We start from the raw sequence: 50,655 nt of genomic DNA, 5'->3' as shown, positions 1-50,655 counted from the left end.
TGGCCGCCGCGCGCGCGGCGATGCGCCGGGGCTCGACCAGAAGGATGCGGCCCTCGGGCAGGTCGTTCAGGAGATGCAGCGGCACCAGCGTCGTCTTGCCCGCGCCGGGCGGGGCGACGAGCACGGCCGAGCCATGGGCGGCGAGCGCGCGAGAGACATCGGGCAGGACGGCGGAAACGGGAAGCGTGGGCAGCGCGATCATGCCGGGCGTTTTGGCGGGCGGCGGCGCGCAAGTCCAGCGACGCGCGGGCCTTCGCGCCGTTTGTGCGACGAAAGCGTTCCGCCTGTCCGCGATCTTGCCAGACCCGTCGGAAATGGCCATGCGGGGCGCATGAGTGAGCACCCCGATCGCGCCGCCCCATCCCCGCGCCCCTATATCCGCCAAGACCGCGACGCCTGTCTCGCCCTGTTCGACGGCAACGTGCCGCGCTTCTTCGCCCTGTCCGAGCGCGCCGACTTCGCGCGCTTTCTGGATCGGCCGTCTTCCGATGGCACCTATCTCGTTCTGGAGCGCGAAGGCCGCGTCGTCGCCTGCGGCGGATTCGGCGTCTCGGCCGATGGCGCAACGGGCGAACTGTGTTGGGGCATGGTGGATCGCACCTACCACGGCCAAGGGCTCGGGCGCGCGCTGACCGAGGCGCGTCTGCGCGTGGCTGCGACGAAGCCCGGTCTTCGCCGCATCAGGCTCGACACGAGCCAGCACACGCAAGGCTTCTATGCCCGCTTCGGCTTCCGAACCCTGTCCGTGACCCCGGACGGCTACGGGCCGGGGCTGGATCGCTGGGACATGATCCTCGAGTTCTGATCAGATCACGCTCGCACCCACATTCACCGCCAGCGCCAGGATCGTCGTGTTGAACAGGAAGGCGAGGATCGTGTGGGCCAGCACGAGCTGGCGCATTCCGCGCGAGGTGACGGCGACGTCCGAGGTCTGGGCCGCTGCGCCCATGGTGAAGCTGAAATAGAGAAAATCGAGATAGTCCGGCATCGTGTCGCCACCCGGAAAGGCGAGGCCGCCCTCGGCCTTCGGGTCGCCGTAGAATTCCCCGGCATAGTGCAGCGCCATGACGACCTGCGTGATCACCCAGGACAGGAGCACGGTGACGCCCGCAAGCGCCAGGCGGCCGGGGCTATGGGTCGCGTTGTTGCCGAGGCCGTGCAGCTCGGCCGCAATGGCCCCGAAGCTTGCGAAGATGCAGAGGCTGGTGACGATCAGAACGGCGAGCCGCCCTTCGTCCTGCCGCCGGGCGCGGGCGCGCAGGAGGCCGAGATCGGCGCGCATCATCATGCGCCCGACCGAGAGGAGATAGGAGAGCACCCCAACATCCCAGGCGATCAAAGCGCGGGTCGAGCCGCGCATGGAATGGGGCAGGAGGGCGAAACTCGCGGCCATCAAAGCGATCGACACGAGAAGGCGCGGCCGGTTCTTCAGAACCAGCCCGAAGCGGCGCCAGTTGCGGGCGCGCCGGGTCGGCGAAAGCGGTGTCTGGCTCAAGGCTTCGACCTCCGCGCCCATTCCTCGGCCAATTTGTCCCCCCAGCCGGGATGCGGCTCGGCGATGGTGAAACCCAGCGCTCGCGCCGACGGGATGGCGGGGTCCCGCGCTTCCGCGCGCATCCGATCCGCCAGCGGGGCGGGGAGGGTCTTGGCGGCCAGCACGCTCGGGTCCGCCCAGCCGGCGAGATCGGCCTTGCGAAGCTGGGCCTCGGGCGACAGGAAGAAGTTGGCCGCGACCAGTGCCCCGGCGGGCTGGGCGGCGGCTTGCGGAATGGCGAGGAAATGCGTGCCGCCGATCATGCCGCCGTCGAACAGGAAGGGGCGGGCGGTGGTCGGCAGATGGCCCTGGCGGATCGCGCTGGCTGCGCCCATCGGGTTCAAGCCGGCCACGATGTCCACCTCGCCCTTGGCCAGAAGGTCGAGCGCTTCGCCGTCGCTCCAGGGAAAGGAGCGGCCCTCGTGCCAGCTGGCCGCGCGCAGCCGATCCAGAGCGCGCCAGAGCGGCGCGCTGACGCTCGAAAAGTCGCTCTCCTCCACCGGGCGCAGGAGAACGGAGGGCTCGTCCGCCAGATCGAACAGCATCTGTTCCAGAAAGCGCCGCTCCGTCAGGCTGCCGGGCGCGGGTAGGGCGACCCGGCCCTTGTGCGCTTCGGCATAGGCGACCAGCGCCTCGGCCGAGCGGGGCAAGCCCTCCACCGGGCCGGTGCGCGCGGTGTCGGTGAAGAAGGTCAGCTTTTGCAGGCCCCAAGGCGCGAGACGAAAATCGCTCGGCTCGCCCGCATCCGACAGGACGCTCGGTTGCTGTTCGAGATCGACGAAGCGCCAGTTGGGCAAACGGTCCGCAAAGGGAGCGGAGAGAAGGCCGGCCTTCATCATCGCGGGAAAGCCGTCGCCCTCGATCCAGACGAGATCGGGCACGGTTCCGCCCTTCGTCGAAGCGAGCGCCGACGCGGCACTCGCCTCGGCGGAAACCTCCAGCGTCACGCCGTAAAGATGGCTGAGTTCCCCCGACGCCCATTGGAGATAGGCGAGCGCGGCGGGTGGCGCATTGGGCACGGCGATCCGCACGCTGGTCCCCCGCGCCGCGCTCTCGACCCCGCTCCAGTTGGCAAGGTCGGGCAGCGGCGCGGCGCCGGCCGGCGCAGCCAAAAGGGCGAGCACGCTGACGAGAGCGACGCGGGCGGAGCGGCCCAGGCCCCAGCGCGATCCCCTCGAGCGGGCGGCGCGCCCGCTCGCTTCGACCCCACATTCCCCTTGCGCCTCGCGCTCCAAGCCTCGTGTCATGTGGCGGCGACCTTTCCTTGCAACGCGCACGCGGCCTCGTCCCGGTGCGGCGGGGCGGGAGGCCGGGGCGAGGCGGAAGGAAGTCTTTTCCCTTCCGCGCACCCTTGCGCTAAAGGAGGGGCAGGTCCGCGTGAAATCAACCGGCCGAACGCCCGCGCGAGGCGCGTGGGCGCTCTTCTTATCCATGAGGTTCCGCCGTGTCCGAAGCCCAGCCGCGCGATTCCCGCAAGACGATCGTCCTCACCGGCGCTTCGCGCGGCATCGGCCATGCCACGGTCAAGCGCTTCTCGCGCGAGGGCTGGCGCGTCATCACCTGCTCGCGGCAGGATTTCGCGGTGGATTGCCCCTGGCCGGCGGGCGCGGAGGACCACATCAAGGTCGATCTCGCCAACCCCGAGGATGTCGGCTTCGCAGTTTCGGAAATCCGCCAGCGGCTCCAGAAAAATGGCGGCCAGCTGAACGCGCTGGTCAACAATGCCGCGATTTCGCCCAAAGCCGAGAAGGGCGCGCGCATGGACTCGATCCGCACGCCGATGAATGTCTGGCGCGACGTGTTCCAGGTGAACTTCTTCGCGCCCATCATGCTGGCGCGTGGGCTCCACGCGGAACTCGCCGCCGCCAAGGGCTCGATCGTCAACGTAACCTCGATCGTCGGCAGCCGGGTGCATCCCTTCGCCGGCACGGCCTATGCCACGTCCAAGGCCGCGCTCGCCTCGCTGACACGCGAGATGGCCGCCGATTTCGGGCCGGACGGGGTGCGCGTCAACGCCATCGCGCCGGGCGAGATCGACACGGCGATCCTCTCGCCGGGCACCGAGAAGATCGTGGAGCAGATCCCGATGCGCCGGCTCGGCAAGACCGCCGAAGTCGCCGACATCATCTATTTCCTCTGCTCGGAACAGGCGTCCTATGTGAACGGTGCGGAAATCCACATCAATGGCGGTCAGCACGTCTGATCGACAGCAGCCGGGACGAGCGAGCGCCCCGGCTTGCGCGTCCGGTCAGCGCCGGCCCGAGCCGCCCTTCGGCCCGGTGCGCGCGTCGAGCGCGGCCAGAAGCAGGCTGATGCCGGAGATCAACAGCGAGATGCCGAGAAAGCTGCCGACGGCCCAGACCGCCGTGCCCGGCAGGCCGATCACGAGGAACAGCGCCAGCGCCACATTGACCAGCGCCGACACGACCAGAAGCACGAAGCGCCCGGTCGACTGGCGAAAGGCGAGGGCCAGCGGAAAGGTCGCGAGCCCGACCAGCAGGAAATAGACGGCAAGCGCCGTGGTCAGCGTCACCGCTCCGGCGAACGGGTCGAACAGGATGATCGCGCCGAGCAGCAGCGTCAGCAGCGTGAAGGCGAGATTGCTCCAGAACCCTTCCGCTCCGCGCATTCGGAAACAGGCGATCAGCCCGGCGAAGGCCAGGAGGATCAGGAGCCAGCCGAAGAAGAGCGTGGAGACGATGGTGGCGACGAAGGGCAGAAGCAGCGCCGCGATGCCGGCCAGCGCCATCAGCAACCCCTGAAGGCTGAAGGCGCGCCAATGGGCGTGGAGATAGCGCCGCATGTCCCGTCGTACCGTCGCTGGGTCCATGGGCGGATCGGGATCGAAACTCACATGCAACTCCTCTGGCCGATAGGCCATTTGGCCGGCAGGGCGCCTTCGCTGGGGAACATGCCCAAAGATCGCGGGAAAGCAAGTTCGGCCCATGCAGCCTGCGCGCTCATCGCGAGTTGGACGGCGCGCTCTGGCGGATCGCTCTGGATTCCCAATGGCCGCCGGGCGTCAATCGCGTTCCCTGGCAGGGGTTCGAAGGCCGGGAAAACCTCGAGGGGAGCCGGCGTAACGAAACGGGGCGGTTCAAACCAGCCGTCGTGTCGGCCTCCGGTCTATCCCGCAGGCTTTCAGGCTTGACGCCCCAGCGCGCCCACATGATCCAGCGCGCTGTCCAGAAAGTCGCCGAGCCGCTCGGCATCGCCGGGCCGCGTCAGCTGGCCGCTAGCGTCGATGGCCGTGCCCGCCTCGCCCAAGCGAAACTCGCGCGTCATCACCTCCGCGCCGAGATAGGCCAGAACGGTTCGCAATTGTCCAAGGGTTTCGCGGCCGCCCGTCGCGTCCGGTGCGGCGGCGGCCAGCGCCACCACCAGTCGGCGGAACGGATCGAGCGGGCGGTTTTCGCGCGCCGCCGCATGGGCGATCCAGTCGATCGCGTTCTTCAAAAGGGCCGGCATTCCGCCATGGTGCTCGCCGCTGACGATCAGGACCCCGTCCTGCAGGGCGATGCGCTGCGCCAGCAGCCAGGCATTCTGCGGCAAGGCCTCGTCCTTCCCGCCCTCGAAGAGCGGAAGCGGATAATCGGCGAGGCTCGCTGCCGTCAGCAGCGTGTTCGAAGCCGCCAGAAGCCGTGTCGCCTCGGCCGCGAGGCGCGATTCGGGCGCATCGGGCCGAGGCGAGCCGGAAAGAACGAGAAGGCGTGGGATCAATGCACCGCGCCCGCCGCCGCGAAGGGCGCGGCCTGCGAATAGATCCAGACGCGCGCCGGGGGGATGTTGTCCCACACGATCGGCGTCGAGGACACGTCGAAGACGCCGGCCACCGATTTGACCGGCGGCTTCCAGAGATAGGACAGTTGGGTCAGGTTGCCGCCCGGCATGAGACGGCGGAAATAGCGCGAGAACAGCGCCTGACGCTCCGCCTGCTCCATGTGGACGATCGGGATGGCGAAAAGGATGGCGGCGAACTTCGTCTCGCCATCGTCGCCGAGCGTGGCGTCGAGATCGAACCCGTCGCCGTGGATCACGTTCACGCGCGGAAAGCGCTCGCGCAGGGTCGAGGCGAATTCGCGGTCATATTCGATCGAGGTGATGCGCTCGGGCGCGACGCCGGCATTCAGAAGCGCGCGAGTGACGACGCCGAGACCCGGCCCGAGTTCGAGGATCGGCCCGTTCAGCTCCGTCGTCGCCGCGCCGACCATGGTCGCGCAATAGCGGGCGGATGAAGGAGCGACGGCGCCCATCTTGATCGGGTGGCGAATCCAGGTTCCGAAAAAGCGGGCGAGATCGGCGTTTCGCTCGTCCTTGTTCGTCGTCGCGGCGTCCGTGCGGCGTTCCATCGCCATTCCTCCCGGTTCGAGTCGCTTCTGCTAACCTCTCATACCGCCGGAATGAGACAAGCTTGATGACGCAAATGCGAAGGAAATGTTTTTTTAACCGATGGTGCCGGCGAGCTTGGGGCAGCCGCGCCGATAGACGAGAACGCGGGCAGGCGGAATGTTGAGCTTCACCCAGGGGCTGACCTCCACCTTCGCCTCGACGCGCTCGGGCCGAACCGGCAGCGCGGGCGAATAGGTGAACTGCACGAAAGGCGCGCCGACCGGCAAGAGATCGAGATAGGCATTGAGCGCGGCGCTGCGCTCGTCCTCCGGTCGCGCCATCAGGGGCAGGCTGGAGACGACGGCGGCCAGCGGGCGGCCGTTCAGCCAGGCATCGAGGTCCGCACCCGGTCGGTAGGCATCGCCCCGCAGGATATGCACGGCGGGGAACAGCGAGCGCAGAAGCGCGCAGAATTCCGGCGCGTATTCGAGACACAGAAGCCGGTCCGCTTCCACGCCTCGCTTCAACAGGGCGCGGGTCACGACGCCCGTTCCCGGCCCGAGTTCCAGGATCACGCCGTCTTCGCCGGGCAGGGGCACATAGGACGCCATGCGCTCGGCCAGCGCCTTGGACGAGGGCGACACGGCCCCGACCTTCAGCGGCTGGCGCAGCCATTCGCGCAGGAAACTGGCCTCGGCCAAAGGCGGCTTGCGGAGCGGGGTGGTCGACAGGCGCGGATCTCCCTCAAAGCGATCCGGCAGGACCCGTGTCGGGGCATGGCTCCCGGCGCGAGACACAGGCGCGGCCGGATCGACCCCACCTATGCCTGGATGATCCGCCCGAAGGGCGGGAAAGGGAGGGCAAGCCGACCCTTTCAGCGAAGGCTCAGTCGCTGAGGCCCTCGAAGAATTCCTTCATGCGCGAGAAAAAGCCGGTGGATTGCGGCGAATTCTCGGACGAGGAGATTTCTTCGAACTCCTGTAGCAGTTCACGCTGGCGACGCGAAAGGCTTTGCGGCGTCTCGATGGAAATCTGGATGAAGAGATCGCCCATCTGCGCCGAGCGCAGAACCGGCATGCCCTTGCCCTTGACGCGGAACTGCTTGCCGAACTGCGTGCCTTCCGGAACCTTGACCCGCGTCTTGGCCCCGTCGAGCGTCGTGACCTCGAAGGAGCCGCCGAGCGCGGCGGTGGTCATGGAAATCGGCACCTTGCAGAAGAGGTCCGCCCCGTCGCGCTGGAAGAATTCGTGCGGCTTCACCGACAAGAAGATGTAGAGATCGCCCGCCGGCCCGCCGCGCAGACCCGCTTCGCCTTCGCCAGCGAGGCGAATGCGGGTGCCGTCCTCGATGCCGGCCGGGATCGAGACCGAGAGATTCCGCTCTTCGGGCAGACGGCCTTCGCCGCCGCACTTGCCGCAGGGGTCCGCGATGATCTCGCCGCGCCCCTGGCAGGTCGGGCAGGTGCGCTCGATGGAGAAGAAGCCTTGCGCGGCGCGCACGCGGCCGATGCCGCCGCAGGTGGGGCAGGTGCGCGGCGCGGTTCCGGCCTTGGCGCCCGAACCGTTGCACACGTCGCACTGGATCGTGGTGGGCACGCTGATCTCGGCGGTCTTGCCGAGATAGGCCTCTTCCAGCGAAATTTCCATGTTGTAGCGCAGGTCCGAGCCGCGCTCGCGCCCGCCCGAATTGCCGCCCTGACGCCGGGTCTGGCCACGCCCGCCCATCATCTCGCCGAAGATGTCGTCGAAGATATCGGCCATGGAAGAGGAGAAGTCGCCGCGGAACCCACCGCCGCCGCCGCCGTTCTGGAAGGCGGCATGTCCGTAGCGATCATAGGCCGAGCGCTTCTGCGGGTCCTTCAGAACCTCGTAAGCCTCGCCGATCTCCTTGAACTTCGCCTCGGCGACGGCGTCGCCAGGGTTCTTGTCCGGATGATATTGCATGGCGAGCTTGCGGAACGCCGCCTTCAGAACCTTGTCGTCACAGGTTTTCGCGACGCCGAGCGTTTCGTAGTAATCGACCTTCACGGACACTGCTTCACCGTTCTCGCACCGAGTGGAATGCGGGATGGCCGCGCCCTGTCGCAAAGACGAGGCAAGCCGATCCCGGCGCGCGCCGCAAAGGCGCGTTCTGGCATGTAAGCGCTGTTCCGGCGCGTTACCATAGGCAAGGCTCGCGAGAAAGACGGCCGCGCGCGCCGCATGGCCGTATCGTAGCCACCTGTCATGTTTACGCCACGGCTCTCGGAATGGAAGCCGTGGCACGAAAAATCGAATAAACCCAGGCGCTGACCGCGATGTGTCAGGCGTTAGCGAGGCGCGCGGCAGGGGCGGTGCGGCGGTGCGTGCCCGCCAGAAGCGCGGCGATCCGGCCGTCCAGCGTATAGTGCCAAAGCAGCGCGACGAGGATCGAGGCCAGGATCGGCAGCACCAGATAGGCGTGGAAGCCGATCCAGCCCGTCGGCTCGATGACGCGCTTCCAAAGGATCGACAGGAACAGCGTCTCCATGACGGGATGCCAGAGATAGATGCCGAAGGAAACGCAGGTGAGCTTCATCGCTGGCGCCAGAGCGCGGGTGGAGTCGGGCCGCGCGCTTTCCGACAGGCCGATCAGGAGGATCGCGCCGAACAGAAAGAGAAGCGTGGCGTGGACGTCGATCTGCCACACCATGCAGGCGACGGCTAGTCCGAGGCTGACGAGGCCTGGCGCATGCGAGGTCACGTTCAGCGCGCGCCGGGTGACGAGAAGCGAGGCAAGGCCGCCGGCCATGAAATCGGCGAGCGCGCGGTAAGCGCCATAGGTGTCGGCTGTGGTCCAATGGCCGCTCGGGAAAAAGCCCGCGCGGCTGGCGATCTCCAGACCCACGACATAGGCCGCGAGCGTGAGCGTCAGGCCGAGCGCGCCGGCCCTGCGCACCACGAAGGGCACCAGCGGAAACAGGAGATAGCAGAAGATTTCCGCGCTGACCGACCAGGACGGGTAGTTGAAGGACAGCGCGTTCGTCGTGCCCCAGGCATGGATCGCCAGAAGATGCAGCGGCACCGCGTGGAGATCCCAACGCTCAGGCAGTTGAAGATGCACGAAGCCGGCGCGGCCGATCAGCGCCACGCCGACGAAGAAGGCGAGCGTCAGAAGATGCAAGGGGTAAAGCCGAGCGATGCGCCGACGCAGGAACGTCGCATAGGCCGGCAGCGTGTCGATGCGGTCGCCATAGCGGCTCATGATCACGAAGCCCGAGATCATGAAGAACATGTCGAGCAGCGGCAGGAGCCGGAACAGAAGATCGGTTTCCGTATAAGCGGCTTGGCCCGGCGCGAAGAACAGGAAGTGATAGGTCATCACGAGAAGCGCGGCGGCAAAACGCCAGCAATCGAAAATGCGGAAATGCATCGGCTTCGCCTCTCAGGGCCCAGTCCATCTCAGGTGCTGAAGGCCATTATAGACGGAAAGGGCTCACCCGGCAGTCAGAGTGGGAAGCTTACCTCGGGTTAACGTTAAGCCTTGCTTGGAGATATTGGTTTGACCTTCAGGTGGTGAAGGTCGGGCGGTGCCGCCTATGGGAGGCCGAGCATCCGCTCCAAACGAAAACAGCCCCGGCTCTTTCGAACCGGGGCTGCTGGTAGTGATAGAAGGAGATCAGGCCGACTTCTTGCGGCCGTCGTCCTGCACTTCCTCGAAGTCGGCATCGACCACGTCGTCATGCTCGGCCTTAGGCCCGCCCTGCGAAGCGGTCGCGTCCGCGCCGCCATCGCTCTGCGAGGCTTCGTACATGGCCTGACCGAGCTTCATCGAGACCTCGCCGAGCTTCTCGCTCTTGGCCTTGATGGCGTCGGCATCGGCGTCCGACTTGTCGAGCTCGGCGCGCAGGTCCGCAATCGCGTCCTCGATCGCCTGACGGTCGGCGGCCGAGACCTTGTCGCCATAGTCCTTGAGGGACTTCTCGGCCGAGTGGACGAGGCTTTCGCCGTGGTTCTTGGCTTCGACGGCGGTGCGGCGCTTCTTGTCGGCGTCGGCGTTGGCCTCGGCTTCCTTGACCATCTTCTCGATGTCGGCGTCGGAGAGACCGCCCGAAGCCTGGATCGTGATCCGCTGCTCCTTGTTGGTGCCCTTGTCCTTGGCCGACACGTTGACGATGCCGTTGGCGTCGATGTCGAAGGTCACTTCGATCTGCGGCACGCCGCGCGGTGCGGGCGGAATGCCCTCGAGGTTGAACCGGCCGAGCGACTTGTTGTCGGCCGCCATCTCGCGCTCGCCCTGGTAGACCTGAATGGTCACGGCGTTCTGGCCGTCCTCGGCGGTCGAGAAGACCTGGCTCTTCTTGGTCGGGATCGTCGTGTTACGGTCGATCAGGCGCGTGAACACGCCGCCCAGCGTCTCGATGCCGAGCGAAAGCGGGGTCACGTCGAGAAGGAGAACGTCCTTCACGTCGCCCTGCAGAACGCCGGCCTGGATCGCCGCGCCCATGGCGACGACTTCGTCCGGGTTGACGCCCTTGTGCGGCTCCTTGCCGAAGAAGCCCTTCACGACTTCCTGGACCTTGGGCATACGCGTCATGCCGCCGACGAGAACGACCTCGTCGATGTCATTCGGCGTCAGGCCCGCATCCTTGAGAGCGGCCTTCATCGGGCCGACCGTGCGCTGCACGAGATCGTCCACCAGCGCTTCGAACTTCGAGCGCGTCAGCTTCAGCGTCAGGTGCTTCGGGCCGGTCGCGTCCGCCGTGATGAAGGGCAGGTTGATCTCGGTCTGCGAAGCGGACGAGAGTTCGATCTTGGCCTTTTCGGCCGCTTCCTTCAGGCGCTGAAGAGCGAGCTTGTCGTTCTTCAGGTCGATGCCCTGATCCTTCTTGAACTCGCCGGCGAGGTAATCGACGAGGCGCATGTCGAAGTCTTCGCCGCCGAGGAACGTGTCGCCGTTGGTCGACTTCACCTCGAACACGCCATCACCGATTTCGAGCACGGACACGTCGAACGTGCCGCCGCCCAGATCGTAGACCGCGATGGTCTTGCCGTCGTTCTTCTCGAGACCGTAGGCGAGCGCGGCCGCCGTCGGCTCGTTGATGATGCGCAGGACGTCGAGGCCGGCGATGCGGCCGGCGTCCTTGGTCGCCTGACGCTGCGCGTCGTTGAAGTAGGCGGGAACCGTGATAACGGCCTTCTCGACCTTCTCGCCGAGATAGGCTTCCGCGGTTTCCTTCATCTTCTGAAGGATCATGGCCGAGACCTGGCTCGGCGAATATTTCTCGCCATGCGCTTCGACCCAGGCGTCGCCGTTGGAAGCGTTGACGATCTTGTAGGGCACGAGGCCCTTGTCCTTGGCAACGGTCGGGTCGTCGTAGCGACGGCCGATCAGGCGCTTGACCGCGAACAGCGTGTTCTCGGGGTTGGTCACCGCCTGGCGCTTGGCCGGCTGGCCGACCAGACGCTCGCCGTCGGTCGAGAAGGCGACGATGGAGGGTGTCGTACGCGCGCCTTCGGCGTTCTCGATCACCTTCGCCGTCTTGCCGTCCATGACGGAGACGCAGGAATTGGTCGTGCCAAGGTCGATACCGATCACCTTCGCCATATTCTTTTCTCCTTGTTGAGCGTGCAGCCCGGACCCCCGTTCGAGGCATTCCGAAAGGCGGCACCTAGCGGATTCGTCGTGTCGCCGAGGGGCGGGGATGATCCCTCCCGGCGAGGCTGGAGGCTATATATGAATGGGGCTTGAGGGGCGCAAGACACCGTTTCGATCGGCGCGCCACAGCTTGCGATTTTCCCGCTCCATACCCGCCTAACCATGGACGCCCAAAGGAAAACCCCCTTTTGCGCGAGCCTTGCGCAGGAACTTCGCCCCGAATTGTTCGCTTGGCTTGCGAACGGTCTTCGCCGCATCCGACGACGCGGAGGAGACGCCCACACAACAAGAAGGCGGAGCCATGCACAGTATCATCTATCTGATCGGCCTCATCGTGGTCGTTCTGGCGATCCTGTCGTTTCTCGGGCTGCGCTGAGGAGGTCCGGGATGTCATCCACGCACAATCCAACCGGCGCTGAGCGCTGGAGCGACGATCGCCAGACCCTGTCGCAGGCCGCCGAACGCGAAGGGCAGTCGGCCCGCAACGAGGCCTCGCAGGCCTCGGCCAGTCTGCGCGACGAGGCATCGAGCCTCATGTCCGAAGCGCGGTCCAAAGCCTATGGAACGGCCGAAAGCGGGAAAGCTGCCGCCGCCAGCAGTCTGGAGGATTTCTCCGCCGCCATTCGCAAGGCGTCCGACGAACTCGGAGAGCGCGACCAGTCCATGGCAGCCAACCTCGTGCGGCAAGTCGCGGGCGGGCTGGAGCAGGCCTCCGGCGCGCTCAAGGGGCGTGATCTCCAGGACGTGACGCGCTCGGTCGCGGATTTCGCCCGTCGCCAGCCCGCCGCCTTTCTGATCGGCGCGACGCTGGCCGGCGTGGCGCTGGGCCGCTTCGCCCGCGCCTCGGGCGATCATGCCGACGCGGACAGGGTGAGGAGCGCTCTTCCCACAGCTGAGAGCGAGCATTCCCATACGGGCTCCGGCGAAAGCGCCGCGCGCTACGCCTCGCACGGCGCGTCGAGCGGTCATGACACGACCGCCACCAGGACCAGCGGCAGCGCCGGCCATGTTCCCGGTGCCAGCGCCGTCACGCGGCCGCCCGCTGGTGCGATGGGCGCTTCGACGCCGGGGAGCCTTGCGTCCGGCATGCCCACCAGCGAAGCCATCGCATCGTCCGGCTCGTCCACGCTCGCCGCCGATCCGCTCGGCCCCGGCGCGCCGGATGCCGATCTTCTGTCGGGCGGCGCGAAATCCGGCTCGTCCGGCCGCACCGAGTCCCGCGCCGATCTCGGCGCGCCCGGCACATCGGGCTCCACCAACACGCAGAGCCTGACGGGCTCCTCCTCCAGCCTTCAGGGAGACAAGCGATGAGCGTCGAGCCGCGTGAAACCCGCAGCGTTCCCGATCTTCTGGCCGATGTCCTGCGCGAGGCGACGGAGCTATTTCGCACCGAGGGCCGCCTGATCCGGGCGGAACTCTCCGACAAGCTGAGCCAGATGCAACTGGCCGGCGGCTCGCTGGTGGCGGGCGCGATCTGCCTTCTCGTGTCGCTGATCATCCTCGCCGGCGCGCTGGTCACGGCGATGGCGAAATACATGGACCCCGCCTGGGCCGCGCTTCTGGTCGGCGTAATCCTCGCCGTCATCGGAGTCGTGCTTCTGGCCGCCGGCAAGAAAAGCCTCGAAGCCGTCAATCTCGCGCCCGAGCGTACGCTCGGCCAGCTTCAGAAGGACGGCCAACTCGCCAAGGAGCAGACCCGATGAGCCTCGAGACAGACCGCCTGGCCCGCGAGGCCGAAGATCGCCGCTCCAGCCTGGACGCCACGCTCGACAGCCTCAAGGGCAAGCTGTCTCCCGGCCAGATGGTGGACGAGTTCATGACCTATGCCCGCGAGGGGCAGGGCGCGGAGATGCTGCACAATCTGAACCGGCAAGTTCGCGACAATCCGCTGGCCCTCGGCCTGATCGGGGCCGGCGCGGCGTGGCTGCTTCTGGGTCAAGGCGCACGGTCGAGCCGCCACGGCCATGACACCGGCCGGTCGCCGGATCGCTATCCGTCTTCGCTCGGCGAGGGCACCGGCACGAACGGCGTCGTCACTCGAACCGGATCGCAGTCGGACGCTTCGCCGGGGGTGGCCGACCGGGCACGCTCGGCGGGCGGCGCGGTGGCGGACAGCACGCGCTCGGCCGCCTCGGGGCTGGCCGATCGCGTGTCCGGCGCGGCGGGTGCCGTGTCGAGCGGCGCATCGGCCGCCTCCGACAGCGCGACGCGGCTCACCCACGATGCGCGCGACGCCCTCGCCCATGCGGGTTCCTCGACCTATCGCAGCGCCTCGCATCTGGGCGATCAGGCCTCGTCCTACGGCCGCTACGCCCAGCGCTCGCTGCTCGACACCTTGCAGAAGGAACCGCTGATCCTTGGCGCGGTGGCGCTGGCGGTGGGGGCGGCCATCGGCGCGGCTCTGCCTTCCACCCGTGTCGAGGACGAGTTGATGGGCGAGGCACGCGATCGCCTGCGCGACGATGCGCTGGAGCGTGGGCGTGACATGGCCGGAGCGGTCGAGACCGCCGCCACCAAAGCCTACGAGGCGGGCAGCGCCGAGGCCGAGAACAAGGGGCTGAAGCCCTCCGACGGGTCGGGCGAGACGATCGCCGAAAAGGTCTCCTCCGTCGCCAAGGCTGCGGCCGGTGCGGCCAAGGAGGAGTTGCGCTCCGACGATACCTCCTCCTCGAAGGAGCGGCCGGCGATCTGACGCGCGGCAGGCTCCAGAAATGCAGAAAAGGCCGTGGGACTGCCCCACGGCCTTTTTCGTTGTGTCGCCTTCGCCCGGTTCGCGATCAGTTGTTGAAGAAGTCTCGGAACAGGGAACGGTCGCTTGCCCGACCGCCGGGCGCGGGGCCTTCCAGCACCGCGTCGGGCGGCAGATCTTCCGGGCGCACCACGCGGGCCGGCCCTTCGAGAACCGCATCCGGCGGCAGGTCGCCGCGCCGCACCGAGCGCGCCGGCGCGATGGGGGCGGGCGGACGCATACGTGCGGGCTCTCCATATTCGGGCGGCGGGCCGCCATACTGATCGTCGCCATAGGGATCGGCATACGGGTCGCCATAGGGATCGCGGCCAGCGGGCCGAGCGCCGTAGGCGTCGCGGGTCGGCAGATCCTGTTCCGGCCGGCTGGCATAGCCCCGGTCCTCGCCGCCGAGACCCTGGCCCTGATCGTGGCGCGGCTGCTGGCGGGGCGTTTCGCGATAGTTGGGCGTTTCACGGTAGTTCGGGGTTTCGCGGTAGCGCGGCATGTCGCGCACGGCCGGCGTCGGCTCGCGCGCCGCCACGGGCGCGTCCTGGTAGGTGCCCTCGGGGGAGGGCGCCTGCGCCGGGTCCTCGGCGGGCGGTGCGATGGCGGTGGGCTCGCCCGGCACGGTCTGGCCGTAAGGGTCGGTGCCGCCGGCCGGCAGTTCGGTGTTCTCGTAGACCGGATTGCCGCCCGCGTCATAGCCGATGATCGCGCCGTTCGGCTGCGCGCTCGCCACCGGAATATTGGCGGGGTCGCCGATCCGGTAATGGCCGGGCAGCGGCACGGCGGGCAGGCCTTCATGCGCGGCGACCATATAATCCTTCCAGGCGTCGGCCGGCAGCGAGCCGCCCGTCACCTGGCGCATCGGCTTGCCATTGTCGTTGCCGAGCCAGACGCCGGTGGTCAGATTCGACGTGTAGCCGATGAACCAAGCGTCCTTGAAATCCTGCGTCGTGCCGCTCTTGCCGGCGATCTGCCAGCCGGGGAAGGACGCGCGGCGGCCGGTGCCCGAGGTGACGACGCGCGTCAGCATGGCGTTCATCATGCCGACCACGTCCTGCCCGACGATCACGGGCGGCACCGCGTCGTCGCGCTCGTAGAGCACCTTGCCGGACGACGTAGTGACGCGGTTCACCAGATGGGGCGTTGCCAGATAGCCGCCATTGGCGAAGGGCGCGTAGGCGCCCGTCAGTTCCAGAAGCGAGACTTCCGACGTGCCGAGGCCGAGCGTGGCATTGTCCACCAGCGGCGACTGGATGCCCATGCGCTTGGCGGTGGCGATCACCGTCTGCGGCCCGAGATCCGCCGTCAGCTTGGCGGCGACCGTGTTCAGCGATTTGGCCACGGCATCGGCCATGCTGACCTCGCCGCGAAACTTGTTGTCGTAATTGGAGGGCGTCCAATTGCCGATGCGCACTGGCCCGTCATTGACGATGGTCTCCGGCCGGTAGCCGTGCTCCAGCGCCGTCTCGTAGACGAAGGGCTTGAAGGACGAGCCCGGCTGGCGCTTGGCGTCCACCGCGCGGTTGAACTGCGAGGTCGCATAGTCGCGCCCGCCCACGATGGCGCGGATCGCGCCCGTGCCGTCCACCGAGACGAGCGCGCCCTGCGACACGTTCTGGTTGGCGCGGTCGATCGTCTTGGCGATGGCCTGCTCGGCCTTCTTCTCCAGATTGAGGTCGATCGTGGTCTGCACCACGACATCTTCCTTGATCTCGCCGCCGACCAGAAGCGGTAGATCGCGCATCACCATATCGGCGGCGTAGTGCTGCGCGCCGGTCCAGAAGCTCTTGGGCTTGGTGGGCTTGGCGGCCTTGGCGGCGTCCGCCTCGGCCTTGGTGATCATGCCCTCGTCCACCATGGCCTGAAGCACGACCTCGGCGCGCGCGCGCGCCGCCTGCGGATCGCGCGCCGGCGACAGGCGCGAGGGCGCCTTCAGAAGGCCGGCGATGGTGGCGGACTCGATCAGCGTCAGTTCGTCGGCGTTCTTGTCGTAGTAGCGCCGCGCCGCCGCCTGGATGCCCGTCGCGCCCGAGCCGAAATAGACCCGGTTCAGGTACATCTCCAGGATCTGATCCTTGGTGAACTTGTGCTCCAGCCAGAGCGCCAGAATGGCTTCCTGCACCTTGCGCTGGAGCGTCTGGTCGGGCGTCAGGAAGATGTTCTTGGCCAGTTGCTGGGTCAGCGTCGAGCCGCCCTGCACCGTGTCGCCCGCCGCCATGTTCTGCGAAAAGGCCCGCAAAATGCCGATCGGATCGACGCCGTAATGCGAATAAAAGCGCCGGTCCTCGATCGCCATGACGGCCTGCGGCACATAGGGGCTGATCCGGTCGAGCGCGACCGCTTCGCCGCCCGTGGTGCCCCGATCGGCCAGAAGCTCGCCCGAAACCGAGACGATCTTGACGTTGGGCGGCCGGGCGGGAATGGCCCAGGCTTCCTGCGGCAGCTTGATGGCGAAATAGCCGATCACGGCCAGGCCCGCGAGCCCGCCCCAGAAGGCCAGAAGAAAGCAAAGCCGGATCGTGTGGCCGATCAGCGAACGGCGCTTTCGCGGACGGCGACCGAAAAAGCCACCCATGCCACCGCCGTCGCCGGTGCCGCCACCCTTGCCGCCGCGCCCGGAGCCACCGCCGCCGCGCCCGCCGCTGCCGAGATCACGCGAGTTGGTGTCGCGGCGCGTGGCGCGCCCGTCGATGTCGCGGGCAGCGCGTCGCCCGCCGCCTGCGCGACGCTCGTTCGAAGCCACCACGGCGCGGTCGTCGGCGGAGACGCGAATTTCGCTTTCGTCCGGTTCGACGTCGCCGCCGAAGGTCGGCTCGATCCGCTCGTTCTTGCGCCAGGCCATCCGCACCCCTTTTGTTTCGATCTCGCAGCGCGTGCAGCGCACGGCATGGCCTGTCCATGCGCGAGGTCCGCCGACCTTGCAATGGCATGAGGCGTCTGAACCCCGTCTGAACCCTTTGGAACCATGGCGCGGGGTCGAAGGCGCGCATGGCAAGGCCACCGCATGTCCAGCCTAAATGCGGCGATTTAACGGGGTCTTAAGGAAAGCTGCCGGGGTGTGAACGGCGCGCCGCCCCAAACGCAAGAGGCCCGGCTGGATCGCTCCGGCCGGGCCTGCTTGTCATGTCCGGGAGGCGTCGCTCAGAACAGGTCGAGCGAGAAGCGGTGCGACAGGCCGATACCGGCGAAGAACTGGTCTTCCGAGCCGACCTTCACGATCGGCGAATCCTTGGCGTCGCCCACCATGCGCTCATAGGCGGCATTGGCGTTGATGAACCAGTTGGGGCGGAACTCGTAGCGGGCCGAGCCGCGCACGCCGACCGTCTTGAAGCCGCCATCGGCCTCGTAGGCCGACAGGCGGCCGAAGGAGGCGAGGCTCTCGATCGGCGTGACCGAGAAATAGGTGCTCATGTAGTTGCTGTCGGCAAAGCTCGTGGTGGGGCCGAGCTTCAGCTCCCACGCCTTGGTCGGGCGCGAGATGAAATCGACGCCGGCATTGCCGACGAACCCGTCCGCCTCGCCGAAGGCATAGCGCGCTTCGCCGTAGATTTCGGCGTTGAACGTCTCGTAGATCGGGAATTCATAGCCGGCGCGCAGACCGACCTGATAGGTCTCGTCCAGCGCGCGCGTGCCGCGCAGCTCGGGATAGTCGGCCGCGTTGCGCTTGTCGATGAAGCGGAACGAGGGGGCCAGCTTGAAGCCGCCGTTCGTCTCCTCGCGCGAGCCGATCTCGAACAGGCCCGGCAGGTTCAGATATTGCAGCGAGACGATCGGGAAGCCCGAAACGATGTAGTCCTTGGCACCTTCATAGGCGGGCTGCGTGGACACGCCCGCGCCCAGCTCGATGATCAGGTCCGAATTGTTGGCGACGGCGACGGCGCTCGTATCGGGCGTGCCGTAGTCGGCCGCGGAGGCGGCCGAGGCGAGCAGGCCGAGCGTAACGGCAAGAAGGGTCGAGGCAAGACGCTGAGACACGAAAGACTTCTCCGGGTGCGGACGGATCCGCTTTGTCGCTATCATTAGCCCAATTCTTGCCTGGCTAACCCGTCTTTCAAGCGAATGGATCGCGTGCGGTGCATTCGGTGGTGCGGTCGTTACCTCGAAGACACAATTGCGCCTCGCTCACGTTTGCGTGTGGTTCCGCCCCGGTACTTGCGCGCCTATGACCCTGTTGATCCTCTTCGCTGGAGCGCCCCTGCCGGGAGGCTCTGGGTTCTGGGAGGAATCATGAAAGCCAGCTTCGTCGTCGCGGCCCTTGTCGCGACCTTTACCGCCGCGCCCGTCTGGGCGCAGGATTTTCCGTCCAAGCCGGTGACGCTGGTCGTGCCCTTTGCGGCGGGCGGCTCGACCGATCTCGTGGCGCGCACGGTGGCGCAGGCCATGAGCACGCATCTCGGACAGCAGGTCCTTGTGGATAACAAGGGCGGCGCCGGCGGCAATCTGGGTGCGAGCTTCGTCGCCAAGGCCGCGCCGGACGGCTACACGATCCTGATGGGCACGATCGCGACCCACGCGCTGTCGGCCTCGCTCTATGCCAAGCCGCCCTTCGACCCGGTGAAGGATTTCACGCCCGTCGCCTGGCTCGTCACGGTGCCGAACGTCCTGACCGTCAACAAGGACTATCCGGCCAAGGACGTGAAGGAGCTGATCGCGCGGCTGAAGGAAAAGCCCGGCGAAGAGCTTTACTCCTCGTCCGGCAATGGCACGCCGCTGCATCTCTCGGGCGAATTGTTCAAATCCATGGCGGGCGTGGACATGGTGCATGTGCCCTATCAGGGCTCTGGCCCGGCGCTGGTGGACGCGATCTCCGGCGCGGTGCCGATCAATTTCGACAATCTGCCCTCGTCCACCGAGCATATCCGCTCCGGCACGCTGCGCGCGCTCGCCGTCACCACCAAGACCCGCGCGCCGAACTTCCCCGATATTCCCACGATGGAGGAGGCCGGCGTTCCCGGCTACGAGACCAACACCTGGAACGCGCTCTTCGCGCCCGCCGGCACGCCTCCAAACGTCGTCGCCAAGCTCAACGAAGCGGCCAACGCGGCGCTGAAGGACGAGGCGGTGGCCAAGCGTTTGGCGGAGGTCGGCGCGACCGAAGTCGGCGGTTCGCCCGAAAAGCTCGCCGAACATGTCAAGACCGAGATCGCCCGCTGGAAGCCGGTGATCGAGGCATCGGGCGCGCGGATCGAGTAAGACCCGTTCCCGAAACGGCGGGCGGCGATTCGGGCCGCCTGCCATTTTAAGGGAACGCTCATGACGGTCACGCTGCACGGTATTCGCAATTGCGACACGGTGAAGAAGGCGCGCCTTTGGCTGGAGGCCAAGGGCGTCGATTACGCCTTTCACGACTTCAAGACGGATGGCGTGACGGAAGCTCAGCTTGAAGACTGGTGCGATCAGGTGGGCTGGGAGAAAGTCCTCAACCGCGCCGGCACGACCTTTCGCAAGCTGCCCGAGGCCGAGCGGACGGACCTGTCGCGTGACAAGGCCATCGCGCTGATGAAGGCCCAGCCTTCCATGATCAAACGCCCGGTTCTACAGCGCGGCGACACGATCACCGTCGGTTTCAAGCCCGAAGGCTACGCTCAGCTCTTCGGTTGAGAGGAGACGGGCGGGCGGATTTCGCCGCGCGCCCCTCCCGCGTCAGATCGCATGTTTGGTCGCGGCCGTTGCGGGATCGCCCGTGTTGGGCGTGCCGGCCGGCTCGATCAAGAGGAGATGGGTTTCCTCCTCCGCCACGGGGCAATGCTCGACGCCCTTGGGCACCACGAAAAGCTGGCCCGGCAGGAGCGTCACGTCGCCTTCGCGCATGCGGATGGTCAGCCGCCCCTTGAGGACGAAGAAGAAATCGTCCGTCTCGGGATGCGAATGCCAGACGAACTCGCCCTGCACCTTCACCACCATGACGTCATGGCCGTTGAAGCCGGCCACGACGCGCGGCGACCAGTGCTCGCCGAAACTGGCGAGCTTGGCGGCAAGATCGACGGGCTCCCGGTTTGCGGGCTCCCCGCTCATGCGCGCTTTTCGCCGAGCGCCGCCAGTACCCGCGCCCAGGAGCGCTGGCCCTTGGCGAAGGAACTCATCTCGTATTTCTCGTTGGGCGAATGGATGCGGTCGTCGCCAAGGCCGAAGCCGATCAGAAGCGAGGGCATTCCGAGCCGGCGCTTGAACTCGCCGACCACAGGGATCGAGCCGCCCATGCCGATCATCACGGCGGGCTTGGGCCATTCGGCCGAGAGCGCCTCGCGCGCCGTGCGCAGAACCGGCGAATCGAAGGGCAGCTGGATGGCCGGCGAGCCGCCATGCTCGTGGAACTCGGCCGTGCAGTCCGCCGGCAGGCGCTCCTGGACGAAGGCGCGGAAGCTTTCTCTGATCTTGGCGGGGTCCTGATCGAAGACGAGGCGGAAGGAGACCTTGGCATGGGCCTCAGCCGCGATCACGGTCTTGAAGCCCTTGCCGGTATAGCCGCCCTCGATGCCGTTGACCTCGGCCGTGGGGCGCGACCACGTCTGCTCCAGAACCGAGCGACCCTTTTCGCCCGAGGGCACTGACAGGCCGACCGAGCCGAGGAACTCCTTTTCGGAGAAGGGGAGCGTCGCCCAGGAGGCACGGACCTCCTCGGGCAGTTCCGGCACGCCGTCATAGAAGCCCGGCAGCGTCACGCGCCCGGCGGCGTCGTGGAGATCGGCCAGAATCTTGGCGAGCACGTGGATCGGATTGGCCGCCGCCCCGCCGAAATAGCCCGAATGCAGGTCCATGGAGGCGGCGCGGATCGTCAGCTGCTCGCCGACGAGACCGCGCAGGCCGGTCGAGATCGCGGGCGTTTCGCGGTCCCACATATTGGTGTCGCAGATCAGCGCGACGTCGGCCGAGAGTTCCTCGCGGTTGGCGTCGAGGAAGGGCAGGAGCGAAGGCGAGCCGGATTCTTCCTCGCCCTCGAGGAAGATGGTGACCGTGACCGGCAGCGAGCCCGTTTCGGCGATGAAGGCGCGGCAGGCCTCCACGAAGGTCATCAGCTGGCCCTTGTCATCCGCCGTGCCGCGCCCGGTCAGGCGCTCGGTGCCATCCGGCATGGTGACGCGCCGAGGGTCGAACGGATCGTTGTCCCAGAGCGGCAGCGGATCGACGGGCTGCACGTCGTAATGGCCGTAGAAGAGAACATGGGGCGCGCCGTCGGTTCCCTTGCGATGGGCCACCACCATCGGATGCCCCGGTGTTTCGCGCACGGAGGCGTCGAAGCCGATCGCGGCCAGATCCTTCTGGAGCCAGTCCGCCGCGCGCCGGCAGTCGCTCGCATAGGCCGGGTCGGTGGAGATCGAGGGGATGCGCAGGAGATCGAACAGGCGATCCACCGAGCGGTCGAGATTGAGATCGAGACAGGACAGAACGCTGTCGAGACCGGCCATGAGGCCCTCCGCTGATCGTGACGGCGCGTCGCGCCGCCGGGATCGAACGGGCATAGCGCCTCGGGGCGCGAGCCGCAAAGGGAAAGGCGCCGAGGGACTACCGCGCTGGCTTTCGAAGCAGGATCGCCACGTTCAGGAGGAGGTTCATGAAGAAAAGCGTGGGGGTGACCCAATGACGCCAAGCCCAATCACCCGCCATCGCATCCCAGATCGCGCCGGAGAGTGTGGCGATGAAGCAGAACCCCATAAGGGCTATGATAAGCAAGCGCGTCTGTTTAGCCGTCATGAGCCCAGCCCGAACTGCCAGCCATTCATAGCCGGATCGAAGCGCGATCGTAATTTAGGAAGGCGTCAAACAGAAGAAGAGCCGTCGCGGACTGGAGGGGGGTTGTCGCGACGGCTCCTTCTGATAGAGCGGAGTCCCGAGAGGGGGGATGGGGACATTCCGCTCTGAGTTCGGCACAAAAGCGGGGGACGAGCTTTGGGGCCGAAAGCGGCGCTGTCGTGCGCCGTTGGTGATAAAATGCGCCTTAGGCCGTTTCCGTTCAAGGCCGTATGATCACGAAAGCGTGATCTTGCAATTAAACATTTGTAATTCCTTTTGGACCCGAAGCCGTCCTTGCTTTCTCCTAGGGAGCTTCGGCGATGATCCCTGGCCGCAAGCCCAAAGCATGTGGGTTTGGAGGGATTCCCGACCCGGTGACGGCGGACACCCGAGTGGCGCGATGGACAGGCCGCGCGGCGCGCGATACCACCTGACCCATGCAAAAGGGCGATCACCTCTTCCTCGTCGATGGTTCGGCTTACATCTTCCGAGCCTATCATGCGCTGCCGCCGCTGACGCGCAAGTCCGACGGGCTGCCTGTCGGCGCCGTGTCCGGCTTCTGCAACATGCTATGGAAGCTGGTGGAGGAATCGCGCGACACCTCGGTCGGCGTCTGCCCGACCCATTTTGCCGTGATCTTCGACCATTCCTCGACCACGTTCCGCAATGCGCTCTACGATGGCTACAAGGCGCATCGGCCGCCGCCGCCCGAGGATCTGCGCCCGCAATTCTCGCTGATCCGCGAGGCCGTGCGCGCCTTCGACCTGCCCTGCATCGAAAAGGAAGGCTTCGAGGCGGACGATCTGATCGCGACCTATACGCGCCTTGCCGTCGAGGCGGGCGGGGACGTCACGATCGTCTCCTCCGATAAGGATCTGATGCAACTCGTGGGCCCGAGCGTCATCCTCTACGACCAGATGAAGGACAAGCGCCTCGGCCCCGAGGACGTGCGCGAGAAGTTTGGCGTCTACCCCGAGAAGATGATCGACCTTCAGGCGCTGGTCGGCGACACATCGGACAATGTGCCCGGCGTGCCCGGCATCGGCCCCAAGACCGCCGCCGAGCTTCTGGAAACCTTCGGCACGCTGGAAGCGCTGCTGGAGCGCGCGGGTGAAATCAAGCAGGCCAAGCGCCGCGAGAACATTCTTGCCCATGCCGATCAGGCGCGCCTGTCGAAGCAACTCGTGACGCTCGACCAGAACACGCCGCTCGACACCTCGCTGGACGATCTCTTCATCCACGAGCCGGACGGCGAAAAGCTGGTCGCCTACCTGAAGGCGATGGAGTTCACCACGCTGACGCGGCGCGTGGCGGCCAAGCTCGGCACCGATGCCAGCGAGGTCGCACCCGCCCCGGTGACGATTTCCGACGCGCCGCGCGGCCCCGATCTCGACGCCGGCGGCGACACCGCGCTGGCGGGCGGGGGCGCGGAGGGCGCGATGCCGCTGACGCCGGCCGGGCTCGCCGCCGAGCGCCTGTCGGAGGCCGCCTCCACCCCGGTCGATCGTTCGCGCTACGAGACGATCCGCGACGAGGCTCGCCTCGAAGCCTGGATCGCCCGCGCTTATGACACGGGGCTTCTGGCCTTCGACACCGAAACCACCTCGCTCGACGCCATGCGCGCCGACCTCGTGGGTCTGTCCTTTGCCGTCGCGCCGGGGGAGGCGGCCTATGTGCCGATCGGCCATATCGGGGAGGGCAGCGGCGATCTCCTGTCAGGCGGCGAGGCGGCGGATAGCGTCGGCTTGCAGCTGCCACTCGGGCGCGTGCTCGATCTCCTGAAGCCGGTTCTCACCGACCCGTCGATCCTGAAGATCGGCCAGAACACCAAATACGATTATCTCGTCATGCTGCGCCATGGCATCGACATCGCCCCGATGGACGATACGATGCTGATTTCCTACGTGCTCGACGCCTCGTCCTCGCTCGAAGGGCACGGCATGGACGAATTGTCCGAGCGCTTCCTCGGGCATAAGCCGATCTCCTACAAGGACCTCTGCGGCACCGGAAAAGGCGCGAAACCGATCGCCGCCTGCCCGATCGACAAGGTGACGGAATACGCCGCCGAGGACGCCGACGTGACGCTGCGCCTGTGGCGCGTGCTCAAGCCGCGCCTGGTGGCCGAAGGGATGAGCTCGGTCTACGAGCGGCTGGAGCGCCCGCTGGTGCCGGTGCTGGCGCGCATGGAAGAGCGCGGCATCCGCGCCGACCGGCAGATCCTGTCGCGCCTGTCGGGTCGCTTCGCGCAGAAGGCGGCGGGGTTGGAGGCCGACATTCACATTCTGGCCGGCGAGCCCTTCAATGTCGGCAGCCCCAAGCAACTGGGCGAGGTGCTCTTCGGCAAGCTCGGCCTGCCCGGCGGCAAGAAAACCAAGACCGGCCAGTGGGCGACCGACGCGCGCCTTCTGGAAGACCTCGCCGCTCAAGGGCACGAACTGCCCCGCCGCATCGTGGACTGGCGCCAGATCACCAAGCTGAAGGGCACCTATACGGACGCGCTGCCGACCTACATGGACGAGGCGGACCGCATCCACACGTCCTATTCCATGGCCTCCACCACGACGGGACGTCTGTCCTCGTCGGAGCCGAACCTTCAGAACATTCCGGTCCGCACGCAGGAAGGGCGCGAAATTCGCACCGCCTTCGTCGCGCCCGATGGCCACAAGCTACTCTCGGCCGACTACAGCCAAATCGAGCTTCGCCTGCTCGCCCATATGGCCGACATTCCGCAGCTGACGGAGGCCTTCCGGCAGGGGCAGGACATTCACGCGACCACCGCGTCCGAGATGTTCGGCGTGCCGGTGGAGGGCATGCCCTCCGAGGTGCGCCGGCGGGCCAAGGCCATCAATTTCGGCATCGTCTACGGCATCTCGGCCTTCGGCCTCGCGGCCCAGCTTTCGATCCCGCAGGGCGAGGCAGCCTCCTATATCAAGCGCTATTTCGAGCGCTTCCCCGGCATCCGCGATTACATGGACCGCGTGAAGGCCTTCGCGAAGGAGGCCGGCTATGTCGAGACGCTGTTCGGCCGGCGCGCGCATTATCCCGACATCCGCTCTTCCAACCCGCAGGTGCGCGCGGCCGTCGAGCGCGCGGCCATCAACGCGCCGATCCAGGGCTCGGCGGCGGACATCATCCGACGCGCCATGGTGCGCATGGAGGACGCGCTGAAGGCCGAACGTCTCCAAGCGCGGATGCTCCTGCAGGTGCATGACGAACTCGTCTTCGAAGTGCCGGACGAGGAAGTGGAAGCGACGATCCCGGTCGTGCGCCGTGTCATGGAAAAGGCGGCCGAGCCGGTCGTGGACCTCGCCGTGCCGCTCGTGGTCGATGCCAGGGCCGCGGCGAATTGGGACGAGGCGCACTGACGAGCGGGTAAAGCTTTCGTTTCCATCGCCCGCGACATATCACCACAAGATTTTTAAAAGCCCAATCATTTGAACGGGATGGGTTTTGGAGCGCACAAAGGGAGAACCAGCTCGGGCTTGAAGTCGTTAGGGGTCGCGATATTCCCTTTCAACGCGCCGCCTTTCGCGGTGCTCAAGGACACGGCATGGATCGACCAGAAACCGACAACAGCACCGCGGGCATGCCCGACGGGATGACGACGGCCGCTCTGGCGAAGCTTCCGCTGGCGCTTGTTCTCACCAATCCGCATCTGCCCGACAACCCGATCGTCTATGCCAACCAGGCCTTCGCGCGCATCTCGCGCTACACGGTGGAGGCCGTTGTCGGGCGTAATTGCCGCTTTTTGCAAGGGCCGGACACCGACCCCAACGCCGCCGGGCTGATCGGCGCGGCTTTGCGCGAAGAGCGCGACATCACGATCGATATTCTGAACTACCGGGCCGACGGCACGACCTTCCTGAACCGGCTGATGATCACGCCGCTCTACGATGCGGGCGGCCAGCTTCAGTGCTTCCTCGGTGTGCAGCGCGACCTGTCTGGTGGCGTGAACGCGCAGGAGGACGGCCATGTCGAAACCGGCCTCGTGAAGGGCGATGCCGCGCTCGGCGAGATCCAGCACCGGGTCAAGAACCATCTGGCGATGATTATCGGCATGATCCGGATGCAGTCGCGCGCCCATACGAGCACCGAGGCCTTCGACACGCTGGCGCGGCGCATCGAAAGCCTCCAGCTTCTCTATCAGGAGATGACGGAGTCGGGCGTCGGCTCGACGCGCTCGCAGCGCATTCCGCTCGGCGCCTATATCAGCCGTATCGCCTCCACGATCGGCTATCTCGACGGGCGGCGCTCGGTGCGCGTCAATGTCGATTGCGATGCGATCGACATCAGCGTGGAGCGTGCGGCCCGAGTTGGCCTGCTCTTCTCCGAGCTTCTGACCAACGCCTTGAAACACGCCTTCAAGGGACGGGACGAGGGGCTAGTCGAGGCGCGGCTGAAGATGCTCTCCTCGGGCGTCATCCGCCTCACCGTGACCGACGATGGTATCGGCTTGCCGCGCGAGGCGCGCTGGCCCTATGGCGAGGCCGACAAGGCGCGCACCAGCCAGCGGGTGGACGAGGCTGTGGCACTCTCGGCCGACGGAGACATGGCGCGCGAGGTCGCCACGAGTCTGGCCGAGGCGACGGGCGGTAGCGTTCGACCGAAGGCCAGCGACGGTGAAGGGCAGAAGGAAAACGGCGGACCGCGCGGCGGTCTCGGCGGGCGAATCGTGGTATCGCTGGTGCGCGGGCTCGACGCCCGAATCGATGTCAGTTCCCACACGAGCGGCACCACCGTCACCGTCGATATTCCACGGGAGTCCCCATCCTGAGCCATGACGCCATCCTTCCCGCCGACGATCGCCTGATCGTCGGTCTCGACATCACCGGACGCGCCGAGGCCGAAGCCCTCGTGGATGCGCTGGGCGATACGGTTTCCTTCTACAAGATCGGCTATCAGCTCGGCTATTCCGGCGGCCTGCCGCTGGCGGCCGAGCTGGTGCGCATGGGCAAGAAGGTCTTTCTGGACCTCAAGCTCCACGACATCGCCAATACGGTGGAAAAGGGCGTCGCCAACATCGCCGCCATGGGTGTGACGATGACGACCGTTCATGCCTATCCGCAGGTGATGCGCGCCGCAGCGGCAGGCGCTTCCGGCAGTCCGCTCTGCGTCCTCGGCGTCACGGTGATGACATCGCTGGGGCAGGACGATCTGCGCGAGGCCGGTATCGAGATGAGCGTGGAAGATCTGGTGATGCGCCGTGGGACCCAAGCGCGCGACGCCGGGCTCGGCGGCATCGTCGCCTCGGCCGCCGAAGCGGCCGCGCTGCGCAAACTGATCGGCCCCGATATGGCCGTGGTCACGCCCGGCATCCGCCCGGCCGGCGCGGATGCGGGCGACCAGAAGCGCGTCGTGACGCCGGCCGATGCCTTGCGCGCGGGGGCCTCGCATCTCGTCGTCGCCCGCCCGATCATCGCCGCGCCCGACCCGCGCGCTGCCGCGCAAGCCATCTTGTCGGAAATGGCGGGAGTCTGACGGGCCGGATCGTGCGCCCCTGCCTGGCGGGCGGCTCGCCGCCTTGCCTCCGGCGGGGCTGGCGGGCCATCATGGCGGGAACTGCTTTCGAAGGGGGGAGGAGAGACCCATGCCCAAGGCCTATTGGATCGCCCATGTCGATGTGAGCGACCCCGAGCGCTATCAGGATTATATCGCGGCGGCCGCACCGGCGCTCCAGCGCCACGGCGCGAAGTTCCTGGCGCGGGGCGGGCCGTTCGAGCCGCTCGAGGGCAACACCCGCGTGCGCAACGTGGTGATCGAGTTCGCCTCCATGGAGGACGCGCTCGCCTGCTACCGCTCGGCCGAATATCAGACCGGCAAGGGGATTCGCGAGGCCGTGTCCACGGCCGATCTTCTGATCGTGGAAGGCGTCGATTGACGAGGCCCGGCCCGGCGTCCCATCGCATTCGCGGGATGGAGCCGGGCGATCTTCCGGCCGTTTGCGCCATCGCAGCGACGTGCGGTGTGGGTCTTGGCTCCGACGCTTCGTTCAAAGCGCTTCTGCCGCGCTACGAGGTTTTCGTCGCCGCCTTGGAGAATGGCCAGATCGCGGGTTTTGCCGCCGCCGCGCCCCTCTCCGTGCTGGCTGGAGAGGCCGACGGAGACGGGTCGGAAGGCTGTTTCTGGATCGGCGCGCTCGCGGTCGATCCCGCTCATCGTCGCCATGGGCTCGGCACGGCGCTGCTCGGCGCGGTCACCGCGCGAGCGAACTGGTTCTTCTGCCGCGCGCTCGGCCTCTCCGACGCGCGGGAGGCCAATGCGATCCGCTTTGCCGAGCGCCATCGCTTTCTGGCGGTCGATCCCGAAAACTGGACGCCAGCCCTGCGCAAGCAAATCAGCGCGCAATGCCCGGACGGTGCTTCCTTAGGGGAGCGACGCCTTCTGATCCGCTGGCTTTGATCCATTTCGGCGCCGGAGCTGCGCTCGCCATGAAAGGGCCGGGAACGAGGGCGCAAGGAAAAGATTGCATTTGACTGCTATAGTGGTGCCGAGGCCGGGGATCGACCCGGCCCGGACAAGGAGTGAGACGCTTGTACGAGCTCTATGAATGGAACCATGCCGTTCTCGCTCCCTTTCGAGCGATGGCGGACGCGACCCGCACCTTCTACCAGAACCCCATGAACCCGCTGGCCGGGACGGAAATGGGGCGCACGGTCGCCGCCATGGCGGAGCTGTTCGAGCGCACCACCCGCGTTTACAGCAAGCCGGAATGGCAGATCCACGACACGCTGGTGGGCGGGCTCCGGGTGCCGGTGGTGGACCGCACGGTGATGACCAAGCCCTTCGCGCGGCTGGTGCATTTCGAGCGCGCCCTGCCCAAGGAGCGTCCCGCCAATCCGCGCTTCCTGATCGTCGCGCCCATGTCGGGCCATTATGCCACGCTGCTGCGCGGCACGGTGGAAGCGCTCCTGCCCTATGCCGAAGTCTACATCACGGACTGGATCGACGCGCGCCTCGTGCCGCTGACGGAGGGCCGGTTCGACCTCGACGATTACGTCGATTACATCATCGAGATGCTGCATTTCCTCGGGCCGGACACGCATGTGATCGGCGTCTGCCAGCCGGCCGTGCCTGTCATGATGGCCGCCGCGCGCATGGCGCATGACGAGGACCCCGCTGCCCCCGCCTCGATGACCCTGATGGGCGGGCCGATCGACACCCGCGTCAATCCGACCGGAGTGAACCGTCTGGCCGAATCCAAGGGCATCGACTGGTTCCGCGACAATGCCGTGATGAAGGTCCCGTTTCCCCATCCCGGCTTCATGCGCGATGTCTATCCCGGCTTCCTACAACTCACCGGCTTCATGTCGATGAATCTCGACCGGCACCTGATCGCCCATAAGGACTTCTTCTGGCATCTGGTGAAGAACGACGGCGATTCCGCCGAGAAGCATCGTATCTTCTACGACGAATACAATGCCGTGATGGACCTCACGGCCGAGTTCTATCTCCAGACGGTGGAAGAGGTATTCATCAACCATTCGCTGCCGCGCGGCGAGATCACCCATCGCGGCCTTCGGCTCGACATGAGCAAGATCCGCCACACCGCGCTTCTGACGGTCGAGGGCGAGAACGACGATATTTCCGGCGTCGGCCAGACCCGCGCGGCGCAGACCCTCTGCTCCTCCATCCCCGACGACATGCGCGTCCATTATCTCCAGCCCAAGGTCGGCCATTACGGCGTCTTCAACGGCTCGCGCTTCCGCGCCGAGATCGCCCCGCGCATCATCGACTTCGCTCTGACGCACGGACTCCAGGCGCGCGAGCGCCGCGCCGCTCAGCCTTCCCCCGCATCCACGGACGCCAGCGGCTCGAAAGACGAGGTGCCCGACCCTGCGGACGCGGCGCCCGCGCCCGCGCCCATGGCCGAACTGACGCTCGCCCCTCCGGCCGATCCGATCGAGGAAGCGGCCATGGAGGCTGAGCATCGCGCCGCCGAACTCGACTTGCCTCACGGGGTGGACGAGGCGGCGAGCCCCGCCAAGGGCGCGTCGGGCCTTATGAAGGCACTACGCAAGGTCAAGCGGAAGTCGTGAGGGAAAACGGGGGCGGCGTTGAATCGCCCCCGCTTCGCCACCATCTCGATCTATGGGATCGCTGCCCGCTACCCATGGGCTTTCGGTTGATGGACACCACGACATGAAATCTCACGCCTTGATCCGCCCCGCCTGGACCCCTGCCACGATCGCGCTGATGGTTCTGGGCTTCATGGCCTATTGGCCGCTCGGCCTTGCCGTTCTCGCCTATATCCTGTGGGGCGACCGGCTGGAGGCCTTCCGCTTCGACGTGAACCGCGCGACCGATAAGGTTGTGGACGGGTTTCGCCGTTCGGGCGCCCGGATGCCGTTCCAGGCCGGCGCGACCGGCAATCTCGCTTTCGACGAATGGCGCGACACCGAGCTGAAGCGCCTCGACGAAGAGCGCCGCCGGCTCGACAATGCCAGCGCCGAGTTCGAGTCCTATGCGCGCGAACTGCGCCGCGCCAAGGACCGAGAGGAGTTCGATCGCTTCATGAGCCAGCGCGGCCGCCGCGCCGGCGCGGTGGATGCCGATATCGTTCGCAACTGATCTGACTGGCTCGTCGCAGACATCGAAAGCCGCCGGTTCGCCCGGCGGCTTTTTCGTATGCCTTCCAGCCTGTGTCGCAAGGCGCTAGAAGGAGGTCCGAATGCGCCGGACCGGCGTGTCGTTTCGTGTGTCCGAACGGGGCCTTGCGGCCGAAGAGACGGGATGTCGCGTTTTCTGAAATCCATTCTCCCGAAGGCCCGGAAACCCGCCTTGCCGGAGGAATTGCTTGTGGCCGAGCGGCGCGTTCCCCTGGAGGTGCGCGAGCATCCGACCGCGCGTCGCATCACCATGCGCATGACGCCGGGCGGTGGCGGGGTTCGGCTGACCATCCCACGCCGCACGGCGCGCGCCACCGTTCTCGACTTTCTGGAACGCCATCGCGGCTGGGTGGAAGAGCGGCTCGGTCCCGCGCCCCAACTGGTCTGCGATGGCGCGCGCCTGCCCTTCCGGGGCGGGGCGCTTCTGGTGGTGCACGATCCCGCACGGCGGCTGACGCGGCTCGATCCGCCGCCGCAGGAGGGCGGCGACTGGCGTCTTCATGTCGGCGGTGAGCCGGCCCATACGGCGCGGCGCGTCGCCGACGCCCTGAAGCGCGAAGCCCGGCGCGATCTGGAGGCGGCGGTGGAGCGCTACGCCACGCAACTCGGCCTTCGCCCGCGCTCGATTTCGCTGAAAGACACGACGAGCCGTTGGGGTTCCTGCACGGCCGACCAGCGCCTGTCCTTTTCTTGGCGCATCGTCATGGCACCGCCCTTCGTGCTGGACTATCTCGTGGCCCATGAAATGGCGCATCTCCGGGAGATGAATCACGGCCCCGGCTTCTGGTCGCTCTGCCGCGAGCTTTGCCCCGGCATGGACGCGGGGCGGGCCTGGCTGCGCACGGAGGGCTCCGGCCTCCATGCGGTTCGTTTTTCGGCGGGCTGATCGTCGCAAATGCATTGGCAAACCGGCGCTGCGCTTTACACTCGCCGTATTCCGAGGCGATAAGACTGTCTTTACACGAGCTTGAGCCTCACGGGCCGCTTCGATCGGCCGAACCGGGATGAACGCGTGACACGACCGCATATCAAGATCTGCGGACTGAAGACCGAAGCCGATATCGACACCGTGCTGGAGCGCGGCGGCAAGGAAATCGGCTTTATTCACTTCGCCCCGAGCCCGCGCCATCTGGAGATGGACGCGATGATGCGCCTGCGCGCCCATGCACTGGGCCGCGCCGCCGTGACCGTCGTCACCGTCGACGCCGACAACGAGACGCTGGCCCGCATCGCCGAGCGCATCCGGCCCGACACGCTGCAGCTTCACGGCTCCGAGTCTCCCGCGCGCGTCGCCGAGATCGCGGCGCTGACCGGCCTGCCGGTGATGAAGGCGATTTCCGTTTCGATGCCGCAGGATCTGGAGGCCGTCGCCCGGTTTCGCCCCGTCGCCGACCGGATTCTGCTGGATGCCAAGCGCCCCAAGGGCTCGGTCTTGCCGGGCGGCAACGGCGTGTCCTTCGACTGGAGCCTGCTCGACGCGCTCGGCGAGGACCGTCAGTTCCTTCTGTCGGGCGGCATCAACCCGTCCAACGTGGCCGAGGCCGTGCGCCGCGTTCGCCCGCAGGGGCTCGACGCCTCCTCGGGCCTGGAATCCGCCCCGGGTCGCAAGGATGCCGGCCTGATCCACCGTTTCTTCGACGCGCTCGACGCCGCTGCGCTGGCTGGCGCGTCCGATGCTTCCTCCAGCCTTGAGCGACGCTTCGCATGACCGAGATCCCGACCCCCAATTCCTTCAAGCTCGGCCCGGACGATGATGGCCGCTTCGGCCTATTCGGCGGTCGTTTCGTTGCCGAAACGCTGATGCCCATCATTCTGGACCTCGAAGCGGCCTACAAGGCGGCCAAGACCGACGAGAGCTTTCTCTCGCAACTCGCCGATCTCCAGACCCATTATACCGGCCGCCCGAGCCCGCTCTATTTCGCCGAGCGGCTGACGGAGCATTTCGGCGGCGCGCGCGTCTACTTCAAGCGCGAGGAACTGAACCACACCGGCTCGCACAAGATCAACAACTGCCTCGGGCAGATCTTGCTCGCGCGCCGCATGGGCAAGACGCGCATCATCGCCGAAACCGGCGCGGGGCAGCATGGTGTTGCCACCGCCACCGTCTGCGCGCGCTTCGGCATGCCGTGCGTCGTCTTCATGGGCGCGACGGATGTCGAGCGCCAGAAGCCCAACGTCTTTCGCATGAAGCTTCTGGGTGCCGAGGTGCGCGCGGTGACGGCCGGCGCCGGCACGCTGAAGGACGCCATGAACGAGGCGCTGCGCGACTGGGTGACCAATGTCGAGGACACGTATTACCTGATCGGCACCGCCGCCGGCCCGCATCCCTATCCCGCCATGGTGCGCGACTTCCAGCAGATCATCGGCGACGAAACGCGCCAGCAGATGCTGGATGAGACCGGCGCGCTGCCGGACGCCGTGGTCGCCTGCGTCGGCGGCGGGTCCAACGCCATCGGCATGTTCCGCGCCTTCCTGGACGATCCCTCCGTCGCGATCTACGGCGCGGAAGCGGGCGGTCATGGGATCGACGTGCCAAACGGCCATGCCGCCTCCATGAGCGGCGGCCGGCCCGGCGTGCTCCACGGCAACCGCACCTATCTTCTTCAGGACGAGAGCGGCCAGATTCTGGAAGGGCATTCCATTTCCGCCGGCCTCGACTATCCCGGCGTCGGCCCCGAGCACGCCTGGCTGCGCGACACCGGCCGCGTCTCCTATGTGCCGGTGACGGACACCGAAGCGGTGGACGCCTTCCATCTCTGCACCCGCATGGAAGGCATCATCCCGGCGCTGGAATCGGCCCATGGCCTCGCCCATGTCGCCAAGATCGCGCCCACCATGAGCCGGGACCAGTCCATCGTCCTGTGCCTCTCGGGGCGCGGCGACAAGGACGTTCACACGATCGCCAAGTCCATGGGGCTGGAAATCTAAGGACAAGCCATGCCGGCGATCTCGATCGACGTGACCTGCCCGGACGAGGCGACGGCGCGCGAGATCGCCGATGCGCTTCTGGGGCGGCGTCTGGTGGCCTGCAGCCAGATCGGCGCGCCGATCGAGAGCCGCTACTGGTGGAACGGGACGATCGAGCGGGCGGCCGAAGTGCCGCTTGTACTGAAAACGCGGGCCGATCTTTTCGAGAGCGTGGCCGCCGCGATCCGCGATCTGCACCCCTATGAGACGCCTGCGATCCTGGGAACGCCTATGCTGGCGGACGAGGCCACCTTGAGATGGATCGCGGACGCCTGTATCGCATCCTCTTGACGAACTCTGGATGACGAACCGGGCGCGAGGCTTTACCATGACGACACGCATCGAAACGCGCTTTGCCGATCTCAAGGCCGAAGGGCGGCCCGCGCTCGTGACCTTCATCATGGCGGGCGACCCGGACGGGGCGACGACGCTGGAAGTTCTCAAGGGCCTGCCGGGCGCGGGCGCTGATCTGATCGAACTCGGCATGCCCTTTTCCGACCCGATGGCGGATGGCCCGGCGATCCAGCGCGCCGGCCTGCGCGCGTTGAACGCCGGCGAGACGCTGGGCCGCACGCTGGAGACGGTGCGCCGCTTCCGCGAGATCGATGATCGCACGCCCATCATCCTCATGGGCTATTTCAACCCGGTCTATATCTACGGCGTCGATCGCTTCGTGGCGGATGCCAAGGCGGCGGGCGTCGATGGGCTGATCGTGGTCGATCTACCGCCCGAGATGGACGACGAGCTGTGCCTGCCGGCCGTGGAGGGCGGGCTGAACTTCGTGCGTCTCGCCACGCCCACGACCGACGAGAAGCGCCTGCCGGCGGTGCTCAAGAACACGTCGGGCTTCGTCTACTACGTTTCGATCAACGGCATCACCGGCTCCGCCGCACCCGACGCGTCGGCCGTGTCGGCCGCCGTTCAGCGCATCAAGGGCCAGACCTCGCTGCCCGTCTGCGTCGGCTTCGGCGTGCGCACGGCCGAGCAGGCCCGCGCCATCGGCCGCCATGCGGACGGCGTGGTCGTCGGCTCGGCGCTCGTCGCGGCCATGGAAGGCGCGGCGGAGGGCGGCACGCAGGCCGTGGTCGATGCGGTCTGCGGGCTCGTGCGCGAGTTGGCCGGCGGCCTTGCCGATCTGAAGCTTGCGGCGGCCTGAGCGGCACGCCATCTCACCCTTTCGCGCCCGCTGCGGGCGACACGCATTTCCGAGGGATCGCCCCGATGAACTGGATCACCAATTACGTTCGCCCCAAGCTGACCAGCCTTCTCGGCCAGCCCTCGCGCGAACTGCCGGAGAACCTGTGGATCAAGTGCCCGGAAACGGGCGAGATGGTCTTTCACAAGGATCTGGAAGCCAACCAGTTCGTCATCCCATCGTCCGACGTTCATATGAAGATCGGGGCGCGCGATCGCCTGACCCATTTCTTCGATGGCGGCGTGTTCGAGGAGATCGCGCTGGAAAAGGTGCCGCTGGACCCGCTGAAGTTCCGCGATTCCAAGCGCTACACGGACCGTTTGAAGGAATACAAGACCAAGACGGGTCTTGAGGATTCCGTGCTGGTGGCGGCGGGCGAGATCGAGACGCTGCCGATCGTCGCCGCCGTTCAGGACTTCGCCTTCATGGGTGGCTCGCTCGGCATGGCGGCGGGCGAGGCCATCGTCACGGCGGCCGAAACGGCGGTGGATCGCAAGCGTCCGCTGGTTCTCTTCGCGGGCTCGGGCGGCGCGCGGATGCAGGAAGGCATCCTGTCGCTGATGCAGCTGCCGCGCACGACGGTCGCGGTCGATATGGTGAAGGATGCCGGCCTTCCCTATATCGTCGTTCTCACCAATCCGACCACGGGCGGCGTGACCGCCTCCTACGCCATGCTGGGCGATGTCCACATCGCCGAGCCCGGCGCGGTGATCGGCTTTGCCGGCGCGCGCGTCATCGAGCAGACGATCCGCGAAAAGCTGCCCGAAGGCTTCCAGCGGTCCGAATATCTGATGGAGCATGGGATGGTGGACATGGTGGTCCATCGCCACGAGCTGAAAGGCACGATCGCGCGCCTTCTGAAAGTTCTGACCAAGACCCCGGTCGCGCTTTTGCCGCCGCCGCCCGAAAACGACGGTGCGGCTCCGGCCGAAGCCGACGCCGCCTGACACCCGGAGCGCCCGTGACATCCGTTCCAAGCCTTGCCGATCAGGAAATCGGCAAGCTTCTCGAACTGCACCCGAAGGGCTTCGACCTGAAGCTCGACCGGATCTTGCGCCTTCTGGACGATCTCGGCGCGCCGCAGCTTCGCCTGCCGCCGACGATCCATGTCGCGGGCACCAATGGCAAGGGCTCCACCTCGGCCTTTTCCCGCGCCATTCTGGAGGCGGCGGGCCGTGCGGTGCATGTCCACACCTCGCCGCATCTGGTGGACTGGCGCGAGCGCTACCGGCTCGGCCAAGCAGGCGGTCGGGGCGAACTCGTGTCGGACGAGGAACTGGCGGAAACGATCCGCCGTGTCGCCACAGTCAATGCGGGCCGGCCCATCACGGTGTTCGAGCTTCTGACGGCGGTCGCCTTCGTGCTCTTTGCCGAACATCCGGCCGATGCGACGGTGCTGGAAGTCGGGCTCGGCGGGCGCTTCGACGCGACCAACGTGATCGAGACGGCGGCGGTCAGTGTCGTCACCGCGATCTCGCTGGATCATCAGGCTTTCCTCGGGGATACGGTCGAGAAGATAGCGGGCGAGAAGGCCGGCATCTTCAAGCGCGGCGTGCCCGTGGTCATCGGCCCGCAGACCAGCGAAGGGGCGCTCGGCGTCCTGCGCCGCGAGGCGGAGCGGACCGGCGCGCGCGTTCATGTCTATGGGCAGGATTTCCTGGCCTTCGAGGAGCATGGCCGCCTCGTCTATCAGGACGAGCGCGGGCTGATGGACCTGCCCATGCCGCGTCTGCCCGGCCGGCACCAGCTCGGCAATGCGGCGACGGCCATCGCGGCGCTGCGCGCGGGTGGCTTCGACCCGCCCCAGGCCGCGATCGAAGCGGGGCTGACGCGCGTCGAATGGCCGGGTCGTCTCCAGCGCATCACGTCGGGCCGGCTCTTCGATCTTTGCGTTCCCGGCTCCGAACTTTGGCTGGATGGCGGGCACAATCCCGGCGCCGGCCTCGTCGTGGCCGAAGCTCTGGCCGATCTGGAAGACCGCACGCAGCGCCCGCTGTTTCTGATCGCGGGGATGCTGAACACCAAGGAGCCGGTCGGCTTCTTCGAAGCCTTCGCCGGCATGGCGCGCCATGTCTTCACCGTGCCGATCCGCTCGTCCGACAGCGGCCTGTCGGCGGAGGAGCTGGCCGATGCCGCGATCGACGCGGGGCTGGAGGCCGAGCCCTGCGACAGCGTGGAAGAGGCGATCCGGCTGGTCTCCACCGGCTGGCAGTCGAGCCCAGCGCCACGCTTTCTCGTCTGCGGCTCGCTTTATCTGGCGGGCGATGTCCTGCGCGAAAGCGGCCTCGCGCCGCGCTGAGGAACTTGGACCACGCATAAAAAAGCCCGCGCACCGCGCGGGCTTTTGACGTTTGGGGCTTGGTCGATCAGGCCGCGACGTTGGAATTGATCCAGGCGACAAGCTTGGACTTCGGGGCCGCGCCGACCTGAACCGAGGCCTGCTCGCCATTCTTGAAAAGCATGAGCGTCGGAATCGAGCGCACGCCGAACTGCGCGGCGAGGTCCGGGTTCTCGTCGATATTCACCTTCACGATGTCGACCGCGCCCATCTCTTCCGAGATTTCCTCGAGCGCCGGGGCGATCATCTTGCAGGGGCCGCACCACTCAGCCCAGAAGTCCACCACGACGGGCTTGGCGTTCTGCAGAACGTCGGACTGGAAGCTGTTGTTGTCGGTCTTCTTGGTGGCCATGGTCAGGCTCCGGTGAAGGCCGGGCTTTAAAGCCCGGCGAGGGGAGGGGGAATGGGTGCGACTCACGTGAGACGCTCCCGTTCTGTCGTCCATAGGTAGATGGGCCGAGGCCCCTCTTCAAGCCGAGCCCTTCGCGCCGGCGGCTTGGCGGGCCCGCGCGGCAATGGCGCGGTCCATGGCCTTGGCGCTGATCTCCACCAAGACCGGCCCCTCGGTGTAGAGCAGAGCCGCCCGGATTTCGGCTTGGGGATAGAGTGGCTTCAGAAGTTCGCGATAAAGCGCGAGCTGCAGGACATAGGGCGGCGGCACGTCCTCCGGCGTTTCGGTGAACACTCTGTTCGTCTTGTAATCGAGAATGCGCACGATCCCGCCCTCGACGCGGAGCCGGTCGATCGAGCCGTTCACGACATAGGAATGGCCGCCGAGTTCCAGCCGACCCGAGACGGAAACCTCGGCGCGGCTGCCTTCCGCGAAATAGGGGGAGAATCGCGGATCTTTCAGGAGACCGCAGGCGCGGTGCAGCACGGCTTCGCGATCCTCCCGCGTCAGGAAAGCACCGGCGACGTCCAGGAAGAGGCGCGCGCGCGCTTCGCGATCGTCCGGCGCGATGTCGGGCAGGATTTGCAGGAGCTTGTGGACCAGCGTGCCACGCCGGATGGCGACGCCCGGCTCCCGTCCGCCGCCCAGAACCGGCGAAAGCGCGTCCGGCGTCAGCGCCTCGTCCGGCTCGCGCGGCTGGATGTCGAGTTCCTCCAGCGTTTCGATGCGATGCGCGCCGCCGGCCGTGGACGGAGCGAGCGGGCGCGGCGGGGGCGGCTCTTCGGGCAGCGGTGACAGGTCGAGTTCACGCGAGGGCGCGGCGGGCGGGGCGAGGGCGGCCGCCGCCAGCCGGTCCCGCGCGGGGTCGGCACCCAAGCGCAAGGCGAGGCGCTCGCCCGTTTCCGTGTCCTTGATCTCGCGCGCATGGGGGGCGAGGGCGCTTTCCACCCGTTGCAGCCAGGAGGCGGCGTCCGGCCCGCGTGTGCCCGACAGGCCGCACACCACGAGCCGGTCGGCCGCGCGTGTCATGCCGACATAAAGAAGCCGGCGATATTCGTCCTCCGCGAGAGCGCGCTCGCGCTCTTGCAACGCGCGCACCACGTCGTTGCGCAGGGCCGATTCCGGGCACCAGAGAAAGCCAGGCGGCTGGTCGGGCGCGAGACCCGGCATATCGCCCCATTCCAGGAGCTTCGCCCCATGGCTGTGGCTGAACGGCGCAGAGCCGGGATCCACCAGAAACACGACGGGCGCTTCCAGACCCTTGGAGGCGTGGGTCGTCATGATCCGCACTTCGCCGCGCCCGCCTTCCATCTCGCGCTTGATCTCGGGCGGCGAGGCTTCGAGATCGGCCAGAAAAGCGTCGAGCCCGCCGCGCCCGGCCGATTCTTCGGCCAGCGCCAGATCGAGAAACGCGTCCACCACATCGCCCGCGTCGCGCCCCAGCCGGGCGACGAGCTGGGCGCGTCCGCCCTCCGGCCCCAGAATGCGGGCAAAGAAGGTGAAAACCGATTCGAAACCCGCGCGCCGGCGCAGCTCCTCCAGCCGCTTGAAGGCCGCGCTCGCCTTCACCAGCAGCGCCTCGCGCGCCGCGCCCTTCACGAAATCGGGCAGGCGCTTGTCGGCATCACGGAAGGTCAAGAGGCGCAGCGCGAGATAGAGCGGCTCGGGCCGGCCCTCGTTGCGGCGCGACAGGGCGAGCGCCATGAGGTCGTCGTCGGAAAAGCCGAAGAGCGGGCTCTTGAGCACGGCGGCGAGGGACAGTTCGTCCTCGGCGTTCGACACGGTGCGGCCGAGCGCGATCAGGTCCGACACGGCAATATGCTGCGTGATCACGAGCCGGTCCGCGCCCGCGACGGGAATGCCGGCTTCGCGCAGCGCCGCGCCCATCGCGCCCACGAAGCCGGAGCGCTTGCGCACGAGAACGAGCACGTCGCCCGCGCCCAGCGCGCGCCGCTCGCCCTTCACGCTGATCGGCTCGCCGATCCAGCCCTTGATCGTCTCAGCGATCCGCCGCGCCAGCCGGTTGGCCGGCGAGGCTTCCGGCTCGTGGTCGATCGGGTCGAGCCAGTCGTCCGACTCCGACTTGGCCGAGGGGATCAGCGCTGGCCAGACCTCGATCAGCCCCGGCTCGGCCCCGCGCGCCGAGACATGGACGGGCGGCTCGCCGCCGAAGGTCAGGCCGCGCCGGTCCTCCGGTTCGGCGAAGACCTGATCCACCGCGTTGAGAACATCGGCCACGGAGCGGAAGGAGCGATGCAGCTCGACCCGCTCGAAGGGCAGGCCGGCGGCTTCCGCGAGGCGCTGGAGGTTCAGCCGCTCATTGGTGAACATGGCGGGCGAGGCGCCCTGGAAGGAGTAGATCGACTGTTTCTCGTCGCCCACGGCGAAGATGGTGCGCGGCATCTTGCGGGCCGTGCCGCCGGCGAAGAATTCCTCCACCAGCTGGCGCACGACCTCCCATTGGCGCGGGCTCGTATCCTGCGCCTCGTCCACCAGAACATGGTCGATGCCCTGATCCAGCTTGAAATGAACCCAGCTCGAAGCGTCCGAGCGCAGGAGAAGATCGGCGGTGCGCACGATGAGGTCTTCGAAGTCGAGCCGCCCGCGCTTGCGCTTGAGCGCCTGATAATCGCCCTCCAGCTTCTCGGCGATGGTCAGCGCCGCGCGGCTGGCGCGAAACAGGCGCAGCGTCGCCAGCCGCTCGCAGGCCGCGTCCATGAAGTCGGCGGCTTCCTCCAGCCGGTCGGCGAAATCCGGGAAGGCGTCGGCCACGGCCTTGGTCGCGACGGAGGACGGCTTGTAGCGCCCGCCATCCTTTTTCTGCACGATCTCGCGCAGCGCCTCGAAGCGGCGCGCCGGAGTTTCGGCGGCCTCGAAAAGGTTGAGCTTCTCCACAAGCTTGGCGTCGGTCGCCTTGACCGAGCGCGCGGCGGCCTCGGCCAGCGCCTCGCGGAAGCTTTCCTCGAAGCCCGGCGGGTCGATGGCTCCGGCGAGGATCGTGTCCTCGTCGTCGCCCTCCCTCAAGCCCAGCGCCTCGCGCAGGCGCGGCACCGCGCCTTCCACGCCCCCCGTGGAGGCGAGATGGCGGCGGATGCGGTCACGCTTGGCGACGATCTCGCCGAGTAGCGCGTCGAGCCCCCATTCGCCCGCCAGCGTCAGCGCGTCGGCAAAGGCGAGCGTCAGTTCGGCGCGCTCGGGATCACCTGGTTCGTCGGTCGAGCCGGCGACGAACATGCGCCGGGCCTCGCCCAGAAGCAGCGCGCTTTCCGTCTCGTCCATCACTTCGAAATGGCCGGGAATATTGGCCTCGATCGGGAATTGATGGAGGATCGCCTCGCAGAAGGCGTGGATGGTCTGAATCTTCAATCCGCCCGGCGTTTCCAGCGCGCAGGCGAAGAGCCGGCGTGCCCGCGCGATGCGCTCGCGCGAGGGGCGCTTCTGCTCCAGGGCCTCCAGGGCGCGGCCGAGCGCGGCCTCGTCCATCGTCGTCCAGGCCGCGAGGCGCGAGAAGACGCGCGTCTGCATCTCGGCGGCGGCGGCCTTGGTGTAGGTCAGGCACAGGATGCGCGAGGGCTCGGCACCCGACAGGAGCAGGCGCACCACGCGCTCGGTCAGAACATGCGTCTTGCCCGAGCCGGCATTGGCCGCCACGAAAACGGAAAGCGCGGGGTCGGAGGCGATGCGCTGCGGGTCCGCCGCCGCATTGAGCTTGGGCGTCAGGACGTTCATTGCGCCTCTCCTTCCTCGGCCGGGCCGGCGACCGACCATTCCCGCGCCCGCGCCAGATGGTCGTAGGGACCGGACGTATCGCCCGCTAGAAACGGACGGGTGCGCGAGGGATAGGTCTTGTCAGCGGCGCGATAGGCCGCGACGAGCCGGCGGAAGCTGGCAAGCGCGGCGGTGGCAAGATCGTCGCCCGATTGCGGCTCGCCCGTGCGCCCGCCGCCATGAGCAAGCCGCTCGTCGTAGAACTCGCGCTCGCGCAGGCGCACATAGAGAAGATCGGCGACGGAGGAGACCGGCCCCAGCGCCTCGAACCCGCCGAGCCGCGCCATGGCGGCTTCCAGCGGCAATTGCGGGGCAAGCAGGGTGCGCGCCTGTTTGACGGACGGGTGTGTGCCGGTCTTGTAGTCCACGATCTCGATGCGCCCGTCGCGCAATCGGTCGATGCGGTCAGCATAGCCCGTCAGCGTGAAATCGAGATCGGGAAAGGCGACTTCGCCGCGAATCTCGGTGAAGCTTTCCGCGATGCCGGGCGCGCGTTCGCGCTCCCATTCGATCATGTTGCGCGCCAGCGTTTCCATGCGCGGCCACCAGATGGCTTCGATTTCGGCCGGCAGCTTTTCCCGCTCGAACTCCTCCCGCGCGATGGCGAGAAGCTTCGCCTCGGCGTCCTCGGCGGCTGGGTCGACGCCCTCGGCGACGAAGCGATGCAGAATGGCGTGGTAGAGATTGCCGCGCTCGGGCGCGCCGGGCGCGCGCAGCATCTCGGGCAGCGGGTCGAGCCTGAGGATGCGGCGGGCATAGATCGCATAGGGATCGCGCACCCAGGTCTCGACCTCGGTGACGGAGGCGCGGCGCGGGCGCACCTCCAGCGGCGGGCAGGGCTCCGGCCGGCGCGCGTGCGCTTGCGGCTCCACCGCGTCCAACTGGCGCGCATGGTCGAGATAAACGCGCCCGCGCTCCAGAAGCTCGGCCTCGCCCGCCTTGCCGGCGAGCGTCAGGATGCGCTGGAGCCAGCGCGAGCGGATGGCCGGCGAGCCGCCCGAACGATGGGCGCGCGCCATGATGACGCGCTGATTGCCGAGCGCCATCCAGAGATCGTGCGCGGCCAGGCCGATGCGCCGCTCGGGCGGGTCGAGCGCGATTTCGGTGCGCATGACGCGCGAGAGAAAGGCGTCGGAGCGTGCCGCGCGCGGCCAGACGCCCTCGTTCAGGCCGCCCAGGATCATGACATCGACATTCTGCAGGCGCGCTTCCAGCGCACCCCAGACGAAGACCCGCTGCGACAGGCCACCGCGCGGCTGCACGGTCACGTCGTTCATCAGGGCGCGCACGACATCGGGCAGCTCTTCCGGACGGAAGGCAAAGCCGGTGTCGGGCGCGGAGACGAGCGAGCGCAAGAAATCGCGCAGCGCAATGCCGGCTTCCTCGGCGTAGAGGTTGGTCGGCTTGCCGCTTTCGTCACGGCCCAGGGCTTCGAGAACCCGCGTCAGGCAGACGGCATAATCCGCGATCTCGCCTTCGCCATCGTTGCGCAGGCCCGCCAAGGGCTTCAGCGCCTGTTCCAGCGCCTCGCAGAGCCGAGCTGCCTTGTCGCGATCCTCGTCGGACAGAAGGCGCACGGGGCGGGGCGCACGCGAGCCCGGCGCCTCCGCCTCGGCGCGCCGGCGCTGGAAGAGGCTCGCCAAGGCCGCGCCATCGGCCGTGCCCGTTCCGCCGCGAAGGGCGATGAGTTCCACCACACGCGCGGCATCACGTGCGTCCGCCGCCGGCAGGCCGAGGCGCAGGAGCGGGTGCTTGAGAAGCGAGAGAAGCGCGACGGGATCGCCGGGCTCGAGAGCCGCGGCGAGGGCCAACTGCGTGAAGGTGCCCGGCGGCGTCGCCCAAAGCGGACGGCCGGCGGAATCGTTGGCCTGCACACCGAACCGCTCCAACTCGGCCTCGACGCGGCGGGCGAGGTTGCGGTCGGGCGTCGTCAGCGCGACGGTCGCCTCGGGGTCCGACAAGGCGTCGCGAATGGCGACCGCGATGGCCAGCGCTTCCTCGCGCTCGTCTGACGCTTCGATCAGTTCCAGCCCGTCGAGTGCCGTCCGCCCGTGTTTTGTGGCCTGCTCGGCCCAGAGATCGGTGGTTTCGGCCGGGCGCAGCGCGTCGGACATGAAGCGTTCGCGTGCGAGGAGCGGGTCGCCCTCGTCCGGGGCGAGGGAATGGACGAGATCGCGCCCGATCAGCAGGCCGCCGAGAATGCGGCGCATGACGTGCTGCGGGTGGCCGGGCGCGGCGATGGAGCGCTTGGCGTCGATCGCCTGGAAGCTCTCCTCATCCAGATGGCAATCCACCCCCGGCAGGATCAGCGCGCCGTTCGGCAGATTGGCGATGGCCTGAAGGTAGCGCACGGTGGAGGGGGCGGTGGCGGTGGTGCCGGCGACGATGATCGGGGCCTTGGGCTGCGCCCGGCGCAGGCGCTCGGCCTCCGCGTCGAACCAGCGTACGCGCGCGGCGGCGCGGTCCTGCATTCCGCGCTCTTCCAGAATCGCCGGCCATTGCTCGGTCAGGATCTGGAGAAAGGTCAGCGTCAGCTGCCACCATTCGGCCAGCCGGTCGGGCGCGAGCTGGGCCAGTTGGCCGAGGCCCGCTTCCTCGTTCACCGCTTCGTCCAGAAAGGCGCAAAGGTCTTGCGCGAGATAGAGCGCGTCGGCGCTGGAGGCGGGCAGGATCAGCTCTTCGCCGGCCAGGAGCCGCAGCGACGCGCGGTTGAGGCTTTCCTTCCAGATGCGCACGAGCCGGCCCAGAAGCAGCCGGCGCTCCAGAGCGGTCATTTCCGCGATGAGTTCCGCCCCCGGCCCTTCCTCGAACAGGGCGCTCGGGTCGTCGGCATCGCCCAAGGGGTGGATGCGCGGCAGGATGGCCGCCGCGCCGCCCAAGCGTTTGGCGAATTCCTCGCCGAGCGAGCGCACCGCGCGGCGCGTTGGCACGAGAATCGTCAGTTCCGCCAGAGCCAGCGGATCGTCGGCGAAGCTCAGGCCGGGCAGAAAGCGGCCGGACAGGATGCCGTCCGCCAGCGTCGGCAGGAAGGGCAGGCCGGGCGAAATGGAAAAGACGTTGGGGCGCATGGCCTTAAGTCTAGCCGACATGGCCGGTGAAGACCAAGCTCCGGCACGCCGCAATCCCCCACCGCCTATCGCAAGGGCGCTGAGGAGCGTCCACGGTGCGCGGCCACAAGTGGAGCCGGCGGGGGCCGAACCGCCGGCTTCGCGTTCTCATGATTTGGCTGGCCGCCCCGCTGGGGCCGGCGTCAGGCGTTCTGAACGCGCGTGGCGCTGGCCGCGAAAGCGGCTTCCGCGTCGTGGATCGCCTGCGGCGTGCCGACGGTGAGCCAGAGCCCGTCCAGCCGCCCGCCGAACAGGCGTCCGTTCTCGATCGCCGTGTCGAAGACGCGGTTGAGCGAGAAGCTTTCCTCGGGCAGGCACTTGAAGATATCGGGCTTCAGGATGCCGGCCCCGGCATAGATGAAGGGGCTCATGTCCCGTTCGGCGACGCGCTGCAGCCGGCCTTCGCGGTCCATGGTGAAATCGCCCCGTCCGTCATAGCCCGTGGCCTGCCGCATCTCGGCGATCAGCAGCAGCATGTCCGCTTCCGCCGGGTTCCAGAGATCGGCCAGAAGATCGAGATTGTCGCGGTAGCCGTCGATCCAGAACGTGTCGGAATTGATGAGATAGAAGGGATCGGAGCCTAGATGCGGCAGGGCGCGCACGATGCCGCCGCCCGACTCGAGCAGCTTGTCGCTCTCGTCGGAGATGATCACTTCCATATCGCGCCGCTTGCGCAAATGCGCGCGCAGAAGGTCCGCCATGTAGTGGACGTTGACCACCACCCGCTCCACGCCGTTGCGCGCCAGAGCATCCAGCCCATAATCGATCAGCGCCTTGTCGTTGATTTCGACCAGAGGCTTGGGGATCATCGAGGTGATCGGGCGCAGGCGCTTGCCGAGACCCGCCGCCAGGATCATCGCCGTCCTGGGCTTCGGCGCGCGGCGCGGCGGGCGGGCGTGAAGGGGCGTCGGGGCGAGGGTCTGAAGCGTCATAAGTCCTGCGTTCGGGCGGCTGTGTCATCGAGAAGAGCCCAGTCCCGGTAGAGAGCGGCGAGGTCGCCGAGAACCGGATGCATCAGGCTGCGCTGAAGATAGGATTGAATACGCGGAATGTGACGCAGGTATTGCGGCTTGCCGTCCCTGCGAAACAAGCGCACGAAAATTCCCAGAATCTTCGTGCTCCGTTGCGCACTCATGATCGCATAGTCTTGCGCGAAACGCGCGCGATCGAAAATCCCATCCTGGGCTGCTCTAAGACCGATATAATGATCGAGCAGGCGCTGTTCCAGTTCGAGCGGCATATCGACCCGCGCGTCCTGCGCCAGTGACGCTACGTCATAGGCCGAAGGGCCGATCATCGCGTCCTGAAAGTCGAGGATCGCGACCTGTTTCAGACCGGCCTCGTCCGGCCGCCACACGAGGTTCGGCCATTGCAGATCGCGCAGGACGATGGCGGGCTCGGCATCGCCCAACCGGTCGAACAGAGCGTTCCAGACAGTTTCGAAGCGCTGGCGCTCGGCCTCATCCGGCAGACGGCCGCGCAGATGCGGCCAGTACCAGTCCAGAAGCAGGCTGACTTCGATGGACAGCGCGCCCCGGTCGAAGGGCGGGACGACATGAACGGCATCGCCCAACGCCGGCAACTCGCGGCGCGGCGGGTGCGCGTGCCAATGCGCCAGCGCGGCCATCGTGGCCTCGTAGCGCTCTGGGATGGGGCAGTTGGTTTCATCCAGCACGATGCCGCGCCCGAGATCGGACATCAGCACGAAGCCGGCATCGAGGTTGGCGTCGAGAATCGCCGGCGCGCCGAGGCCCGCCTCGCTCAAGGCGCGGGCGATGGCGACGAAGGGCAGAACCGTTTCGGCCGTGTGCGCGATGCGCGCATAGGGCAGGCCATCGCGCACGGGCGGGCCCAGAACCAAGGCCGGCGAGTCCATGAGGATCATCGGCCCCGCGCCATGCGCCGCCACGCTCTCGTAGCGGCGGGCCGAAGCGTCGCCCTGGAACGGCGCGCGGTCGGCTTCGGCAAAGCCGGCCTGCGCGAGAAAGTCCCGCGCCGCCAGCGTGCGAGCCACGCGCTTGGCCGCATCCTCCGTCGCGCGGATATGGGCCGTCCGCCCGCTCGCCGGGCCGTCGGTCAGTTCGATGTGAAGGCTGGCGCTTGCCAGCGTGTCCGGCGCGCGCTCGGGCCATTCCACCAGAACGAGCCCGGTTTCCACGGCCTCTTCGAAGCCGAGTTCGTCCAGCTCGCTTTCGTCGCCGAGGCGGTAGAGATCGAAATGCGTGACTTTCGGCCGGGTCTCGTAGATTTGCGCCAGCGTGTAGGTCGGCGAGGGCACTTCCAGCGCGGGGTCGCCCGCCAGCGCCCGGATGAAGGCGCGGGCGAAATGCGTCTTGCCGGCGCCGAGATCGCCCGAGAGCGCCACCACGTCGCCCTGTTTCAGGACGAGCGCGAGGTCGGCGGCCAGGCGCGCCGTCGCCGCCTCGTCCGGCAGGGTCCGTTCGAAAGCGGAACTCAGCCGGCTCATTCGGCGGCGAGATCCCGCTCCTGCCGGCGGAGCGGGAAACGGCAGGTCACGACCGCGCCGCCCTTCGGGCCGGAGGAGATCGTCACATCGCCGCCATGCAGCTCCACGAAGCTCTTGACGATGGAAAGGCCGAGCCCCGCGCCCGACTGCCGGCCACCGGCCGGATCGGTCTCGAAGCGCTCGAACATGCGCTCGACATTGGCGGGCGAGATGCCGGGGCCTTCGTCGGCGACGGCGAAGAAGAGATTGTCGCCCCGCCGGCGCGCAGTGAGGCGCACGGTCGAGCCTTGCGGCGCGAAATTGGCCGCGTTGGACAGAAGGTTGAAGAGAACCTGCGTGACGCGGTGCCCATCGGCGCGGAAGCTCGCGCCGGCCTGCGCGATGTCGATGTCGAGCCGGATGTCGTTGTCGCGAAGCCGCTCGCTCACCGCCTCGGCCGCGTGGTCCACCGTATGGGCGATGTCCACGTCGCCCAGATCGAGATCCATGATCCCGGCGTCGATCGTGGCCAGATCCAGAATGTCGTTGACGATGGTGAGCAGTGTCGTGGTCGAGGTGCCGATATAGTCGAGATATTCGCTTTGGCGCGTGTTGAGCGGGCCGGTCTCGGGCGAGCGCAGGAGCGCGGAAAAGCCGATGATGTTGGTCAGCGGCGAGCGCAGCTCGTAGTTCACGTGCTGGACGAAATCGTTCTTCAGACGCGAGGCATGTTCCAGCGCGTCGTTCTTCTCGCGCAGCATCCGCTCGGCGCGGCGCGCGTCGGTGATGTCGGAGAAGGTGAGCATGGTCTGCCCGTTGGGCAGGGGCACGATGCCATAGGCCTGCACGCGCCCGTCGGAGAGTTCGAACTCGCCCGATTGCGCCTCGCGCGGGGCTTCGTCGAAAGCGGTGACGGCATGGGCGAAGCCGGTCCAGCTGGCTTCTGGCTCCGAACCATCGGCCGGGCGGCGGATCGTGACCGTCGCGGTGGTCGCGAAGGCGCGGACATGCGGCTTGGCGTCCAGAAATTCCTGCGACAGACCCCAAAGCTCGGCGAAGATCGGGTTGGACAGGCGCAGGCGCCCATCCTGGCCGAACACCGCGACGCCTTCCCTGAGATAGTCGAGCGTTTCGCCCTGAAGGCGCACCAGCGTATTGAGGCGCGATTCCAGTTGCAGCTTCTCGGTCAGGTCTTCGAACACCCAGCTCGCGCCGCCAGAGGGCTCGGGGCTGGTGAAGACGCGCAGCGTGCGCCCGTCCGTCAGATGCCAAAGCGCGTCGGTCGGCTGCGTGGCGCGGTGCGCGGCCTGGATCTCGGCCTTCACGTCGCGCAGCGGCCGATCGTCCGGGAGAACGCCGACGGAGCGCAGATGGTCGAGGATCGATACGAGATCGGGCGCGCGGTCCAGATAGGTCGCCGAGAGGTTGAAGAGCTTGGCGAAGGCGGAATTGTGATAGGCGAGCTGCGTCTTGTCGTCGAAGCGGGCCACTGCCGTCGTCAGATGGTCGAGCGTTTCGGAATGCGAGCGCACGGTCTCGCGCAGCTCGCGCCGCACGCTTTCGGTCTCGGAAATGTCGATGGCAAGGCCCGCCGAGCCGAAGGGGCCGGCCGCGTCCACCACCAGGAAGTTGCGCCGGTCGGCGTCCACCACGGCGCTGAGCCGGTTCAGGAAGCGGCCCGACTGCGCGCGGCCGGCGACGATCTGCGCGCGGTCCTGCTCGTTGAGGAATTCGGTCTGTGCGTCCACGGCGGAAATCACGCCCGGCGCGTCCACGGCGCGCGCGTAGGCGTCGTTGACCCAGACCAGCCGCTCGTCCTCGCCGCGCAGCCACATGGGCAAAGGCGCTGCGTCGAAGAGTGCCTGCATGGTTTCGATCATGCCATTGGCGCGGTTCTGTTCGAGGCGCAGCGTCGCGATCTCCTCGCGCAGCCCCGACAGCGGCGTGAAGCGTACCACGGCGAGCGCGCCGGCCGTGCGGCCCGCGATCTCCAGAACATGGCCGCCGGCCGATTCCACTTCCATGCGGAAGGCTTCGGCGCGGTTGCGCAGCTGCGACAGGGCGCGGATCAGCTCGCGCGCTTCCTCGGGGGCCATCCAGCCTTCGAAGTCGAGAAAGGCGGCCGTGTCCTGCGGCGCACCGAAGAGCTTGGGCAGCGTGCCGACGAGATCGGGCGCGCCGGAGCCACTGAAGACGAGAAGGCGCTGATTGTCATCGGCCAGAAGCGTGCCGCGCCGATCCGCCTCGTTGAGCGCGTCGGACAGGTCGGCGCGCAGGCGCTTGTTCTCTTCGGCGGTCGCGGCCTGCTGGCGGATCAGCCAGACGGCGGCGATCATCGCCGCGCCGATGGTGAGGCCGATCAGCGCGAGGTTGAGCACCGTTTCGGGGCGCATCGCCCCGGAGGCTTCCTCAGCCCGCGCGCTCGTGACGCCGAGCGCCAGAAGCAGCGCGGGCGCGCCGCGCAGCACCCGGCCGAATCGCGTGTCGAGCATAGACAGAAAGCGGGTCGCCGAACCCGCCTTCATCATGGATTTCAGTCGTGTCATCCCCCGTCCTTCTCCGCCGCCTTTCGAGAAAAGACAGTTGTCCCCGTCACCGACGCCCCGCTCCCCAACGGGGCGACGATTCGTAAAACTTAAACGGTGGATAACCTCAGAGAAAGCGCAGGAACGGCACAGACGTTAAAAAAGAAAATACGCCGAAGGGGTTGCCTTCGGCGTATTCGACCCCTGCTTGTGAGGACCCCGAGTCGTTAGTACCGGTAGTGCTCAGGCTTGAACGGGCCCTGCGGTGTCACGCCGATATAGGCGGCCTGCTCGTCCGACAGGGTGGAGAGCTTGACGCCGAGGCGGCCGAGGTGAAGGCGCGCGACCTTCTCGTCCAGGTGCTTGGGCAGCACATAGACCTTGTTCTCGTATTTCTCGCTTTTGGTGAAAAGCTCGATCTGCGCCAGCGTCTGGTTCGTGAACGAGGCCGACATGACGAAGGACGGGTGGCCCGTCGCATTGCCCAGATTCAGAAGGCGGCCTTCCGACAGAAGCAGCATCCGCTTGCCATCGGGGAAGGTGACCATGTCGACCTGGGGCTTGATGTTGGTCCAAGTCAGGTTGCGCAGCGAGGCAACCTGAATCTCGTTGTCGAAATGGCCGATATTGCCGACGATCGCCATGTCTTTCAGAAGGCGCATCGTGTCGAGCGTCACGACGTCCTTGTTGCCGGTGGTGGTGATCACGATGTCGGCGGTGGGGGCTGCGTCCTCCAGCGTGACGACCTCGAACCCGTCCATCGCCGCTTGAAGCGCGCAGATCGGATCGACTTCCGTCACCTTAACGCGCGCGCCGGCGCCCGCCAGCGAGGCGGCCGAACCCTTGCCCACATCGCCATAGCCGCAGACCACCGCGACCTTGCCGGCCATCATCACGTCGGTGGCGCGGCGGATGCCGTCCACCAAGGATTCCTTGCAGCCGTACTTGTTGTCGAATTTCGACTTGGTCACGCTGTCATTGACGTTGATCGCGGGGAAGGGGAGGAGGCCCTTCTTCTGCAACTGGTACAGGCGGTTGACGCCCGTGGTGGTTTCCTCGGTCACGCCCTTGATGGCGTCGCGCTGGCGCTTGAAGAAGCCGGGCGAAAGCGACAGGCGCTTCTGGATCTGGCGGAAGAGGATTTCCTCTTCTTCGGAGCCGGGGTTGGACAGGACGTCCTCGCCCGCTTCGGCGCGCGCGCCGAGCAGGATGTACATCGTGGCGTCGCCGCCATCGTCCAGAATCATGTTCGCGGGCTCACCGTCCGGCCACTGGAACAGGCGGTCGGTGTAATCCCAATATTCGTCCAGCGTCTCGCCCTTGACGGCGAAGACCGGCGTGCCGGCGGCCGCGATCGCGGCGGCGGC

The 50,655-nt window shown here is 67.3% G+C and carries 42 protein-coding genes and 1 pseudogene; 22 read left to right on the top strand and 21 right to left on the bottom strand.

The annotated features are described in order from the left end of the window. A pseudogene (locus tag NS365_RS23660) lies at positions 1 to 202 on the bottom strand (ATP-dependent helicase HrpB); the annotation flags it as partial. 129 nt (positions 203 to 331) lie between these two features. Between NS365_RS23660 and NS365_RS15095 the strand changes: the two are divergent. Next, positions 332 to 805, top strand: coding sequence for a GNAT family N-acetyltransferase (locus NS365_RS15095; protein WP_058601119.1), 474 nt, complete (start codon positions 332 to 334; stop codon positions 803 to 805). Here NS365_RS15095 and NS365_RS15090 read toward each other — a convergent pair whose 3' ends face one another. Next, the gene (locus NS365_RS15090) at positions 806 to 1,495 is read right to left on the bottom strand and encodes a DUF1345 domain-containing protein (protein ID WP_206612135.1); all 690 of its coding nucleotides are present in this window, start codon (positions 1,493 to 1,495) and stop codon (positions 806 to 808) included. Beyond that, positions 1,492 to 2,781, bottom strand: coding sequence for an ABC transporter substrate-binding protein (locus NS365_RS15085; RefSeq protein WP_193753452.1), 1,290 nt, complete (start codon positions 2,779 to 2,781; stop codon positions 1,492 to 1,494). The genes NS365_RS15090 and NS365_RS15085 overlap by 4 nt, the downstream gene beginning before the upstream one ends. A 197-nt stretch (positions 2,782 to 2,978) precedes the next feature. On the opposite strand from NS365_RS15085, the gene NS365_RS15080 reads away from it, so the two are divergent. Next, complete coding sequence (locus NS365_RS15080) at positions 2,979 to 3,737, top strand: SDR family NAD(P)-dependent oxidoreductase (protein ID WP_058601117.1); 759 nt, start codon at positions 2,979 to 2,981, stop codon at positions 3,735 to 3,737. A gap of 45 nt (positions 3,738 to 3,782) precedes the next feature. On the opposite strand, the gene NS365_RS15075 is transcribed toward NS365_RS15080, so the two are convergent. From NS365_RS15075 to dnaK, 7 genes are all read right to left on the bottom strand, one after another. Further along, positions 3,783 to 4,388, bottom strand: a complete 606-nt coding sequence (locus tag NS365_RS15075; protein WP_058601127.1) for an HdeD family acid-resistance protein — start codon at positions 4,386 to 4,388, stop codon at positions 3,783 to 3,785. Between the two features lie 287 nt (positions 4,389 to 4,675). After that, positions 4,676 to 5,254 carry an NADPH-dependent FMN reductase gene (locus NS365_RS15070; protein WP_058601116.1) on the bottom strand — a complete coding sequence of 193 codons (579 nt, stop codon included), beginning with the start codon at positions 5,252 to 5,254 and terminating at the stop codon, positions 4,676 to 4,678. Continuing rightward, on the bottom strand, positions 5,251 to 5,883 hold the full coding sequence (locus tag NS365_RS15065; RefSeq protein WP_058601126.1) for a class I SAM-dependent methyltransferase: 633 nt from the start codon (positions 5,881 to 5,883) through the stop codon (positions 5,251 to 5,253). The genes NS365_RS15070 and NS365_RS15065 overlap by 4 nt, the downstream gene beginning before the upstream one ends. 93 nt (positions 5,884 to 5,976) lie before the next feature. After that, on the bottom strand, positions 5,977 to 6,564 hold the full coding sequence (locus tag NS365_RS15060) for a class I SAM-dependent methyltransferase (protein WP_244498457.1): 588 nt from the start codon (positions 6,562 to 6,564) through the stop codon (positions 5,977 to 5,979). Positions 6,565 to 6,748: 184 nt separating this feature from the next. Beyond that, positions 6,749 to 7,891 carry a molecular chaperone DnaJ gene (gene dnaJ, locus NS365_RS15055; protein ID WP_058601124.1) on the bottom strand — a complete coding sequence of 381 codons (1,143 nt, stop codon included), beginning with the start codon at positions 7,889 to 7,891 and terminating at the stop codon, positions 6,749 to 6,751. A gap of 274 nt (positions 7,892 to 8,165) precedes the next feature. Continuing rightward, positions 8,166 to 9,254 carry an acyltransferase family protein gene (locus NS365_RS15050; RefSeq protein ID WP_058601115.1) on the bottom strand — a complete coding sequence of 363 codons (1,089 nt, stop codon included), beginning with the start codon at positions 9,252 to 9,254 and terminating at the stop codon, positions 8,166 to 8,168. A 246-nt stretch (positions 9,255 to 9,500) separates the two neighbouring features. Further along, positions 9,501 to 11,429, bottom strand: a complete 1,929-nt coding sequence (gene dnaK, locus NS365_RS15045; RefSeq protein WP_058601114.1) for a molecular chaperone DnaK — start codon at positions 11,427 to 11,429, stop codon at positions 9,501 to 9,503. Between the two features lie 286 nt (positions 11,430 to 11,715). Here dnaK and NS365_RS24545 point away from each other — a divergent pair, with 286 nt between their 5' ends. The 4 genes from NS365_RS24545 to NS365_RS15030 are packed head-to-tail and all read left to right on the top strand — an operon-like array spanning position 11,716 to position 14,172. Further along, positions 11,716 to 11,856, top strand: a complete 141-nt coding sequence (locus NS365_RS24545; protein WP_156418389.1) for a hypothetical protein — start codon at positions 11,716 to 11,718, stop codon at positions 11,854 to 11,856. A gap of 11 nt (positions 11,857 to 11,867) precedes the next feature. Next, a complete protein-coding gene (locus NS365_RS15040; RefSeq protein WP_058601113.1) occupies positions 11,868 to 12,791 on the top strand; it encodes a hypothetical protein in 924 nt (307 codons plus the stop codon). Then, positions 12,788 to 13,183, top strand: a complete 396-nt coding sequence (locus tag NS365_RS15035; RefSeq protein WP_058601112.1) for a phage holin family protein — start codon at positions 12,788 to 12,790, stop codon at positions 13,181 to 13,183. Before NS365_RS15040 ends, NS365_RS15035 begins: the two co-directional genes overlap by 4 nt. Further along, positions 13,180 to 14,172, top strand: a complete 993-nt coding sequence (locus NS365_RS15030; protein ID WP_058601111.1) for a DUF3618 domain-containing protein — start codon at positions 13,180 to 13,182, stop codon at positions 14,170 to 14,172. The genes NS365_RS15035 and NS365_RS15030 overlap by 4 nt, the downstream gene beginning before the upstream one ends. Before the next feature lie 85 nt (positions 14,173 to 14,257). Here NS365_RS15030 and NS365_RS15025 read toward each other — a convergent pair whose 3' ends face one another. Both NS365_RS15025 and NS365_RS15020 read right to left on the bottom strand, forming a co-directional pair. Then, entirely contained in the window at positions 14,258 to 17,056 is a 2,799-nt protein-coding gene (locus NS365_RS15025; protein ID WP_058601110.1) for a transglycosylase domain-containing protein, read from the bottom strand. A 299-nt stretch (positions 17,057 to 17,355) separates the two neighbouring features. After that, positions 17,356 to 18,189, bottom strand: coding sequence for a MipA/OmpV family protein (locus NS365_RS15020; RefSeq protein WP_058601109.1), 834 nt, complete (start codon positions 18,187 to 18,189; stop codon positions 17,356 to 17,358). 252 nt (positions 18,190 to 18,441) lie between these two features. Here NS365_RS15020 and NS365_RS15015 point away from each other — a divergent pair, with 252 nt between their 5' ends. After that, positions 18,442 to 19,407: a Bug family tripartite tricarboxylate transporter substrate binding protein gene (locus tag NS365_RS15015; RefSeq protein ID WP_058601108.1), complete on the top strand. Its 966-nt coding sequence runs from the start codon at positions 18,442 to 18,444 to the stop codon at positions 19,405 to 19,407. 60 nt (positions 19,408 to 19,467) lie between these two features. Then, positions 19,468 to 19,815 carry an ArsC family reductase gene (locus NS365_RS15010; RefSeq protein ID WP_058601107.1) on the top strand — a complete coding sequence of 116 codons (348 nt, stop codon included), beginning with the start codon at positions 19,468 to 19,470 and terminating at the stop codon, positions 19,813 to 19,815. Positions 19,816 to 19,857: 42 nt separating this feature from the next. On the opposite strand, the gene NS365_RS15005 is transcribed toward NS365_RS15010, so the two are convergent. Further along, positions 19,858 to 20,229, bottom strand: coding sequence for a cupin domain-containing protein (locus NS365_RS15005; protein ID WP_058601106.1), 372 nt, complete (start codon positions 20,227 to 20,229; stop codon positions 19,858 to 19,860). After that, a complete protein-coding gene (locus NS365_RS15000; RefSeq protein WP_058601105.1) occupies positions 20,226 to 21,620 on the bottom strand; it encodes a dipeptidase in 1,395 nt (464 codons plus the stop codon). Before NS365_RS15000 ends, NS365_RS15005 begins: the two co-directional genes overlap by 4 nt. Before the next feature lie 762 nt (positions 21,621 to 22,382). Here NS365_RS15000 and polA point away from each other — a divergent pair. The 14 genes from polA to NS365_RS14925 all read left to right on the top strand — a co-directional run bounded on the left by polA (position 22,383) and on the right by NS365_RS14925 (position 37,012). Next, positions 22,383 to 25,310 (top strand): DNA polymerase I, encoded by a 2,928-nt coding sequence (gene polA / locus NS365_RS14990; RefSeq protein ID WP_058601103.1) that lies wholly within the window; start codon positions 22,383 to 22,385, stop codon positions 25,308 to 25,310. A 185-nt stretch (positions 25,311 to 25,495) separates the two neighbouring features. Beyond that, positions 25,496 to 26,719, top strand: coding sequence for a PAS domain-containing protein (locus tag NS365_RS14985; protein ID WP_058601102.1), 1,224 nt, complete (start codon positions 25,496 to 25,498; stop codon positions 26,717 to 26,719). Between the two features lie 11 nt (positions 26,720 to 26,730). Then, a complete protein-coding gene (gene pyrF, locus NS365_RS14980; protein ID WP_058601101.1) occupies positions 26,731 to 27,423 on the top strand; it encodes an orotidine-5'-phosphate decarboxylase in 693 nt (230 codons plus the stop codon). A 109-nt stretch (positions 27,424 to 27,532) separates the two neighbouring features. Further along, complete coding sequence (locus NS365_RS14975; protein ID WP_058601100.1) at positions 27,533 to 27,823, top strand: DUF1330 domain-containing protein; 291 nt, start codon at positions 27,533 to 27,535, stop codon at positions 27,821 to 27,823. Continuing rightward, on the top strand, positions 27,820 to 28,344 hold the full coding sequence (locus tag NS365_RS14970; protein ID WP_153003802.1) for a GNAT family N-acetyltransferase: 525 nt from the start codon (positions 27,820 to 27,822) through the stop codon (positions 28,342 to 28,344). The genes NS365_RS14975 and NS365_RS14970 overlap by 4 nt, the downstream gene beginning before the upstream one ends. A 131-nt stretch (positions 28,345 to 28,475) precedes the next feature. Continuing rightward, the gene (locus tag NS365_RS14965) at positions 28,476 to 29,981 is read left to right on the top strand and encodes a polyhydroxyalkanoate depolymerase (protein ID WP_082684626.1); all 1,506 of its coding nucleotides are present in this window, start codon (positions 28,476 to 28,478) and stop codon (positions 29,979 to 29,981) included. Between the two features lie 103 nt (positions 29,982 to 30,084). Beyond that, entirely contained in the window at positions 30,085 to 30,513 is a 429-nt protein-coding gene (locus tag NS365_RS14960) for a DUF2852 domain-containing protein (protein ID WP_058601098.1), read from the top strand. Positions 30,514 to 30,675: 162 nt separating this feature from the next. After that, positions 30,676 to 31,437 (top strand): M48 family metallopeptidase, encoded by a 762-nt coding sequence (locus tag NS365_RS14955; protein WP_058601097.1) that lies wholly within the window; start codon positions 30,676 to 30,678, stop codon positions 31,435 to 31,437. Positions 31,438 to 31,563: 126 nt separating this feature from the next. Further along, positions 31,564 to 32,259: a phosphoribosylanthranilate isomerase gene (locus NS365_RS14950; RefSeq protein ID WP_058601122.1), complete on the top strand. Its 696-nt coding sequence runs from the start codon at positions 31,564 to 31,566 to the stop codon at positions 32,257 to 32,259. Beyond that, the gene (gene trpB, locus NS365_RS14945) at positions 32,256 to 33,479 is read left to right on the top strand and encodes a tryptophan synthase subunit beta (RefSeq protein WP_058601096.1); all 1,224 of its coding nucleotides are present in this window, start codon (positions 32,256 to 32,258) and stop codon (positions 33,477 to 33,479) included. The genes NS365_RS14950 and trpB overlap by 4 nt, the downstream gene beginning before the upstream one ends. Before the next feature lie 9 nt (positions 33,480 to 33,488). Then, positions 33,489 to 33,809: a divalent-cation tolerance protein CutA gene (gene cutA, locus NS365_RS14940; protein WP_058601095.1), complete on the top strand. Its 321-nt coding sequence runs from the start codon at positions 33,489 to 33,491 to the stop codon at positions 33,807 to 33,809. A 37-nt stretch (positions 33,810 to 33,846) separates the two neighbouring features. Beyond that, positions 33,847 to 34,674 carry a tryptophan synthase subunit alpha gene (gene trpA / locus NS365_RS14935; protein ID WP_058601094.1) on the top strand — a complete coding sequence of 276 codons (828 nt, stop codon included), beginning with the start codon at positions 33,847 to 33,849 and terminating at the stop codon, positions 34,672 to 34,674. A gap of 65 nt (positions 34,675 to 34,739) precedes the next feature. After that, on the top strand, positions 34,740 to 35,660 hold the full coding sequence (gene accD / locus NS365_RS14930) for an acetyl-CoA carboxylase, carboxyltransferase subunit beta (RefSeq protein WP_058601093.1): 921 nt from the start codon (positions 34,740 to 34,742) through the stop codon (positions 35,658 to 35,660). A 14-nt stretch (positions 35,661 to 35,674) separates the two neighbouring features. After that, a complete protein-coding gene (locus tag NS365_RS14925; protein WP_058601092.1) occupies positions 35,675 to 37,012 on the top strand; it encodes a bifunctional folylpolyglutamate synthase/dihydrofolate synthase in 1,338 nt (445 codons plus the stop codon). Positions 37,013 to 37,079: 67 nt separating this feature from the next. Here the strand turns inward: NS365_RS14925 and trxA are convergent, their stop codons facing one another. The 7 genes from trxA to NS365_RS14890 all read right to left on the bottom strand — a co-directional run. Then, the gene (gene trxA, locus NS365_RS14920; protein WP_058601091.1) at positions 37,080 to 37,403 is read right to left on the bottom strand and encodes a thioredoxin; all 324 of its coding nucleotides are present in this window, start codon (positions 37,401 to 37,403) and stop codon (positions 37,080 to 37,082) included. Between the two features lie 117 nt (positions 37,404 to 37,520). Beyond that, complete coding sequence (gene addA, locus NS365_RS14915) at positions 37,521 to 41,171, bottom strand: double-strand break repair helicase AddA (RefSeq protein WP_058601090.1); 3,651 nt, start codon at positions 41,169 to 41,171, stop codon at positions 37,521 to 37,523. Continuing rightward, entirely contained in the window at positions 41,168 to 44,278 is a 3,111-nt protein-coding gene (gene addB, locus NS365_RS14910; RefSeq protein WP_058601089.1) for a double-strand break repair protein AddB, read from the bottom strand. The genes addA and addB overlap by 4 nt, the downstream gene beginning before the upstream one ends. 182 nt (positions 44,279 to 44,460) lie before the next feature. Continuing rightward, a complete protein-coding gene (locus tag NS365_RS14905; protein ID WP_058601088.1) occupies positions 44,461 to 45,249 on the bottom strand; it encodes a nucleotidyltransferase family protein in 789 nt (262 codons plus the stop codon). Next, complete coding sequence (tsaE, locus tag NS365_RS14900) at positions 45,246 to 46,784, bottom strand: tRNA (adenosine(37)-N6)-threonylcarbamoyltransferase complex ATPase subunit type 1 TsaE (RefSeq protein WP_058601087.1); 1,539 nt, start codon at positions 46,782 to 46,784, stop codon at positions 45,246 to 45,248. The genes NS365_RS14905 and tsaE overlap by 4 nt, the downstream gene beginning before the upstream one ends. Beyond that, positions 46,781 to 49,309: a sensor histidine kinase gene (locus NS365_RS14895; protein WP_244498456.1), complete on the bottom strand. Its 2,529-nt coding sequence runs from the start codon at positions 49,307 to 49,309 to the stop codon at positions 46,781 to 46,783. The genes tsaE and NS365_RS14895 overlap by 4 nt, the downstream gene beginning before the upstream one ends. 206 nt (positions 49,310 to 49,515) lie before the next feature. Beyond that, the coding region (locus NS365_RS14890) for an adenosylhomocysteinase (RefSeq protein ID WP_058601086.1) at positions 49,516 to 50,655 on the bottom strand (1,140 nt) is incomplete at its 5' end.

The sequence above is a fragment of the Aureimonas ureilytica genome (assembly GCF_001475935.1).
Classification (GTDB): Bacteria; Pseudomonadota; Alphaproteobacteria; order Rhizobiales; family Rhizobiaceae; genus Aureimonas; species Aureimonas ureilytica_A.
This window is presented reverse-complemented; position numbering and strand designations above follow the sequence as displayed.

Excerpts from the sequence above, each read along its gene's own strand:
- accD (WP_058601093.1), top strand. The coding sequence starts at position 34,740 with ATGAACTGGATCACCAATTACGTTCGCCCCAAGCTGACCAGCCTTCTC.
- NS365_RS14955 (WP_058601097.1), top strand. The coding sequence starts at position 30,676 with ATGTCGCGTTTTCTGAAATCCATTCTCCCGAAGGCCCGGAAACCCGCC.
- NS365_RS14985 (WP_058601102.1), top strand. The coding sequence starts at position 25,496 with ATGGATCGACCAGAAACCGACAACAGCACCGCGGGCATGCCCGACGGG.
- addA (WP_058601090.1), bottom strand. The coding sequence starts at position 41,171 with ATGAACGTCCTGACGCCCAAGCTCAATGCGGCGGCGGACCCGCAGCGC.
- dnaK (WP_058601114.1), bottom strand. The coding sequence starts at position 11,429 with ATGGCGAAGGTGATCGGTATCGACCTTGGCACGACCAATTCCTGCGTC.
- NS365_RS15095 (WP_058601119.1), top strand. The coding sequence starts at position 332 with ATGAGTGAGCACCCCGATCGCGCCGCCCCATCCCCGCGCCCCTATATC.
- NS365_RS15015 (WP_058601108.1), top strand. The coding sequence starts at position 18,442 with ATGAAAGCCAGCTTCGTCGTCGCGGCCCTTGTCGCGACCTTTACCGCC.
- polA (WP_058601103.1), top strand. The coding sequence starts at position 22,383 with ATGCAAAAGGGCGATCACCTCTTCCTCGTCGATGGTTCGGCTTACATC.
- NS365_RS15000 (WP_058601105.1), bottom strand. The coding sequence starts at position 21,620 with ATGGCCGGTCTCGACAGCGTTCTGTCCTGTCTCGATCTCAATCTCGAC.
- tsaE (WP_058601087.1), bottom strand. The coding sequence starts at position 46,784 with ATGAGCCGGCTGAGTTCCGCTTTCGAACGGACCCTGCCGGACGAGGCG.
- trpA (WP_058601094.1), top strand. The coding sequence starts at position 33,847 with ATGACGACACGCATCGAAACGCGCTTTGCCGATCTCAAGGCCGAAGGG.
- NS365_RS14975 (WP_058601100.1), top strand. The coding sequence starts at position 27,533 with ATGCCCAAGGCCTATTGGATCGCCCATGTCGATGTGAGCGACCCCGAG.
- trpB (WP_058601096.1), top strand. The coding sequence starts at position 32,256 with ATGACCGAGATCCCGACCCCCAATTCCTTCAAGCTCGGCCCGGACGAT.
- trxA (WP_058601091.1), bottom strand. The coding sequence starts at position 37,403 with ATGGCCACCAAGAAGACCGACAACAACAGCTTCCAGTCCGACGTTCTG.
- NS365_RS15040 (WP_058601113.1), top strand. The coding sequence starts at position 11,868 with ATGTCATCCACGCACAATCCAACCGGCGCTGAGCGCTGGAGCGACGAT.
- NS365_RS15005 (WP_058601106.1), bottom strand. The coding sequence starts at position 20,229 with ATGAGCGGGGAGCCCGCAAACCGGGAGCCCGTCGATCTTGCCGCCAAG.
- NS365_RS15085 (WP_193753452.1), bottom strand. The coding sequence starts at position 2,781 with ATGACACGAGGCTTGGAGCGCGAGGCGCAAGGGGAATGTGGGGTCGAA.
- NS365_RS15035 (WP_058601112.1), top strand. The coding sequence starts at position 12,788 with ATGAGCGTCGAGCCGCGTGAAACCCGCAGCGTTCCCGATCTTCTGGCC.
- NS365_RS14960 (WP_058601098.1), top strand. The coding sequence starts at position 30,085 with ATGAAATCTCACGCCTTGATCCGCCCCGCCTGGACCCCTGCCACGATC.
- NS365_RS15010 (WP_058601107.1), top strand. The coding sequence starts at position 19,468 with ATGACGGTCACGCTGCACGGTATTCGCAATTGCGACACGGTGAAGAAG.
- NS365_RS15025 (WP_058601110.1), bottom strand. The coding sequence starts at position 17,056 with ATGGCCTGGCGCAAGAACGAGCGGATCGAGCCGACCTTCGGCGGCGAC.
- cutA (WP_058601095.1), top strand. The coding sequence starts at position 33,489 with ATGCCGGCGATCTCGATCGACGTGACCTGCCCGGACGAGGCGACGGCG.
- NS365_RS15030 (WP_058601111.1), top strand. The coding sequence starts at position 13,180 with ATGAGCCTCGAGACAGACCGCCTGGCCCGCGAGGCCGAAGATCGCCGC.
- NS365_RS14895 (WP_244498456.1), bottom strand. The coding sequence starts at position 49,309 with ATGACACGACTGAAATCCATGATGAAGGCGGGTTCGGCGACCCGCTTT.
- addB (WP_058601089.1), bottom strand. The coding sequence starts at position 44,278 with ATGCGCCCCAACGTCTTTTCCATTTCGCCCGGCCTGCCCTTCCTGCCG.
- NS365_RS15065 (WP_058601126.1), bottom strand. The coding sequence starts at position 5,883 with ATGGAACGCCGCACGGACGCCGCGACGACGAACAAGGACGAGCGAAAC.
- NS365_RS15050 (WP_058601115.1), bottom strand. The coding sequence starts at position 9,254 with ATGCATTTCCGCATTTTCGATTGCTGGCGTTTTGCCGCCGCGCTTCTC.
- NS365_RS14905 (WP_058601088.1), bottom strand. The coding sequence starts at position 45,249 with ATGACGCTTCAGACCCTCGCCCCGACGCCCCTTCACGCCCGCCCGCCG.